Annotated in this window: 43 protein-coding genes, 1 other RNA gene, 2 pseudogenes and 1 riboswitch; of the genes and pseudogenes, 13 read left to right on the top strand and 33 right to left on the bottom strand. The window is 63.7% G+C overall.

Going from position 1 to position 46,501, the window contains the following annotated elements:
• The 4 genes from BO74_RS12660 to BO74_RS12645 form a co-directional block, all read right to left on the bottom strand.
• Positions 1-268 (bottom strand): hypothetical protein (locus BO74_RS12660; protein ID WP_496442731.1); only part of this gene is annotated, 268 nt, incomplete at its 3' end.
• Between the two features lie 110 nt (positions 269-378).
• Positions 379-560: non-coding RNA, 6S RNA (gene ssrS, locus BO74_RS12655), on the bottom strand.
• 12 nt (positions 561-572) lie between these two features.
• Positions 573-917 (bottom strand): cell division protein ZapA, encoded by a 345-nt coding sequence (locus BO74_RS12650; RefSeq protein WP_496442730.1) that lies wholly within the window; start codon positions 915-917, stop codon positions 573-575.
• 8 nt (positions 918-925) lie between these two features.
• Positions 926-1,135: a hypothetical protein gene (locus tag BO74_RS12645; RefSeq protein ID WP_496442729.1), complete on the bottom strand. Its 210-nt coding sequence runs from the start codon at positions 1,133-1,135 to the stop codon at positions 926-928.
• Between the two features lie 136 nt (positions 1,136-1,271).
• Positions 1,272-1,489: riboswitch (cobalamin riboswitch) on the top strand.
• A gap of 129 nt (positions 1,490-1,618) precedes the next feature.
• On the opposite strand from BO74_RS12645, the gene BO74_RS12640 reads away from it, so the two are divergent.
• From BO74_RS12640 to tehA, 6 genes are read left to right on the top strand one after another with little or no spacing between them, the layout of a single operon-like run.
• Entirely contained in the window at positions 1,619-3,445 is a 1,827-nt protein-coding gene (locus BO74_RS12640) for a TonB-dependent receptor domain-containing protein (protein WP_496442728.1), read from the top strand.
• A gap of 18 nt (positions 3,446-3,463) precedes the next feature.
• Positions 3,464-4,453 carry a FecCD family ABC transporter permease gene (locus BO74_RS12635; RefSeq protein WP_496442727.1) on the top strand — a complete coding sequence of 330 codons (990 nt, stop codon included), beginning with the start codon at positions 3,464-3,466 and terminating at the stop codon, positions 4,451-4,453.
• 1 nt (position 4,454) lies between these two features.
• On the top strand, positions 4,455-5,234 hold the full coding sequence (locus tag BO74_RS12630; protein ID WP_496442726.1) for an ABC transporter ATP-binding protein: 780 nt from the start codon (positions 4,455-4,457) through the stop codon (positions 5,232-5,234).
• A 5-nt stretch (positions 5,235-5,239) separates the two neighbouring features.
• A complete protein-coding gene (gene cobO, locus BO74_RS12625; RefSeq protein WP_496442725.1) occupies positions 5,240-5,860 on the top strand; it encodes a cob(I)yrinic acid a,c-diamide adenosyltransferase in 621 nt (206 codons plus the stop codon).
• Between the two features lie 2 nt (positions 5,861-5,862).
• Positions 5,863-7,155: a cobyrinic acid a,c-diamide synthase CobB gene (locus BO74_RS12620; RefSeq protein ID WP_496442724.1), complete on the top strand. Its 1,293-nt coding sequence runs from the start codon at positions 5,863-5,865 to the stop codon at positions 7,153-7,155.
• Positions 7,156-7,197: 42 nt separating this feature from the next.
• Positions 7,198-8,148, top strand: coding sequence for a dicarboxylate transporter/tellurite-resistance protein TehA (tehA, locus tag BO74_RS12615; protein WP_496442723.1), 951 nt, complete (start codon positions 7,198-7,200; stop codon positions 8,146-8,148).
• Between the two features lie 23 nt (positions 8,149-8,171).
• Here the strand turns inward: tehA and BO74_RS12610 are convergent, their stop codons facing one another.
• The 25 genes and pseudogenes from BO74_RS12610 to BO74_RS12490 all read right to left on the bottom strand — a co-directional run bounded on the left by BO74_RS12610 (position 8,172) and on the right by BO74_RS12490 (position 33,455).
• Positions 8,172-9,296 carry a class I SAM-dependent methyltransferase gene (locus BO74_RS12610; protein ID WP_496442722.1) on the bottom strand — a complete coding sequence of 375 codons (1,125 nt, stop codon included), beginning with the start codon at positions 9,294-9,296 and terminating at the stop codon, positions 8,172-8,174.
• Positions 9,297-9,318: 22 nt separating this feature from the next.
• Positions 9,319-11,106, bottom strand: coding sequence for an alpha/beta fold hydrolase (locus tag BO74_RS12605; RefSeq protein ID WP_496442721.1), 1,788 nt, complete (start codon positions 11,104-11,106; stop codon positions 9,319-9,321).
• The gene (locus tag BO74_RS12600; RefSeq protein ID WP_496442720.1) at positions 11,103-12,317 is read right to left on the bottom strand and encodes a glycosyltransferase; all 1,215 of its coding nucleotides are present in this window, start codon (positions 12,315-12,317) and stop codon (positions 11,103-11,105) included. The genes BO74_RS12605 and BO74_RS12600 overlap by 4 nt, the downstream gene beginning before the upstream one ends.
• A 37-nt stretch (positions 12,318-12,354) precedes the next feature.
• Positions 12,355-12,798 carry a hypothetical protein gene (locus BO74_RS12595; RefSeq protein ID WP_496442719.1) on the bottom strand — a complete coding sequence of 148 codons (444 nt, stop codon included), beginning with the start codon at positions 12,796-12,798 and terminating at the stop codon, positions 12,355-12,357.
• A gap of 38 nt (positions 12,799-12,836) precedes the next feature.
• The gene (locus tag BO74_RS12590; RefSeq protein WP_496442718.1) at positions 12,837-14,042 is read right to left on the bottom strand and encodes a beta-ketoacyl synthase N-terminal-like domain-containing protein; all 1,206 of its coding nucleotides are present in this window, start codon (positions 14,040-14,042) and stop codon (positions 12,837-12,839) included.
• Positions 14,043-14,059: 17 nt separating this feature from the next.
• The gene (locus BO74_RS12585) at positions 14,060-15,283 is read right to left on the bottom strand and encodes a beta-ketoacyl-ACP synthase (RefSeq protein WP_496442717.1); all 1,224 of its coding nucleotides are present in this window, start codon (positions 15,281-15,283) and stop codon (positions 14,060-14,062) included.
• Positions 15,283-16,011: a 3-ketoacyl-ACP reductase FabG2 gene (locus BO74_RS12580; RefSeq protein ID WP_496442716.1), complete on the bottom strand. Its 729-nt coding sequence runs from the start codon at positions 16,009-16,011 to the stop codon at positions 15,283-15,285. The genes BO74_RS12585 and BO74_RS12580 overlap by 1 nt, the downstream gene beginning before the upstream one ends.
• Complete coding sequence (locus tag BO74_RS12575) at positions 16,008-16,469, bottom strand: hotdog family protein (RefSeq protein WP_496442715.1); 462 nt, start codon at positions 16,467-16,469, stop codon at positions 16,008-16,010. Before BO74_RS12575 ends, BO74_RS12580 begins: the two co-directional genes overlap by 4 nt.
• 13 nt (positions 16,470-16,482) lie before the next feature.
• Entirely contained in the window at positions 16,483-17,778 is a 1,296-nt protein-coding gene (locus tag BO74_RS12570; RefSeq protein ID WP_496442714.1) for a beta-ketoacyl-[acyl-carrier-protein] synthase family protein, read from the bottom strand.
• Positions 17,775-18,365 (bottom strand): DUF3261 domain-containing protein, encoded by a 591-nt coding sequence (locus BO74_RS12565; protein ID WP_496442713.1) that lies wholly within the window; start codon positions 18,363-18,365, stop codon positions 17,775-17,777. The genes BO74_RS12570 and BO74_RS12565 overlap by 4 nt, the downstream gene beginning before the upstream one ends.
• Complete coding sequence (locus BO74_RS12560) at positions 18,362-20,749, bottom strand: MMPL family transporter (protein ID WP_496442712.1); 2,388 nt, start codon at positions 20,747-20,749, stop codon at positions 18,362-18,364. The genes BO74_RS12565 and BO74_RS12560 overlap by 4 nt, the downstream gene beginning before the upstream one ends.
• Positions 20,749-21,396 carry an outer membrane lipoprotein carrier protein LolA gene (locus BO74_RS12555; RefSeq protein WP_496442711.1) on the bottom strand — a complete coding sequence of 216 codons (648 nt, stop codon included), beginning with the start codon at positions 21,394-21,396 and terminating at the stop codon, positions 20,749-20,751. Before BO74_RS12555 ends, BO74_RS12560 begins: the two co-directional genes overlap by 1 nt.
• A 222-nt stretch (positions 21,397-21,618) precedes the next feature.
• Positions 21,619-22,038: an acyl-CoA thioesterase gene (locus BO74_RS12550; protein ID WP_496442710.1), complete on the bottom strand. Its 420-nt coding sequence runs from the start codon at positions 22,036-22,038 to the stop codon at positions 21,619-21,621.
• Complete coding sequence (locus tag BO74_RS12545; protein WP_496442709.1) at positions 22,031-23,596, bottom strand: HAL/PAL/TAL family ammonia-lyase; 1,566 nt, start codon at positions 23,594-23,596, stop codon at positions 22,031-22,033. The genes BO74_RS12550 and BO74_RS12545 overlap by 8 nt, the downstream gene beginning before the upstream one ends.
• A complete protein-coding gene (locus tag BO74_RS12540) occupies positions 23,593-25,305 on the bottom strand; it encodes a glycosyltransferase family 2 protein (protein WP_496442708.1) in 1,713 nt (570 codons plus the stop codon). Before BO74_RS12540 ends, BO74_RS12545 begins: the two co-directional genes overlap by 4 nt.
• Positions 25,302-27,038 (bottom strand): ApeI family dehydratase, encoded by a 1,737-nt coding sequence (locus tag BO74_RS12535; protein WP_496442707.1) that lies wholly within the window; start codon positions 27,036-27,038, stop codon positions 25,302-25,304. The genes BO74_RS12540 and BO74_RS12535 overlap by 4 nt, the downstream gene beginning before the upstream one ends.
• Positions 27,035-27,601 carry a COG4648 family protein gene (locus BO74_RS12530; RefSeq protein WP_496442706.1) on the bottom strand — a complete coding sequence of 189 codons (567 nt, stop codon included), beginning with the start codon at positions 27,599-27,601 and terminating at the stop codon, positions 27,035-27,037. The genes BO74_RS12535 and BO74_RS12530 overlap by 4 nt, the downstream gene beginning before the upstream one ends.
• Positions 27,602-27,638: 37 nt before the next feature.
• On the bottom strand, positions 27,639-27,884 hold the full coding sequence (locus BO74_RS12525) for an acyl carrier protein (protein WP_496442705.1): 246 nt from the start codon (positions 27,882-27,884) through the stop codon (positions 27,639-27,641).
• Between the two features lie 28 nt (positions 27,885-27,912).
• Positions 27,913-28,179 carry a phosphopantetheine-binding protein gene (locus tag BO74_RS12520; protein ID WP_305075414.1) on the bottom strand — a complete coding sequence of 89 codons (267 nt, stop codon included), beginning with the start codon at positions 28,177-28,179 and terminating at the stop codon, positions 27,913-27,915.
• Positions 28,167-28,952 carry a lysophospholipid acyltransferase family protein gene (locus BO74_RS12515; protein ID WP_496442704.1) on the bottom strand — a complete coding sequence of 262 codons (786 nt, stop codon included), beginning with the start codon at positions 28,950-28,952 and terminating at the stop codon, positions 28,167-28,169. Before BO74_RS12515 ends, BO74_RS12520 begins: the two co-directional genes overlap by 13 nt.
• The gene (locus tag BO74_RS12510) at positions 28,952-29,644 is read right to left on the bottom strand and encodes a beta-ketoacyl synthase chain length factor (RefSeq protein ID WP_496442703.1); all 693 of its coding nucleotides are present in this window, start codon (positions 29,642-29,644) and stop codon (positions 28,952-28,954) included. Before BO74_RS12510 ends, BO74_RS12515 begins: the two co-directional genes overlap by 1 nt.
• A 555-nt stretch (positions 29,645-30,199) precedes the next feature.
• Positions 30,200-31,090, bottom strand: a complete 891-nt coding sequence (locus BO74_RS12505; RefSeq protein ID WP_496442702.1) for a PhzF family phenazine biosynthesis protein — start codon at positions 31,088-31,090, stop codon at positions 30,200-30,202.
• A gap of 57 nt (positions 31,091-31,147) precedes the next feature.
• Positions 31,148-31,378: pseudogene (locus BO74_RS12500) on the bottom strand (3-methyl-2-oxobutanoate hydroxymethyltransferase); the annotation flags it as partial.
• A gap of 428 nt (positions 31,379-31,806) precedes the next feature.
• Complete coding sequence (locus BO74_RS12495) at positions 31,807-33,255, bottom strand: GGDEF domain-containing protein (protein ID WP_496442701.1); 1,449 nt, start codon at positions 33,253-33,255, stop codon at positions 31,807-31,809.
• Positions 33,252-33,455, bottom strand: coding sequence for a hypothetical protein (locus tag BO74_RS12490; RefSeq protein WP_496442700.1), 204 nt, complete (start codon positions 33,453-33,455; stop codon positions 33,252-33,254). Before BO74_RS12490 ends, BO74_RS12495 begins: the two co-directional genes overlap by 4 nt.
• A gap of 336 nt (positions 33,456-33,791) precedes the next feature.
• Here BO74_RS12490 and BO74_RS12485 point away from each other — a divergent pair, with 336 nt between their 5' ends.
• The 7 genes from BO74_RS12485 to BO74_RS12455 all read left to right on the top strand — a co-directional run bounded on the left by BO74_RS12485 (position 33,792) and on the right by BO74_RS12455 (position 41,669).
• On the top strand, positions 33,792-34,802 hold the full coding sequence (locus tag BO74_RS12485) for a TRAP transporter substrate-binding protein (protein WP_496442699.1): 1,011 nt from the start codon (positions 33,792-33,794) through the stop codon (positions 34,800-34,802).
• 98 nt (positions 34,803-34,900) lie between these two features.
• Positions 34,901-35,383 carry a TRAP transporter small permease gene (locus BO74_RS12480; RefSeq protein ID WP_496442698.1) on the top strand — a complete coding sequence of 161 codons (483 nt, stop codon included), beginning with the start codon at positions 34,901-34,903 and terminating at the stop codon, positions 35,381-35,383.
• Between the two features lie 2 nt (positions 35,384-35,385).
• Positions 35,386-36,684 (top strand): TRAP transporter large permease, encoded by a 1,299-nt coding sequence (locus tag BO74_RS12475; protein ID WP_496442697.1) that lies wholly within the window; start codon positions 35,386-35,388, stop codon positions 36,682-36,684.
• 112 nt (positions 36,685-36,796) lie between these two features.
• A complete protein-coding gene (locus tag BO74_RS12470; protein WP_496442696.1) occupies positions 36,797-37,993 on the top strand; it encodes an AGE family epimerase/isomerase in 1,197 nt (398 codons plus the stop codon).
• Positions 37,994-38,092: 99 nt separating this feature from the next.
• Positions 38,093-39,148 carry a LacI family DNA-binding transcriptional regulator gene (locus BO74_RS12465; RefSeq protein WP_496442695.1) on the top strand — a complete coding sequence of 352 codons (1,056 nt, stop codon included), beginning with the start codon at positions 38,093-38,095 and terminating at the stop codon, positions 39,146-39,148.
• Positions 39,149-39,522: 374 nt separating this feature from the next.
• Complete coding sequence (locus tag BO74_RS12460) at positions 39,523-40,872, top strand: NfeD family protein (RefSeq protein ID WP_496442694.1); 1,350 nt, start codon at positions 39,523-39,525, stop codon at positions 40,870-40,872.
• Positions 40,872-41,669, top strand: coding sequence for a slipin family protein (locus BO74_RS12455; protein ID WP_496442732.1), 798 nt, complete (start codon positions 40,872-40,874; stop codon positions 41,667-41,669). Before BO74_RS12460 ends, BO74_RS12455 begins: the two co-directional genes overlap by 1 nt.
• A 107-nt stretch (positions 41,670-41,776) precedes the next feature.
• Here the strand turns inward: BO74_RS12455 and BO74_RS12450 are convergent, their stop codons facing one another.
• The 4 genes and pseudogenes from BO74_RS12450 to BO74_RS12435 form a co-directional block, all read right to left on the bottom strand.
• Positions 41,777-42,979, bottom strand: a complete 1,203-nt coding sequence (locus BO74_RS12450) for an efflux RND transporter periplasmic adaptor subunit (RefSeq protein WP_496442693.1) — start codon at positions 42,977-42,979, stop codon at positions 41,777-41,779.
• A gap of 25 nt (positions 42,980-43,004) precedes the next feature.
• Positions 43,005-44,525, bottom strand: coding sequence for an efflux transporter outer membrane subunit (locus BO74_RS12445; protein WP_496442692.1), 1,521 nt, complete (start codon positions 44,523-44,525; stop codon positions 43,005-43,007).
• Between the two features lie 253 nt (positions 44,526-44,778).
• Complete coding sequence (gene argG / locus BO74_RS12440; protein ID WP_496442691.1) at positions 44,779-46,125, bottom strand: argininosuccinate synthase; 1,347 nt, start codon at positions 46,123-46,125, stop codon at positions 44,779-44,781.
• A 233-nt stretch (positions 46,126-46,358) separates the two neighbouring features.
• Positions 46,359-46,501 (bottom strand): annotated as a pseudogene (locus BO74_RS12435) (ISAs1 family transposase); the annotation flags it as partial.

Here is a 46,501-nt window from a genome sequence, read left to right as displayed (position 1 = left end):
AACTACTATGGCCTTTGCTGACTTCTCGCTCCGTGGTCCCACGTCGCCCTTTCAGGCACAAGGCGAGATCCCCCCGGGTAAGAACGCACTCCTTCTCTGCACAACCGCCAGATCTACGCCGCTTCGTCTTGATCACGAGAGCTTCGCGGTCCTTTGCCCGCTCGCCCTGCTCGGCAGCGCCTTCTATCCGGTTCTTGTCCATCGGCTCGCAGATTACGATCCACGCTTCCTTCCCACGCTCGGTCACCCTCGCGCAGTTGCGCTTCACTTCGTTCGCTGTGATCAACTTACGGCGGGACTTGCACCCGCAGGAGTGCGCCCGTGCCGGGCGCACAAAGGAAACAGCCCGGGAGGCTGGCGCCTTCCGGGCTGTCGAATAATGTCCCCGCCTGTGCCGTTAGGCCGGCATCCTGAACCGGGGTCCAGATGAGGAAGCTTTCCTACCGCATCAGGTCCACCCGACGGAGGGGCGAACACAACAGCAGTTTTTGGTCAGCTACCGATGCCAATTTAGCATTGGTTCAAGGAATCTATGGCCTTGACGAACACTGCAGGGAACAACTGGCGGAAGCTCAAAGCAACTTTTCCTGCGGTGCGAGCACCGCGTCAAGTTGTGCTTCCATGTCGGCGATTCTACCCTTTGCCGCGTCGATGTCCACCCCCCTGGCTGCGCGCAATTCGGCGGGCGAATCAGCCGGCAAACGTTCCTGTGCGAGGAATTCGTGGGCAATGTTGAGGGCAGCCATCACGGCGATCCGTTCGGCGATGTTGCTGTGCGTCTTCTCGGCGATTTCGCGCATCCGGTTGTCGACGTAGGCGACGGCGTTCTGCAGGGCGTCACGTTCCTCGGGCGGGCAGGCGACACGGTATTCCTTGCCGAGCAGGGTGATGTCGAGATAGTGGCTTTCGTTGGGCATGGGCGGACTCAGAGAGCGGCGGTTTCGCCTTCGGGCAATCGTTGCGCAAGCTTTTCGAGCCGCTCGCGCGCAGTGTCCATGCGTTCGGCAAGGCGCTTTTTCTCCGCCTCGGCGGCGGCGAGTTGCTGGCGCAGTTGCGTGTTTTCTTCCCGTAGCGAGCGGCAAAGGGCTACCGCCTGGGCGATTTTGCTTTCGAGCGCATTGAATTCGTTGAGCATGGGCGGACTATAGGTTTCAGAAACGAATCAAGTCAAGGAACAAGCGGGGAGTCTAAAGGTGATTTGTCTACTCCGTCCACCTCGGTGAAGTCGCAACCGTGTGCAGTATAATCGCCGCTTCCGTTTCTTCGAGGATCGGAAATCAGTTGCGCAAGGTGCCGCCAGGCGGATTCGCTGCCGGCGGTTGAACGGGAAACAGGTGCGCGTCGATGTGCTGTAACGACGCAAGGCCTGTGCTGCCCCCGCAACGGTAAGCGAGTGTGGATGCATCGAAATGCCACTGGGCGAAGTCCTGGGAAGGCGGTGCATCAAGACTCGTGAGCCCGGATACCGGCCTGTGCGCAAAGGTGGAAAGTGCCGCGGGGAGGCTGGCACGGACATCCCGTTTACATCGGGTCCGGGTTCGTTTTTTCTCCGTCGGCGTCTTTCTTTTGCTTTTCTGCCGGCATTCGGGGACGTGTGCCGGTTCGATGGAGATGTCGAATGCAATCCAGATCCGCCCTCACGGCCGGCGCCTTGGCGCTGCTCGCCGCTTTTCCGCAAACCGTTCTTGCCGATTCCGAAGCCCCTGTCGTCGTCGTGACCGCCACCCGGCAGGCCACGCGCGCCAACGAACTGCTCTCCGACGTGACCGTCATCGATCGCGCGGCGATCGAGTCCAGCGGCCAGGAGTCGATCGCCGACCTGCTCGCCCGCCAACCGGGTATCCAGACGTCGAGTTCGGGCGGCCCGGGCACGGCGACGAGTTTCTATGTGCGCGGTGCGCGGCCCGAGCAGACCAAGGTGCTGGTCGATGGCGTCCCGCTCAATTCGGTCGACCTTTCCGGTTCGCCGTTGCGCTTCCTGCCGTTGGCCGACGTCGAGCGGATCGAGATCCTGCGCGGGCCGGCCTCGGCGCTGTACGGTGCCGACGCGATCGGCGGCGTGATCCAGATCTTCACCCGCGCCGGGACGCAAGGGCTGAAGCCTGATGCCTTCGCCGGCTACGGCACGCACAACACCTGGCAGGCGAGTGCCGGCCTGTCGGGGGGCAACGAACAGTGGCGGTTCCGCATCGAGGGCAACCACCTGTCGTCGGACGGTTTTTCGGCGCAGAAGCATGCCTCGAACAAGGACGCCGATGACGATGGCTACCGCAATTCCGGCGGGGCCGCTTCGCTCTCGTTCCTGCCGGCCAAGGGGCACGAACTTGGCATCAAGTTCCGGCAGAACGCCGGCGCGACGCACTACGACAGCGGCAACACCCCGGCCGACGGCAATTTCGACGATCGCGTCGAGTTCGAGACGCAGCAGTGGCAGGTGTTCACGCGCAACCGGCTGACCGACGCGTGGACGAGCAAGCTGCTGTACGGTGAAGCCGTCGATTACCAGAAGTCGTATTCGTCCTGGTCGCCGGATGGCGACTGGCTGCGGACGAAGAACAGCCAGACGACCTGGCAGAACGACGTCAAATTGCCGCTCGGCACGGCCTTGCTGGCGGTCGAGCGGCTGAAGCAGACGGCGACGCCGGACGACAACTATTCGGCCGCGGCGGAACAGAGTACCGATTCGCTGCTCGCCGGCTGGAAGGCGCACCTTGGCGATCACAGCTGGCAGCTGAGCGCACGTCACGACGACCACTCCGAGTTCGGAGAGAAAGGTACCTATGCGCTGGCCTACGGCTACCAGCTGACCGACACGCTGCGCGCGCAAGCCAGCTACGGGACGGCGTTCAAGGCGCCGAGCCTCTACCAGCTCTTCGCGTCCTGGTACGGCAACGCGGACCTGAAGCCGGAGGAGGCGAAGAACCGCGAGGCGGCGCTGATCTGGGAGCGGGGAAGCCACATGGTCTCGGCGACCTGGTATCTCAACAAGATCGAGAACCTGATCGACTATTCATTCAGCAGCTCGACCTACGAGAACATCTCCAGCGCCCGGATGGAGGGCGTGACGCTGGCCTACGCCGGGCAGTTCGGCGACTGGTCGGTACGTACCGCCTACGACTGGCTCGACGCGCGCAACGAGGATACCGATCTCCTGCTCGGTCGCCGCGCCCGCGACAAGGCGACGTTCGCCGTTTCGCGGCGCTGGGGGGCTTGGAACGGCGGGGTCGAATGGGTCGGCGTCGGCCGGCGTTACAACACCAACAGTGAAACGGACGAGATGGGCGGCTACAGCCTGGTCAACCTGACGGCGCGCTATGCCCTCAGCAAGGAGGTGTCGATCGAAGGCCGGATCAACAACCTGTTCGACAAGGACTACGAAACCGTGCGTGGCTACAATACCGGCGGTTTCAACGCTTTCGTCGGCGTTCGCTATCAACCGAAGTAAGAGCCCAAGCAAGTCTCCATGCCCACTCGCCGCCGCACCCTGCTGATCCTTCTCGCCCTCGCCGTGCTGGGGCTGGCGAGCGTGCTGCTGGCGCTGGCGGCGGGGAGCATCCGCATTCCGCTACGGGAGGTTTTGTCGGCGCTGTTCGACGGCTCGGCGAGCGTGCACGGCGAGGTGGTGCGCAGCCTAAGGCTGCCACGCGCGCTGGCCGGCTTTGCCTGTGGCGGCCTGCTGGCTCTGGCCGGGGCGTTGCTGCAGGTGCTGCTGCGTAACCCGCTGGCCGATCCGTACGTGCTGGGTATTTCCGGCGGGGCAGGTGTCGGGGCGATCCTCGCCATCCTGCTCGGCGCCGGGGCGGCGGTGATCGGCGGTGCGTCGTTCGTCGGCGCGCTGGCGGCGATGCTTGTTGTTTTCGGGCTGGCGCACGGCGACGGCACCTGGACGCAGTCGCGCCTGCTGCTCACCGGCGTTATTGTCGCTGCCGGCTGTGGCGCCATCGTCGCACTGATCCTCTCCATCGCTCCCGACCAGAAACTGCATGGCATGCTGTTCTGGCTGATGGGCGACCTCTCGCAGGCGATGAATCCGCAGCTGGCGCTTGGCGTACTCACGGCCGTGCTGCTGGTTGCGCTGCCGTTCGCGCGGGAACTCAACCTGCTGACGCGCGGTGCCGATCTGGCACAGGCACTCGGCGTGCAGGTCGGTCGCCTGCGGCGCGGCGTCTATCTCGTCGCCTCGCTGGCAACCGCGGCAGCGGTGACGCAGGCCGGGTCGATCGGCTTTATCGGCCTGATCGTGCCGCATCTGGTGCGCCTGGCGGCGGGCAACGACCAGCGCCTGCTGCTGCCTGCTTCGGCGCTGGCGGGAGGCAGCCTGCTGGTGATCGCCGACACGCTGGCACGCACGGTGATCGCCCCGCAGCAATTGCCGGTCGGCGTGCTGACAGCGCTGATCGGCGTGCCGGTCTTTCTTTTCCTCTTGGCCCGCGATGCGCGGCGGAGGGGCTGAGATGCGGAGAGACGCCCCTTTGCTCGAAGCGCGCCAACTCACTGTCGCCATCGGCCAGCGCACCTTCTGTCGTGATCTCGATCTGACGCTGCAGCCCGGCGAACGGCTGGCCATCCTTGGCCGCAACGGCGCCGGCAAGTCGACGCTGCTCTCCGTCCTCGCCGGGCTGCGTGCGCCGCAGGCGGGCGAAGTGCGGCTCGGGGGCGCGACCTATGCCGAACTCGGCGCGCACCGCAGCGCGCTGCTCCGCGGTTGGCTGCCGCAATTGCGCGGCGACGCCTTCGCCGCGACGGTGCTGGAGACGGCGCTGGTCGGCCGCCATCCGCATCTCGACCGCTGGGGCTGGGAATCGACGAAAGACGCGCAGATCGTTCGCGCCGCACTGGCCGCCGTCGATCTCGCCGACTTCGAGCAGCGCGACATCCAGACGCTCTCCGGCGGCGAACGGCAACGTCTGGCGATCGCTACGCTGCTGGCGCAGGCGCCGCAGCTTTTCCTGCTCGACGAGCCGATCGCCTACCTCGATCTCAAGCACCAGATCGCCATGCTCGAACTGTTCGCCAAGGCCGCGCGCGAGCACAATGCGGCCGTGGCGATGGTGCTGCACGAGCCGGCGCTGGCCTGGCGCTTCTGCGACCGCGTGCTGCTCGTGCATGGCGACGGCTTGACCGAAAGCGGCCCGGCCCGGACCATGCTGACTGCCGAGCGCCTGTCGGCGCTTTACCACTATCCGATGCTGGCCGTCGAATGCGAGGGCCGGATGAGTTTCCTGCCGAAGTGAACACCATGAACGAAAGCAGCAAGGAAGAACGTCACGCCCGGCGCATGGTGCGCAAGAAGGCCGTGGTCGACGAGGCCATCGCCGCAGCGCAACGGGAGCGCGGCGTGCTCGTCGTCAATACCGGTACCGGCAAGGGAAAATCGTCGGCCGCGTTCGGCGTCGTCGCCCGCGCGCTCGGTCACGGCATGCAGGTCGCGGTCGTCCAGTTCGTCAAGGGGCGTTCCGATACCGGCGAGGAAGCCTTCTTCAAGCAGGCCGTTTCGTTGATGCCCGAGAAGCTGCACTGGCACGTGACCGGCGAGGGCTTCACCTGGGAAATCCAGAATCTCGACCGCGATGTCGCCACGGCGCGGGCGGCGTGGGAACTGGCCTGCCGCTATCTCGCCGACCCGGCGATCGGCCTCGTCGTGCTCGACGAGATGACCTATGCGTTCAAGTACGGCTGGCTCGACCTGCCGGCCGTGCTCGACGTGCTGGCGAAACGTCCCGAAATGCAGCATGTCATCATTACCGGCCGTGCCGCGCCCGAGGCGTTGATTGCCGCCGCCGATACCGTCACCGACATGACGATGGTCAAACATGCCTTCAAGGCGGGCGTCAAAGCCATGCCCGGACTGGAGTGGTAACGATGCCTCCAACAATATCCTGCCCCGCCTTTCTCGTTGCCGCGCCGGCGTCCGGCCAGGGCAAGACCACCGTCGTCGCCGCGCTGGCCCGACTGCATACCCGCCTCGGCCGCAAGGTGCGCGTCTTCAAGTGCGGCCCCGATTTTCTCGACCCGCAGATTCACGCCATCGCCAGCGGCGCGCCGTGCCAGAACGTCGACCTGTGGATGTGCGGCGCGGATGACATCGCCTGGCGGCTGGCCGAAGCAGCGCGTGACGCCGAGCTGATTCTCGTCGAAGGCGTCATGGGCCTGTACGACGGCACGCCGTCCGCCGCCGAACTGGCAAGCCAGCTCGGCCTGCCGATTCTCGCCGTGATCGACGGCGCGTCCATGGCCAACAGCTTCGGCGCCATCGCCTTCGGCCTCAAGAACTACCGGCCCGGCACCCCGTTGAACGCCGCCTTCGCCAACCGCGTCGGCAGTCCGTATCATGCCGAATTGCTGGAAAAGAGCCTCCCGCCCGATATCGCGTGGTATGGCGCCCTGCCACGCGACGCCGAAGCCGCGATGCCGGAACGCCACCTCGGCCTGCTGCCCGCAGCCGAGATTGAAGGATTGAATCAACGCATCGACCGCATGGCCGACCGGCTGGCGACGACCGCCGCCGCGCTACTGCCGCTGCCGGTCGAGTTCAAGGATGTGCCGCCGCCGGCCATCCCGCCGCTTCTCAAGGGCAAGACGATCGCCGTCGCGCGGGACGCGGCGTTCTGCTTCCTCTACCCGGCCAACGTCGACTGCCTGCAACGCCTCGGCGCGACGCTCGTTTGCTTCTCGCCGCTCAAGGACACCGCGCTGCCGCCGTGCGACGCCGTCTGGCTGCCGGGCGGTTACCCGGAACTGCATGGCCCGGCGCTCGCCGCCAACCGCGCGTTGTGGGAAGCGCTCGCCGCACACGTCGACGCCGGCAAGCCGCTGCTCGCCGAATGCGGCGGCATGATGGCGCTGTTCGAATCGATGATTGGTGTAGACGGCGACGAATCGCCGCTCGCCGGCTTGCTGCCCGGAAAGGTCATCATGCAGAAACGGCTGGCCGGACTCGGCATGCAGGAGGCCGCGCTGCCCGAAGGCACTCTGCGCGGCCATGCCTTCCATTACTCACGCGCCGAGACTGAGCTCGAACCAATGTGCATCACCACGCGCGCCGACGGCCGCCCGGGTGAGGCCGTCTATCGCCGCCAGCCGCTGACAGCCAGCTACATGCATCTGTATTTCCCGTCGAATCCGGCGGCGGTGGCGAACCTTTTTCTGGCGTGAGGCGCTTCGGAATGCAAGCCTTTTCCCTATCAGGACAACAACATGGCGCGTACTAGCCTTCCCGCATCTTTTTTCGGCATGGTGCTGGGTCTTTCCGGACTCGGCCAGGCGTGGCGCCTTGCAGGCAAACTCTGGGGCATGCCGCCGCAGATCGGTGAGGGAGTGTTGCTGCTGGCCGGGCTGGTGTGGGCCGCCTTGTTCATTGCCTATCTGCGGCAAGCGGTACGTCACCCGGCCGCCGTACGCAATGAATTCCTGCATCCCGTGCAGGGCAGTACTCCGGCATTGCTGGCGATCTCGACCCTGCTGATCGTTCTGGCCGTTTTGCCTTATTCACGTATCGCTGCCTGGTCGCTTACTGCGGTGGGGATTGGTGGTCACCTGGCTTTTTCTCTTTGGCATACCGGTGCCTTATGGAAGGGCGGGCGGGATGTGTACGACACGCTGCCCACCCTGTATCTGCCCACCGTGGCCGGCAACTTCACCAGCGCCGCGGCGCTCGGGGGATTGGGGCATGCCGATTGGGGCTGGCTGTTCCTTGGAGCCGGGTTTTTTTCTTGGTTGGCACTCGAATCGCTGATCATCCAGCGTCTGTGGCAACACAACAGCGTGCCGGTAATACAGCGGCCGTTGCTCGGCATCCAGTTCGCGCCGCCAGTGGTATGCGCCATGGCCTGGCTGATGCTCGTCCCAGGCAGCAGCGACCATTGGCTGGTGATGCTCTGGGGCTACGGCCTGTTTCAGCTGCTTTTGGGGATTCGCTTGGGAGCCTGGCTGGGCGAGCAACCGTTTGCTCCCTCGTATTGGGCCTATACCTTCGGGATTGCCTCCGCCACGGTTTGCGGGATGAAACTGGCGCTGGCCGGAGTGCCCTCGGCGCAGGTGTTGGTCATCCCTGTTTTTGTGGGCGCTAACGGCTTTATCGGTTATCTGGCGCTGCGCACGACACAACTGTTTTTTGCACGCCGACTCTTGCCCACGTCGACGACGTGAGTGCGCAGGGGCGCAATGGGTTCTCAGACCGTTTCGGACACCACAAAGCGCAACAACGAGTGACTGATGCCCAGATTGTCGATGGCTTTTGCGAGACGCAATCCGTTCCGTTCCGCGCAAGCCGCAATGGTTTTTGATTCGTGCATCTTGCTGTTGCCGCTGGCCATCGCGGTGAAGTACGGCGAGGTATTGATCAGGCAGTAGCTGGCGATGGCGTATTTCTGGCGGTCCCAGAACGTGTCGAGCACCCAGACCGAACCGCCGGGGTTGAGCGACGCGGCGGCACGCCGGAAGATGTGGTCGATGGCCTCGAGGCTGAAGCAGGTGAGGAACTGGCTCATCCAGATGGCATCCATGCCGCCCGGGAAGGGCGCGTTGAAGTCGAGGACGTCGAGCGGATGCAGATCGGCGCGCGCGAGCAATCCTGCGTTCTCGAGCGTCGCTTGGGCGCGGGATAGCTGGATGGGGAGGTCGAGCAGGGTGACGCGGACGTCCGGATCGTGGCGCAGGCAATGCAGCGTCCATTTCCCGGTGTTGGCGCCGATGTCCAGCAAACGTTGCGGCTTGTGTGCGAAAACAGGGGCGAGCGCCTGGGAAAAGGCGGAGTCGGAGTAATAGTGGTCGAAGTCGAACCAGCTGCTGCGCGCCGGTTCGGGAAGGTCGGAAAGGCCTTCGTAGATCGTTGGCCAGTCGCCGAGCGCTTTCAGGCCGAGCGGCTTCTCTTCGCGCAGGCAGGCGTCCAGCTGGAACAGGCCTTCGTAGCAGACGTCATGGATGTAGTTTAGGTTGATCTGGGTCAGCTCGTCGTGGAGGAGGTTGTCGCCGACGCGGGTCAGCAGATAGCGCCCGTTTTTCCGTCTGACGACGCCGGCGGACAGTGCCGTCTCGAGCACCACGGAGATGGCATATTCGGAGAGGCGGCTGGACGTCGCCAGTTCGGTGATAGTGGCGCCTTCCTTGCCCGCCTCTTCAATCTGCGCCAGCAGCCCGCTTTTCCAGGCCGTGCGGACACACTGAAAAACGACCGGGCCAAAGGCGATGCGTTGCGCTTCGAAGCGGGCGTCCAGGCCGCGCAGGCGCGCGGGGGCGAATTCTATGTCTTCAATGTTTTCGATGGTTTCATCCGTTGAATCGGTTGTTGCGTTCATTGCGAATCTTTCTGTTTGGATCTCAGAAGCGGGGGCAGGCCAGACACGCTTCTGGTGGGTTGTCGCCGAGCATGCGGCGGCGATGCTCGAGCATTTCGTCGCCGTTCCACCAGGCGCTGACGCTGTCGTGATGGATGTCGCCGATGACGGTGTCGGGCTGGCAGTCGCATATCGTCAGGTTGCCGTCGACATTGACCGGAATGCTCTGCCAGGGCGACAGGCAGTGCGTGTGCCGCGTCGCCCTGGCGGCGATGTGCTTGCCGCGCGGGACGAGGTAGTCGAGGTACTGCCGGTCGAGGGCGAATTCCTCCAGTCCGTGCACTGAAAGCACGGGCAGGCGACGGGCGACCGCGTGCTTGAGGGCTCGGCGGATCGTGGCGCGCTGTTCTTGCGAGAGCGAGCCATGTAGCGCCCTTGCCTGATTGGCGGGAAAGTTCAGGTCGGAAACCATCAGCGCGTCGAGTTCGTGATCGGCCGCGAAATCGACGATTGCCTCGAACTCGTCGACGGTGTCTGCCGTGAGCGCGGTGAATGCCGAGGTGCCGATCGCCGTGCCGAGACGGCGGCGGATCGCGCCGAACGTCCCGATGTTCTCGCTGATCCGGGCCATGTCGCTGCCGGTGCGAATTCGGTCGGCGACGGCCTGATCGACCGCGTCGAGGCTGAACGTGATGGCCGAGAGGCCGGACCGGCACAGAGCCTCGGCCAGGTCGGCGTCCAGCAGCATGGCATTGGTGACGAGGCCGACCCGCCGTCCGGCGGCGACCGCCAGTTCGATGAAATCGACGACCTCCGGATGCATCAACGGTTCGCCGAGGCCGACCAGGACGATCCGGTAGGCGTGCGGGAGATGTTCGAGCGCGCGGGTGAAATCGTCGCGTGACATGAAGCGCGACTTCACCTTGAGCTGCGTTCGCGCGCAGGCCGGGCAGCCCAGATTGCAGCGCGTGGTGATCTCGATGTTGGCGACGGTCGGGGACGCGTCGGCCGTCAGGCGGGGCTTGAAAGCGTCCCCCCTGGCGCGATGCGCGGCGGGGCTGGCGGCGATATGGCGGGCGGAATCGGGCCAGAAGGAAAGAAAGGTCTCCAGCCCCGGTTCCATGTCGAACAGCTGGCGCTGAGCGGCAGCTGTTTTTGCGTCCGGTCGATGGACGGCGTCTTCAACGGCCCGGCACACCGCGTCGATGGCTATTTGGGCGCTTTCGCTGGCGAAGAGATGATGCCTCGCGCCGGCAACGCGCAGCAGCCGCAACGGGGCGTCCAGCCGGTTTTCTCGCCAGAGGCCGGCGGTGGAGACGGGAACGAGTTCGTCTTCCTCACCGTGCAGCAGCAGAACCGGTGCCGGAACGGCGATCGGGCCGCGGCGGGCGAGGCGATTGACCAGCGAGATGAGTGCGCCGACGTCATGCAGATGGCTTTCCTGCCCGGCCGTGGGCTCAGCCCAGCGTTGGGCGTAGCCGAGATCGATCACCGGCGGGGTAGCGCAAAGCACGAGCAGTCGCAGCGCTTCGAGGCTGGCAGGATCAGCCGCCAGGCGGCGGGCGATTTCGGCGAGCAGCAGGGTGCCGCCGGTCGAGTGTCCGAGCAGCACCAGCTGGCGGCCGGCGCTTCGCTGCGCGTCGATGGTGGTTGCCAGCGCCGCGAGGAAAGCGGCTTCGTCGAACGGCGGCGATCCGGCTGTGCCGTGCCCGGGCAGGCAGAGGCTCGTCACCGCATCGTTCCCGTAACGGCGGGCGAGTGCCGATTCGAGCGCAGTCAGGTCGGCGGGCCGGCCAAGGTAGCCGTGAACCAGGACGATGCCGACGGTCATGATTTCTCGAACGCAGCGGCCAGTTGCTCGGCGCCGCGATAACGGTTCAGGTGACTCGCCGCCGTGGCAAGCTGTTCCGTCAGTCGGTCGTTGGCGAGAAACGCGGCAATTTCGTCGGCGAGTATCTGTGCGGGGCGCGCCAGGAAGGCGGCATTGAGGTCCGTGGTGTCGCCGCGAAAAACCACGCCGCGCAGCAATCGGTGTCCGCAGCCGATGCGCTCAAGACACACGCCGTTCTGGGCCTGCTCCGGCTGCATGGGCAGGACGAAAACCGGGGTGCGTTGGCGCAAGGCCTCGAAGATCAGGCCCTGGCCGCCGTGACAGGCAACGAGATCGGTCCGCGGCAGCGCCTGTTCGGCGGGAAGAAAATCGAATACGGCGAGGCGTGTCGGGTCGGAAGGCAAATCGCCAGGGGCATCCTGCCCGCCAAGACCCAGCGCGACCGAACAGCCGGTCTCCCAGAGCGCCTCGACGAGATGCGCCAGCCATCCCGCCGGCACGCTGCCGGTGCCGAAGGCGACGTAGGCGATCGGGCCGCGAAGATCATCGAGCTTCTTCAGGTCGACGTCATGGCGCGGCCAGTGCTGCCAGAGTACCGGCCCAACATGGTGATACGTCGGCCGTGCGGGCAGCGGCTGGAATTCCGGGGTGTCCCACAGAAAGGTGCGATTTCCCTCAAGCAGTTGCCAGATGTCCTCGATCGCCGGGAAGCCGAGTCGGGCGAGCGCCGGCCGGAGGCGCTGCGCGCTGGTTATGCGGAAGAAATCCAGTGCCTCGGCCTGCGCCTGCTTGCCCGGTTCGTTTTCGGCGAACCCGAGCACTTCGGTGCACGCCGGGGTCATCGCGCCGCAGATCAGCGAGTCGTAGGCGACGCCGGCCAGCGCCGCCGAAACCGCTCCGGTGAAGCGGAAGACCCCCAGCACGGCGTCCGGACGCAGCGTGCGCAACAGGTCGACTTCGGCGCGTACGCAGGCCTCGAAGCGCTCCGGCCGGAACCAGGAGAAACCGGGCAGCGGTGCGGTGTCGCTTTCCTGTATATCGGGCAGGACGATGTAACGTCCCTCGCCGATACGATCCAGAAATGCCGTGCGCCCCGCCGAGACGGCGAGGAAGACTTCATGCCCGCGCGCTTCGAGTTGGTGACGCAGCGCCAGGCATTTGGCGATGTGCGAGAGGGTGTTGTTGCAAGGAGTGAGCAGATAGCGGCTCATGCGACCCGTGTCCCTCTTGCGATCCGTGGTCGAAAACTTATTCGGCCAGCTTGACGACGGTCCCCTTCAAAGCCACGCCGGACATCAGCGCACCGCTGCCGCACATGTATTCGGTTTCGCTGCTGCGCTCATTGCCCTTGTAGTTGCTCTTGATGTTGATGACCGCGTTGCCCCCTTCCTTTTGCGCGCGTTCCTGCAGGACGAGCACGGCGCTCAGGAACACCCATTCGCAGGCTTCCTTATCCGATTTGTTGAACCCGTTGGTCTTCTTGTTGGTTTTCCACTCGCCGAATTCCTTGATTACTTTCGGGTGCTGCTGGTTGCCGAAATACAGCTTGATCGACGGGTCGAGCTTGTCCTTGGCGGCTTCGGAGGTCAACGCGTCGCTCAGCGGATGCATTTTCTGATCGTCGCGAGCGAACGTGTTGGCCGAGGCCGCGAGTGCAGCGAGGGTGAGGGTCAAGGTCAGAGTCTTGTTCATTTTTGTTTTCCTTCGTTGTAGTTGGCGAAAGCCGCCGCTCAGGCCACGCGGCGGAAAATCAGGCAGGCATTGGTGCCGCCGAAGCCGAAGCTGTTGCTCATCACGGAATCGATGCGACGCTCCTCGCTGGCGAGCAGGATGGGAAAATCCCGACACGCCGGGTCGAGTGCGTCCACATTGGCGCAGCCGCTGACGAAGCCGCGATTGAGCATCAGCAGCGAATAAATCGCTTCCTGCGCGGCCGTCGCGGCAATCGAGTGCCCGCTCAGGCCCTTGGTCGAGGAGAGCGGCGGAATATTACACCCGAATACTTCGCGCACGGCCTCGAGTTCGCTGAGGTCGCCACGCACCGTCGATGTCGCATGGGCGTTGATGTAGTCGATCGGCATGTTGCATTCCGCCAGTGCGAGGCGCATCGCCCGGGCCGCGCCCTCCGCTGCCGGGGAGACCATGTCCGCGCCGTCGCAGCACGCGCCGTAGCCGGCGACCTCGCCGTAGATCGTGGCGCCCCGCTGCCGGGCATGGTCGAGCTCCTCGAGCACGAGGATGCCGGCGCCACCGGCGATCACGAAGCCGTCGCGGCCGGCATCGAAGGGGCGCGAGGCGGTAGCGTCGTTGTAGGCCGTAGACAGCGCGCCCATGGCGTCGAACAGGGCGGTGGAGGTCCAGCGCACTTCTTCCGCGCCGCCGGCGAAAACGATGTCCTGCCGGCCGGCGCGAATCAGGTCGACGCCGTTGCCGATGCAGTGGGCCGAGGTGGCGCAGGCGGAGGTGAGCGAATAGCTGGTGCCCTGGATGCCGAAGGCGGTGGATAGACAGGCGGAGGTCGTGTTGCCCATCACCCGCGGCACGGTATACGGCAGCACCTTGGCGAGGCCGGACTGGCGCAGCAGGTCGGCCGCCTGCACGTGTTCGAACGGAGAACCGACGCCGGAGCCGACGACGAGCCCGGTGCGCGGACACGAGAGCAGTCGGTTGTCGATGCGCGCGTCGTCCACGGCCCGGCGCATTGCGTGGTAGGCGTAGAGTGACGCGTCGCCCATGAAGCGGCGCAGCTTGCGGTCGACGGGCGGCTCGCCGGCGAGATCGGGAACGCCAGCGACGTGGCTGCGCAGCCCCAGTTCGATGTATTCGGGAACCCGGCTGATGCCGGAGCGGCCGTGACGCAAGGCGTCTTCGACCGTGTCCGGATCGTTTCCCAGACAGGAAACGATCCCCATGCCGGTGACTACGACGCGACGCACTGCCTGTCTCCTCCTGGTCAGATCCGTCGCAGAACGAGCGACGTATTGATCCCGCCAAAGGCGAAGTTGTTGCTCATCGCATATTCCGTATCTATCTCGCGCCCGGCGCCGACCAGGTAATCGAGCGCACCGCAGGCCGGGTCGATCTCGGCGAGGTTGATCGTCGGCGCGAACCACTTCCGCCGCATCATCTCGATCGTCCACCACGCCTCGATCGCGCCGCAGGCACCGAGCGAATGACCGATGTAGCTCTTGACCGAACTGATCGGCTTGCCGGCGCCGAGAACGTTCTCTGTCGCCTGTGTTTCGGCGATGTCGCCCCGGTCCGTGGCGGTGCCGTGCGCGCTGACGTAGCCGATCTCGGACGGGGGTAGTTCCGCATCGGCGAGCGCCTGCCGCATGACCACGGCCATCGTCGCCTGCTCGGGCTGGGTGATGTGGCTGCCGTCGGAGTTCGTGGCGAAGCCGACGACTTCCGCGTAGATCCGCGCGCCGCGCGCGACAGCATGCTCGTAGTCTTCCAGCACGAGCGTGGCCGCACCTTCGCCGACCACCAGGCCGTCGCGCCGGCGGTCGAAGGGGCGGGGTGTCGTTTCCGGCGTGTCGTTCTGGCAGCTGGCGGCGAACAGGGTGTCGAACACCGCTGCGGAAGCGACCGACAGTTCCTCGGCGCCGCCCGCCAGCATCATCGTCTGGCGGCCGAAACGGATGGCTTCGTAGGCGTAGCCGATGCCCTGGCTGCCGGAGGTGCAGGCGCTGGACGTCGGAATGACGCGGCCCTTGAGCCCGAAGTTGAGCGCCACGTTGACCGCCGTGGTGTGCGGCATCATCTGGATGTAGCTGGTCGACGTCACGCCGTCCATCGAGGCGGTATCGAGCATCTTGCCGAAGACCCGCACCGGCTCCAGACTGCCCGACGAGGAACCGTAGGCGATACCCATGTGCCCGTCGCGGATCGAGGCGTCATCGAGCAGGCCGGCGTCCGCCAGCGCCATCTCGCTGGCGCGCACCGCGAGCAGCGAGACGCGACCCATCGAGCGGACCATCTTGCGCGGGTAGTGGGCCGGGACGCGGAAGTCGTCGACCGGCGCGCCGAGGCGGGTATTCAAAGCCGCGAAGGCTTCCCATTCCGGCATGCGGCGCACGGCGTTGCACCCTTCGCGCAGGCGGGCCTCGACGCGCTCCCAGGTGTCGCCCAGTGCGGTAATGCCGGCCATGCCGGTGACCACGACGCGGCGCATCAGGCCATTCCTCCATTCACGCCGAGCACCTGTCGCGTAATGTACGACGCGTCGTCGGACATCAGGAACGAGACTGCCGCGGCGACTTCATCGGCATGCCCGGCGCGATTCATCGGTACGACCTTGAGCGCTTCGTCGAGCGGCAGATCGTCAGTCATCTCCGTTTCGACCAAACCCGGCGCGACGCAATTGACGGTGATCCCGCGGCTGGCCAGTTCGACGGCCAGCGCCTTGGTCGCGCCGATCAGGCCGGCCTTGGCCGTGCTGTAATTGACCTGACCGCGATTGCCCATGACGCCCGACACCGAGGCCAGCGTGATGATCCGCCCGCCTCGCTTCTTGCGGACCAGAGGCATGATCAGCGGCTGGACGACGTTGAAAAAGCCGTCAAGGCTGGTCTCCAGCACGCTGTCCCAGTCTTCGCCGCTTAGCGCGGGAAAGGCTCCGTCGCGGGAAATGCCGGCGTTGCAGACGATGCCGTAGTACGCGCCTTTTTCCTCGACCGTCTGTTCGAGGAGACGGGCCGCCGCTTCGCGGTCGCGTACGTCGAACATCAGGAAGTCGGCTTCACCGCCGGCCGCCTCGATTTCCCTGACGACGCTCTCGGCGTCGGCCTGGCGGCTGCGGCAATGTACGGTGACCGCCCAGCCATCGCGCGCCAGGCGCAAGGCGATGGCGCGGCCGATGCCGCGGCTCGAGCCGCTGATCAGTACTCTTCTTCGCGTCATTGTGTGCTTTCCTGCATGAATGCCCCGAAATCGTCGGGTTCATAAACCTTCAGTGTCGCCGAGGCCAGCGCCTGGCTTTTGCTGTCGATGCGGCAGTCATAGGCGGCCAGACCGCTCTCGTCCCGGAAGGATTCATGGACGTGGACCCGCAGGCACTGTCCGGCCGGAAAACTTCCCGGCGACGACATGGTGTAGCTGCGGGTGCCGAGCAAGGCGCCCATCTTGAGCGGCCGGCCGACCTGCCGCTTGTTCAGCGCGACGTGGGCGGCGATGGCCTGAGCCATCAGCTCGATGCCGATCCAGCCGGGCATGCTGCCTGTGTCGTCCGCATACCAGGCTTTTGGCTGCGGCGAATATTCAGCGACAAGGGCTTCGCTGGAGAAGTCGACGACCCGGTCGAGCAGCAGCATCGTGCCGCGATGCGGCAGAAGTTCTTCGATCGGGGGAAAAGTGTTCATCGCGAAGGAACTGTTAGCGGGCGTCGCCGATCAGGAGACTGGCGTTGCTCCCTCCGAACGCGAACGAATTGCTCATGCACATGCGGTTGGACGTCCGACTGAATTCTTGTCCGGCCTCGACGAGGCGCAACGTCGGCAGCGCCGGATCGGCTTCGCCATCCCACACATGCGGCGGCAGGCGGCCGGCGCGCAGCGCCAGCCAGCACAGGCCCAGTTCGGTCGCGCCGGCGGCGCCGAGCGTGTGCCCGGTCAATGGCTTGGTGCCGCTGGCCGGAATGCCTTCAGCGAGGTGCCGACCGAGCGAAGAGTCGTCATTCCGGCGACGGCCGGAATCCACAAAATCCAACGAACTGGACCCCGGCCTTCGCCGGGGTGACGAATGTTTCAGCGCTTCTACGGGGAACACGCGGCTGATCGCCCGGCTCTCCATCTCGTCGTTTTTCCGCGTCGCCGTCGCGTGCATGTTCAGATAGTCGACTTCCCCGGCGGACAACCCCGCGTCGGCCAGCGCGCCGCGCATCGCCGCTTCCGCGCCCGCGCCCTCCGGGTGCGGCGCCGAGATGTGGTAGGCATCGCTGCTTTCGCCGGCGCCGAGGAAGGCGATCTCGGATTCGTCGCGGCTCATCAGGAACAGGGCCGCGCCTTCGCCGATGTTGATCCCCTTGCGGTTGCGGCTCATCGGGTTGCAGAGGTCGGTCGAGATCGATTCGAGCGCGGCAAAGCCGTTGAGCGTCAGCTTGCAGAGCGAATCGACGCCGCCGACCAGCACCGCGTCGCACAGGCCGCACCGCAGGAGGCGGCGCGCCGAGACGAACGCCTTGGCGCTGGACGTGCAGGCGGTGGAAACGCAGTACGCCGGACCGCCGAGGTCCAGAAAACGGGAGAGAAAGAGCGCCGGCGAGCCGAGTTCCTGCTGGACGTAGTCGTAGCCGCAGGGCAGGTTGCCGGCGTTCCGGAGCGCGGCGATTGCCGCTTCGCCCTCGGCGATGCCGGAGGTGCTGGTGCCGAGGACGATGCCGATCCGGTCGCGGCCGAAGCGTTCGAGGGCCGCGTCGACGGCCGGGCGAATCTGGTCCAGTGCGGCCAGCAACAGGCGATTGTTGCGGCTGGTGCAGGCGGATAAAACCGAAGGGATTTCCGGCAAGGTGGCTTGCACGCGACCGACGCGGGCGGGCGCCCCGGGCAACCAATCGTCTTCGAGAACCATGCCGCTGGTATCGCCGCGGAGCAGTCCTTGCGTCACCTCATCGATGCCGCAGCCGAGGGCGTTGATGATGCCCAGCGCGGGCAGGTAGTACGGACGGTTCATCGTGTGGCCGCGATATCCAGATTGGTGATGGAAAACTCGACGCCGGCGGTGGGCAACTCGATGCGCATGTCACCGGCGGGCGGGCGGCCGCGAGTATACCTGATCACGACAATGTCTTTCCCGTCCGCGACGAGGCGGCGCTGCGCCGCTTTTTCGTTACTGGCGTTGTCGATGCCTTCGTCGACTACCTCTGCGCCGTCGAGTCCCGCGCGCACCTGTTCGGCGGGCCACGTCGCGATCTGCACCAGTGCCAGCAACAGCACGGGGTCCAGGCCCTTGCCGGGGAAGGTCTTGGCGCTGACCTCGCGGTTGTCGAAACTGACCTGGAGCAGTTTCTGGCCGAAGGGCGTCATGCCGGCGAAGCGGATTCCATCGGCATCCGCCTCGAGCTGCGCGATCATCGTTTCCCGTCGGCCGTCGAAGGTCACGTCGACCTTCTGCTGGGCGTCGAACGGAGCGATGGAATCCGTCGTCTGCAGGCAGTAGCGCGGGCCGCCGGGCAGCGTCGTGCAGGACGAGCCATCGCCGTCGCAGCCGGCGACGAGCAGCGCGACGGCGAGCATTCCAGTCAGCAAACGCAGCCTCATCGCGACCCCTCCGGCATGAAGGACAGCACCATCGGCGCCAACAGCACCGCCACGCAGATGCCGAGCAGCAGCGTGAGGCCGAAGCTGGACAGCGCGGGCATCGAGCTGAAGGCGAGCAGGCCGAAGGACAGCAGCGTCGTCCCCGCCGAAAGCAGAACGCCGGCCAGCGTCGCCGCCGCGTTCACGCCGCCCTCGCGCAGGAAGATCGCGTAATTGACGCCCACGCCGACCACGAGCATGAAGCCCATCAGGTTGAACAGGGTCAGCGGCATGCCCATGTAGCCGAAGGCGCCGAGCACGACGGCCAAGGCCAGCGTCGTCGGCAGCAGCATGAACGCCGACTGCGCGAGACCGTAGCGCAGGCACAGCACGCCGTAGATCAGCGCCAGAGCGCCAAGCAGCCACAGAAAGCCCCATTGCCGGTATTTCTGGAACAGGTGCGAGACGCTGCCGGCCTTGTCAACGAAGGTCACGCCGTCGAGCGTGCCGCCCAGTGTGGCGAGGCGCGCCACGTCACGGATGCCTTGCGGCTGGACGATGGCTGCGAAGTGTTCAGCGCCGTTGCTCGCGACCTTGCCGAGCCAGAGATGGCGGAAGGGCGTCGACAGCGGCGATTTCAACCAGTTGTCGACCGACAGGACGTGGCCCTCGCTGTGCGCGAAATCAGTGATCATCCGCTCGCCGATTTCGTCGCGCAGCGAAGCTTCCGCCAGCACGTCGCGCAACTGCCGCTCGTCGGCGAAGACGGATTGTTTCCAGCGTTGCCAGTTCTGCGCCTGCCGTTCCGCCGAGGGGACGAATTGCGATATCCCGAGATAGCCGCTTAGCGCGCTCTTCTCATCGTTGCCCGCAAGGGGGGCGAGCTTTTCCAGCAGCCGTTCCTCGTTGCGCAGCACCGCCTCGGGTGAACTGCCCTCGACGAGGAAGAACTGGCTGCTGTTGCCGAAGCCGGTGAGTTCGCGGATCTTTTCTTCCTGCGCGACCAGTGCCGGCGGCCGGGAAATCAGGATGCGCACGTCGTCGTTGCTGCTCAGGCGGTTCCAGCCGGGAACCGACAGCGCCAGAAGCGCCGCGGCGACGGCCAGACAGGTACGCCGGCCGACATGTTTTTTCCAACCGACGAGAAAGCGGCGGGGGAGGGCGACGGCGGTCTCCGGGTCGCGCTTGCCCGGCGCCTTGAGCAGACAGGGCAGCAACAGGAAGACCGAGGCGCACGCCGCGCTCAGGCCGACCAGCGCAAAAAGGGCGATCTGCGACAAGGCCGGGAACGGCGCCAGCATCAACGCCGCGTAGCTGAGCAGGCTGGTCACCAGCGCCGTCAGCAGTCCCGGCGTGATTCGCCGCAGCCCGGCCATCGGCTCCCAGTCCTTTCCAGCGCCGAGGTGCGCGGCGAAGTACTGGACGGCGTAGTCGATGGCCTCGCCGATCAGGCTGGCACCGAACACCAGCGTGATCAGGTGCAGTTCGCCATGGACCGCCACGGTGACCGTCGCCGCCGCGGCGACGCCGAAGCTCACCGAGAGCAGACCGAGCGCCAGCGGGCGCAGCGAACGGAAAACGAGATAGAGCAGGAGCAGCATGCCGAGCAGCGAGCCGGCGCCGATGAAATCGACCTCCCGCTCGGCGCTCAGGCGGGCGGCCGCCGCGTAGAACACGGTGCCGGTGCGCAGTACCTCCAGTCCGGGAAATTTCTCCTTCAACTGCGCTTCCGCGTCGGCCACGGCGGCCGTGACGCGGGTCTGGATCGCGCCGTCGTACGCCGAGCCGGACAGCACCGCCGAGACCATCGCCCAGGTGTTTTCGCCTTCGCGCGCGACCAGCAGTCCGTCCTGCGTTTCAAGACGAAGCGTCTTGAGCGGCAGGCCGGCCAGCCAGGTGTCGCCGAAGCCGAAGGGATCGTCGGTCAGCGAGTAGCCCGGGCCGAACTGGAACGGCGTGTAGAGCTTGCGCTGCAGGCGTTCGGTCAGGTCAGGTGAAACGCCCCGATCGCCATCGCCGAGCAGGTTGAAGCGGTACGGAAAATAGAAGCGCGCCAGCTGCTGCGGGTCGAACGGTGGAATCTCATCGACTACCGAGCGAAAGGCCTCGCTGGCGCGCAGCTGAGCGCCGAACAGGCGGGAGGCCTTGCCAAGTTCTTCGGTGTTTCCGGCGGACGTTCGCTTGTTCGCCGTCGGGCGACCAATGAGGAAAATGGCGCGGTCGCCCGCCGCTTCGGCGAGCCGGCTGACGGCGTGTTCCGCCACCGGGTTGCGCTCGGTTGGCGGCAACAGGGCCAGCAGGTTGCTTTGCAGCGGCAGCGGCCCGGCGAACTGCACGGCGGCGGCGATCGCCAGCACGACGGCCAGCACCAGCCAGAGCAGCGCGCGCAGCCGCATGCCGTTCATCAGCGCCCGCCTCCGTTGCCGTCCGGGCCGAACAGCGCGGCCTCCGCGCCATCGAGCGTCGCGGCGCCCTGTGAATTGCTCAGGCGGATCAGTGTGTTGTCACCGCCGGCCTCGCTGATCCGGATCTCCTCGACGAAGCGACCGCCGGTCAGCTGCATGCCTCTGAGGAACTGGGCGAGCTGCGACTGGCGCGGCGTGAGTTCGATCGCCCACCGGGCCGGCGTGCCCTGCGCGGCGACATCGAAGTATTCGCGCAGCGCATCGGAATTGGCGCCGAGCATGGCGCGGAAAACGCGGCCGACCTGCGCCAACCCGGGCACGTCGCGCGTTTCGCGCACGCGGCGGGTGCCCTCGCCACCAATTTCGACGATCTTCGTCTCGCCGAGCACGTAACTGACTCGATAAGGCTTCTCGATCTGCCAGAGGACGCCGTACTGGCGCGAGAAGGTCAGGTGGCCGGAAGTGACCAGCGGGCGCTTCAGCGCGGCCATCTGCTTGGTCTGCACGAACTCGGCGCGGATGACCTGGAATTGCTCGATCTGGGCGCCGATCTGGCTGAGTACCTCCGCGGCGCAGGCCGGCAGCGGGGCGGCGAGAGCGGCTGCGCCAATCGCCAGGCCAGTAAGCAGGGAACGTAGATTTTTCATCTTTAAACCTTGAAGCCTCACCGCAAATGCTCCGTCATCCCGGCGAAGGCCGGGATCCAGTCTGTGCTCCGATAACCTGGATTCCGGCCTTCGCCGGAATGACAAACAGGTGGTCCGACTACGGTAGGTGTGATCACCGGATACCCCGACATTCTCACGCGGTTCCTGGATTTTCTTTGCGAACCTTTGCGCCTTTGCGGTGAAGAATTGAGTTTTTCAGGTTCATTTTGCACAGGCCTTTTCGATGTTGGCGAAGACGATCGGCGGCGAGACGAATTGCAGCTCGCGCGTCGTGGCGTCGACGGCGACCTGGGTCGTGTAGCCTTTGGTCAGGCGTTCGCCGGTTTCGATGTCGCTGATCCGGTAGCCGATCTTGATGCGGTTCTCGTATTCGAGCAGCGTCGCCTGCACGCGCAGCGTCTGGCCGTAGAGCGCCGGGCGGATGTACTTGAGATGGCATTCGACGATCGGCCAGAGGTAGCCCGAGGCCTGCATCTGCGGATAGTCGTAGTCGAAGCGGCGCAGCAGGGCGCAGCGGGCGATCTCGAAGTATTTGACGTAATGGCCGTGCCAGGCCACGTTCATCGCATCGACATCGTGGAACGGCACTTCGACGTCGATGCTGGCGGTCAGCTCAGGCATGCGGGTACAGCTCCCAGTGTGCCTGCCGAATCAGGCGGGTCAGTTGGCGTAGTTCGGCTTCCAGCGGGCGGTCCTCGTCGAGGAAGGCGGAATGTTCGGCGACGTTGCTCATGAAAGCCTCGACCTCCGGCATCAACGCCGTCGGGTCGGCATCGGGCAGCTGCCGACGCAGGTGGACGCCCTGCACGCTGGCCAACGTCAGCGCCGCGGCGACCTGCTCGGTCAGGTCGAGGACGCGCAGGCAATCGCGTGCCGCGATGGTGCCCATGCTCACCTTGTCCTGGTTGTGGCATTCGGTCGAACGCGAAAAGACGCTGGCCGGCATCGTCAGCTTCAGCGCCTCGGCGGTCCAGGCGGAAGCGCCGATCTGCACGGCCTTGAAACCGTGATTGATCGGCGCACGCGCGGCGGTGCTGCCGGACAGGTTCTGCGGCAGCCCGTGGTTGTACCGGCTATCGACAAGCAGGGCCAGCTGGCGGTCCATCAGGTCGGCCAGATTGGCCACGGCGGTCTTCAGCGCGTCCATGGCGAAGGCGATATGGCCGCCGTAGAAGTGGCCGCCGTGCAGCACCAGTTCGGCATCGCCGTCGATCAGCGGGTTGTCGTTGGCGCTGTTGAGTTCGTTCTCGATATCACGGCGCATCCAGGTCAGCGCATCGCGGGCGACGCCGATCACGTGCGGCGCGCAGCGGATCGAGTAGCGGTCCTGCAGGCGGATGATCTCCTTGTCGTCGGGATGCAGGTCGGCGTGGATCCAGGCGGCGGCTTCGTTCTGGCCGGCGTGCGGCTTGGCGGCGAAGAGGCGCGGATCGAAGTGACCGCGATTGCCGCGCAGGGCGATCGACGATAGCGCCGTCAGGCGGCAGCACAGGCGCGTCAGCGACTCGGCGCGTTGCCAGGCCAGACAGGCCAGCGCGGTCATCACCGCGGTGCCGTTCATCATCGCCAGTCCTTCCTTCGGCGCCAGCCGGAGCGGCGGCAGCCCCAGTTCATCGAGAACCGCGGACGCCGGTCGGCGCTGCCCGGCAAAGCGTACGTCGCGTTCGCCGATCAGCGCGGCGGCGACGTAGGACAGCGGCGTCAGGTCGCCGCTGGCACCGACCGAGCCTTCGGCCGGAATAAACGGCAGGACGCGATGCCGGATCAGTGCCACCAGCTGTTCGAGCAGTTCCCAGCGCACGCCGGAATAGCCTTGGGCGAGGGAGTTCAGGCGGCAGACGAGCACGGCCAGCGTCTGTTCGTCGTCGAGATAGTCGCCGAGGCCGCAGCCGTGGTAGCGCGTCAGGTGCAGCGGCAGCTCGGCGACCAGTTCGGGCGGGATGCCGACGGTGCAGGAGTCGCCGTAGCCGGTGGTGACGCCATAGATCACCCCATTGTCGGCCAACAGGCGTTCCAGATACTGCGCGCCGCTGCGGATGCGGCGGGAAAACTCCGGGGCGTTGGAGAGAGACACGCCGGCTTCACCGCGCGCCACGTGCAATACGTCCTCGATGCGCAGCCGCTGTTCGCCGACGGTTACGTGCGTTTCGAGCGTCTTGGGAGATGTGCCAACGTTCATGAGTCTTGCCGTGCCCCGTCAGTGGCAGGGGCGCTCCCCTGCCAGAAGTCGTAGAAATTGAACCACTGCTCCGGCGCCAGCCGGCAGTAGTGTTCGAGCCTCTGTGCATAGCGCTGGAGATAGGCCTGCAGCCGCGACTGCCGTTCTCGCCGCGGCAAGTCGATCCGCTCGGCGAAGTGCTCCAGGTGAATCCGGTAGCCGGGTTGGCTGCCCCGCGTCTCGCGCAGGCCGAACACCAGATAAACGGGGCATTCGAGCAGGCTGGCGAGGATGAAGGGGCCGTGCGCGAACGGGGCGGGTTCGCCGAGAAAATCTACCCGGCTGACCCGGCGGCTGCTTCGTTCTGTTGGCGGGGTGCGATCGCCGACGATGACCACCAATTCGCCGCGATCGATCTTCTCCTTCAGCAGGATCGCCGTGTCCGCCCCCAGGTGCGAGACTTGAATCAGGTTGACACCGAATTCGGCGTTGGCCTGCTTGAGCATGTCGTTGAAGCGTTGCGCGTGCTCTGTAAAAACGACGGCATTGACCGTCGCCTGGCGTTCGTTGACCGCCAGCGCCCGCATCATTTCGAGGTTGCCCAGATGCGCGCCGATCAGTACCGCGCCTTGCCCGCTATCGAGCAGCCGGTGCAGTTCGGGGCGGTCCGGGAAGTCGACCTGCCGGCTTCCCAGTTCGCCGAGCCAGGCGGCCAGCTTGTCCAGCCCGGACTGGCCGAACGCCAGCATGTGCCGGAAGCTGTCGCGCCAGCCCGGTTCCGGCCAGCCGTTCAGGCGATGTACGCGGCGCAGGTAATCGAGCGAGGCCGCGCGGGCCTTTTCCCCGGTCAGGAAAAAATAGCCGATGATCGGATAGAGCAACCAGCGCGCCACCCGCGGACCGAGCAGACGGTAACAAGCGAAGACGGTCTTCAGACCGAGCACGCTGCCGCGCTCGGCGAGGCGCGACCAGTGCTGCCCGGCGGCGCGCCGGCCAAGCACCTTGCGCGTGAGCAGGATCGGCAAGCGCAGCAGCATGCCGCAGGTCAGGCGCGTGTGCATTTTCGAAATGCGCAGGTTGTCGCGCAGCATGTCGAAGTGCGACAGGCCGTCTTCGGGATAGGTGACGCGCGTTTCGACGACCAGCAACTCGAGCCCTTCCCAGGCCAGCCGGACCAGAATTTCGATGTCGAAATCCATCCGCGTCGGGATAGCGACGCGGTCGATCAGCGCGCAGGTGTCGGCCAGCGGGTAGAGGCGGAAGCCGCACATCGAGTCGATGATCGCCGGATTCAGCGTTTCGACGCAGACCCAGAAATGGGTGATGTAGCGGCCATACAGCCGCCCTTTCGGGACCGAAGCGTCATAGATCGGCTGGCCGCAAACGACGGCCTGCGGATGGGCGACGCTCAGTTCGAGGAAGCGCGGGACGTCGGCGGTGTCGTGCTGGCCGTCGGCGTCGATCTGCAGCGCATGGGTGAAACCGGCGGCCAGCGCCTCGCGCATGCCGCGCATCACCGCGGAGCCCTTGCCGCCGTTTTGCGGCAGGCGGAACAGGCGAACCTGCGGAAAATCGGTGGCGAGCTCGGCGAGAACCCGTTGCGTGGTCTCGTCGCTGCCGTCGTCGACGATGAAGATCGGCAGGGCGTAGCCGGCGAGGCGTTCGACCGTGGCGCGAATGCTGCGCCAGTGGTTGTAGATCGGGATCAGCAGGCAGGGCGAGAAGCTCATTCGGTACCGCCAAAAAGAATGCGTCCTGCGGAATACTTGCGCTGCGGCGTGGTGTAGGCGAAATCGAGCCGCCGGCGTTCCGCGTCCCAGTTCAATGCGAGCTGAAGCCTTGAATTCTGGGGGATGACGCCGAGAAACTTGAGGTTTTCCAAAGCCGAGAAATTGCCCTTTAGCGAAAGATGTCGGCGCGCGAAGCGCACCGCCCAATCGACCTGTACAACCCCCGGTAGCAGGGGCGCGCCGGGGAAATGCCCGGCGAAGTGGGCGATGTCGGGCGTGACGTGCAGATCGAGTACGACGTGACTCCGGTTGCCCTCGGCGAAGTTGACGGCGGTGACGTCGGGCAGCAGCGGCAGGTCGGGCGCGGCCCCGGGAGTAACCGCAGGCGACTCGAACAGCGACGCCAGTGCGGCATCGGCCACCTTGCCGCGTTCGTTGGCCGGCAGTTGCTCGGGAAAGCGCCAGTGGCGCGGCAGCAGCACCGTGTCGAAGTGATCTGCGAGATGCGCGCGCAGCGTCAGTGCGACAGCGCGTTTTCCGGACGCTCTCAGCGCTGCTTTGCCTTGGTCATTGAGTACCACGACGGCGCCGATACTCTGGCGATGCCCGTTCAACGCGACGGCGGCGGCCGAATCCACCCAGTCGTGGGCGAGCAGCCGGGACTCCATGTCCGGCAGGGACAGCCGCTTTTCCTCGATCTTGACGATGCGGTCGAGGCGGCCAAGCAGACGGAAGCGGCCATCCGCCATCAGGGCAATGCCGTCATCCATTACCCAGGGAGCATCGTCCGCGAGGAAGGGCGAGCGCAGCGTCAGCGCGCCGGTATCCGAGGCGGTCACCGTGTGGCACGGAAACGGCGTCCACAAATCGCCGTCTGCCCCGGCTTGCTGGCGCCAGGCGACGCCGCCGGTTTCGGTGCTGCCGAAGACTTCGATCGGCGCTTCGCCCAGGCCGTCGGCCAGCGCCCTGGCCGCGCTGCCCGGCAGCGGGCCGCCGGAGGAGAAGACGGCGACCGGCTTCGGCTGCAGCGACGCCAGCGGCAGCAGCTCGGGCAGGCGTGTCAGCTGGGCCGGGCTGGAAATCAGCGCCGCGTGGCCGAAGACGGCGAGGCGTTCTTCCAGCATGTCAGGATGGGCGCAGGTCACAGCGTCGAAAACCCGGCCGCTGGCCAGCGGCCAGAATATCCGGAAGAGCAGCCCGTAGATGTGCTGGTGCGGTGCCGTCGCCAGGATCGCCGCCGCACCGATCTTTTCGCCCCGCAGCGATTCGAGGACAGCGACCTCGGCGTCGAACTGCGCCAGCGTCTTGCGTACCTGCTTGTGCTCGCCGGTGCTGCCCGAGGTGTACAGGTCGATAATCGCCTGGTGCGGATCGATCGCCGCGAGAGGGAAAGTTGGCGAGGCGTCGCCGACCGTCAGAGTGTCCAGTCGGGCGTCGAAGGTTGCCGCCAGTGCTTCAAGCGTTCCCGGACGGGTGTTCGGTGGAATGACAGCCTGCTTCCCGGAGTGCAGGAGGGCAAAGAGTTCGGCGGTGAAGTCGAGCGGGTCGTCGCTGGTCAGCAGCCAGCGCGTTTCGGCGCGTTGCCGCAGCGTGGCGGCGAGGCGGGAAACGCGCGTGGAGAATTCGCGCCAGACGATCAGCCGCTGTCCGTCGTGGGCTACCGGATGATCGTCGGCACGGCCCCGGTTGAACAGGTCAGGCAGGGCGATCAGGTGGGGTGGAAAAACCGTCATCCTGTTTTCCCCATGATGAAGAGGCGACGATAAATCCACTCGCCCGCGAACAAGGCGCCCATCAACAGGTAGGCGATAAAGCCGTTGTAGAGCGCCCAGTCGTCGCGGCTGGCGCACAGTGCCGTATAGGTGGCGATGGCTCCGTTGGCGATGAAGAAGGCACACCAGAGCTGGGTCACGCGGCGTGTGTAGCCGATGGCCGCTTCCGGGAGGTCGGGCTCGCCGAGCCGCGCGAATCGCTCGACCATGGAGGGCGGCGCGAGCAGCGAACTCCCGAAAAGAAGCAGCATTCCGAGGTTGACCGCCGCGGGGTACAGGCGCAGCAGCAGTTCGCTGTTGGTTACCGCGGTCGCTCCGGCAAGCAGCAGCAGACTACCGAGGGTCGCCAGATCGATGCGCGACAGGCTCGCCAGCAGGCGGGTCGCCTGCCGGCCGCGGCGCATCAGGAGCACCGCCACGAGTACCAGCGCGACGTGGCGCGGCTCGGCGATACGAAGCCCGAAAAAGATGGCCATCGGGTAGAGCAGCCAGGACAACAGGGGGAGCAGCCGCTTCAGTCCCATCGGGGCGCAGTGTCGGAATGGAGGCGCACGTGCGGGCTCAGCCGGCCATCAACTGCTTGACGGTGCTGATTACGTCGCCGACGGTGCGAACCGTCTTGAAGTCCTCGGGCTTGATCCGCTTGCCCGTCAGTTGCTGCAGCTTGATCGCCAGATCGACGGCGTCGATGCTGTCGAGATCGAGCTCCTGGAAGAGGTTCGCTTCCGGTACCACGCGCTCGGGGCTGATTTCAAAGGATTCCTCGAGGATTTCCTTGAGTTTGTCGAGGATTTGTTCGTCGTTCATGATTCTCTTGCCCAGTAAAAACGATGACTCAGACGGCTTGCGTCTGGGCCTTGACCAGTTGCGCCAAGCTGTTGACCGAGCGGAAATGCTCGCGGTTGCCCGCGTCGTTGGCTTCCAGTTGCACCTTGTACTTCTTGCGCAGGGCGATGCCCAGTTCGAGTGCGTCGATCGAGTCGAGGCCGAAGCCGCCGTCGCCGAACAGCGGGATGTCGTCGGCGATGTCTTCCGGTTGAGTGTCTTCGAGGTCGAGCGCGTCGATGATGAGGCGCTTGATTTCCTGTTTCAGCATGTCCATCGGGTGAGTTCCTGACTAAAAAAACCTTCAAGTGCCCGCGTCAGCTTGCGGGCGGCGATCGTTTGCGTTTCGCACGGTTCGACCCAGTGCTCCGGGCGCACGGGGTCGAGTACGCGGATGCGCAGGTGGAAGCGGCGCGGCGGAATCTGGTACCACTTCTCGCGCTTGGTCAGCGTTGTCGGAGTGCAGTCGATGACGACGGGAATGACCGGAGCCTGGCTGCGCAAGGCGATGTGCGAGGCGCCGCGCTGGAAACGCAGCGGCTCGCCGGGGCAACTGCGCGTTCCTTCCGGAAAGATGATCAGCGGTCTGCCCTGGCGCAGGTCACCGGCGCAGTCGTCGATCAGCCTGTCGGAATCCGAGTTGCTGATATAGCCGGCGGCCCGGACCACGCCGCCGAGAAAGGGGTTCCTCCACAGCGACTGCTTGACCACGCAGCTGGCTTCGGGCATCAGCGAGATCAGCGCCACGACGTCGATCAGCGTCGGATGATTGGCCAGGACCAGCATGCCTCCGCTCTCGCGCAGCTTTTCCGCGCCGTCCACCTGCATGCGCATGATGCCGACCGTCTCCATCAGCCAGAGGAAGGCGCCGAAGGACTTGTGAATGATCCAGCGCGTTTTCCGGGCGCAAGTGCGCCGGTAGGCGACGCTGACGGCGGGGAAAACGAAGGTCCACAGCGCGAAACCGCCTAGGCTGAAGACGGCGAAGCACCCGCCGGTCGCGACCAGCCGCCAGCAGTAATTCAGCCGGGAAAACATCAGGCGTCCCATCAGGAGTCCCTTTCCCAGCGCCAGGTTCGACCGGCGTCATGCCACTCTGCTTTCCCGTCGTCGAGCGCGCGGACAAAAGCTTGTGCCTGTGCTTCGTTACTCGGGGCTGAGCCGGTAGCGAGCGACGTGCAGGACACGCGTGTCGCCGCCGAGGAATCGAGCAGCAGGCCTAACGCGAGCGTGGGGCGGTCAAGCGGCTCGCCCGCCTCGTAGTCCGCCGGCGCCGGCTCGTCGGCATAGAGGTACAGCACCGGCAGGTCGGGCTCTTCTGCCAATTGCAGGCAGGCCTCCAGCAAGCCGTGCCCGAAGCTGGCGCTGCCGGCGGAGATGGCCGTGGAGGGCGCGGTGTTCTTTTGCAGGATGGAGAACAGTCCGGCGCTGGCGTTGAGCACGGACATGCTGAACAGCGTCGGCGACAGTTCTTCGCCAGTTGCAAGGCTCTCCAGCATCCTCGTCGTTCGCGCCAACTCGCCGTGACGCGATGCGAAAACGATCCGCGCATCGGTCACGTCCTGTGCGCAGTCATGGGCAACATGCAGCACGGCCCGGGCCAGCGAACTGAGGCGACGCCTGAGCATCGGTTCGATGAAACTGGTCTCCGGTGTCCGCGCTGGGGCGTCGTCGTTCCTGGAGGATAACCAGACTGAACGGCGTGCAATCGGTGCAATCAACGGTTGAACAACAGAGTGCAAGATCGGGGCTTTCGCGTGAAGAGCGTCTCAGGCGTGACAAAGAGGTACGGCGGCGGCAAGGGGTGGGTCCGGGGGGGGGGATTATATCGGCAGGATACAAAGCAAACCACATTCCAGGTGAGTTTTTGGCGCAGCCGGTCTTATGATCAGTCGTGTGCGATTGCATTGGTCGGCTGGAAAATTCGCGTCGCTCGTGGGACTCGAAAATAGCCGGGCGTGGAGGGAAATGGGAGGCCGACTTTTCGCAGACAAAAAACCGTAATTTGGAACCGACTCCGCGTACGAGTCAAGACTGGACATTTGCGGCGGGAGGAGTAGTCTGGACACCAGCCTGATGGTTGTTTTGTCAGGCGTCTCGGAAACAACGAGATTGGAGGCACGATGGTCGATACTCCACCGCAGTACGTGATGATTGTGTAGTACCCCAACGGCGACAGCCGAATACCTCGGTCAATTGCTACGAGGTCGAAGGATGATGAAGCCCATGCCCGACCGGCATGGGCTTCATGCATTCTGGAGTCCGCCGGGGCAGCCTGCCCAGTCGGTAGCGGACGGTTACAGAAACAGTTGCCCGCTCGCAGCGACGGCGGCTTCGCCGCCGATTCGCACACGCAAGGCATCGCCGTCCCGTTCCCATGAAGCATGGACTTCGCCGTCACGCCCGATTTCGATGCCTTGCTCGGCGACGTAGCTGCCCGCCGCCTGGTCCGGATGCTTGTGGCGCGCGATGAAGGCCGTGACCGAGCCGTTGCCGGAGCCGCAGACCGGATCCTCGGGAACGCCTTCGCCGGGCGCGAAGGTCCGTACCCGTATGCGGACCGGCCCGCCGTCGCCGCGCTCGACGAACACGGTGAGCCCGGCAGCGCGCAGCGCCTTGCACTCGCGGGCGATGAGACCCTGATCGGGATTGAGTTCGGAGATCGCCTCGAATCGCGCCAGTTCAACGATCAACCACGGCACACCCGTCGACACCACCTCGAACGGGCTCGCCGCCAGATCCGCTTCGGCGCAGCCAAGCATTTCCGCGACGACGACACGCGACAGCGCCGTGTCGCGGTAGACCGGCGCACCTTGCGTCATGCGCAGCAACTTGCCCCCGCCCGTCGCAGGCAGGACTTCGACGGGCACGATGCCGATGCCGCATTCCTGGCGAAGCAGCGTGGCATCGGCCTTGTCCGGGTAACGCGCCAGAACGGAATGCGCCGCCGCGACCGTGGGATGCCCGGCAAAGGGCAACTCGTTCATCGGGGTGAAGATGCGCACACGGTAATCGGCGTCCGGCGCGGTGGGCTTGAGGATGAAAACCGTCTCGGAGAGATTCATCTCGCGCGCGATCTTCTGCATGGTCTCCGCCGGGATCTCGTCCGCGTCGAAAACCACGGCGGCCGGGTTGCCGTAAAGCGGGCGGTTGGTGAAAGCGTCGACCTGGACGAATTCCTTTTGCATTTTCCTGTCCTTGTTCAGAAGATAAAGCCCGATCGAGTGTCTTCGACTGTTGCCGGGTCAGAAAGTGTGTTCAATCGCTGGAAATGTACCGGCTTCAACATCCGCCGCATAGTCTCGTGCTGCCTTGCAGAGCACGGTGCGCAGGTCGGCATACGTCGCGACGAATCGCGGCAGACGCCCGGTACGCAGACCTGCCATGTCTTGCCACACCAGAACCCGCGCGTCGCAACGGCGACCGGCACCGATCCCGACAGTGGGAATGGAGACTGCGGCGGCTATTTCTGCGGCAAAGTGCGCCGGGCACCATCTCGATGATCAGCGCAAAGGCGCCGGCTCGCTTCTTTCATCTGCTGGAGATTCGGAACGTGAATGCGTTATTACGGCAAGGTTCGGCGTTGCCTTGTCGCCGTATGGAGAAACTTGTTTACTCATGCAGATGTTGACCAGTTTCAGTGCGACGATCTGCGTAGGTACGGAGCCCGGCGAGGCCGGGCGGTGAACTGGGAAAAATGGCCGGAGGCGGCCACAACCGGTCTCTGGCAAATTTTGACGCCACGGCGGCAACGGAACCTCTTGCTGCCATTCACAATGGCTGCGTCGTTTTGTTCAGGCTGCGAGCAGATCTGGAAATGAGATGGCGTTACCCCCGGTTATCTTAGCGGCCGATCCGATCAAGATAATGCCACTGGACATATCATGAACAATTCGGTTCTTACCTAACCGACCGCGGCAGCAGCAGACGTCTGCGCCGCGCTTGGTGGAGAAGGGAGGTCGTTCATGACGACTCGGTTACGCCCGGTATTCTTGGCCACATAGAGCAAACGATCAGCATCGTGCAGCAACTTATCCAGCGTCTTGATTGCACCGACAAGCATGCTGACGCCAAAACTTGCTGTCACAGCGTCCTCCGATTCACCTCGCTTGAGCGTGCTGATCATTTGGCGCACCCTTTCGGCGACACCGGTTGCATCGGCAGGGTCAGTGTCTTCCAGCAGAAGGACGAATTCTTCGCCGCCGAGACGGGCGCACAGATCCCCTCGGCGAGTAACCGCAGTACAACATTGAGCGACCGATCGCAGGAGGCGATCGCCCGCATCGTGTCCATAACGATCGTTGACGAGTTTGAAATGATCCAGATCGAGCATGATCAACGCAATATTGAAACCGTGGCGATTGGCGCGCGCCAAGAGCATGTGCCCCTGTTCGAAGAAGGCTCGCCTGTTCAATACCCCCGTCAGGGGATCGTGCCATGCTTCGAACTGTGCCAACCGCCGATCATCTACCGCTGCGCCGATCATCATGCCAACAGTCATGACCACGGCGCATAGCGTCTGCACCTGAACTGGGTCCATCTGTTGCGAATCCAACATTACGTAAGTACCTACCGCGCTGAGATTGGTCAGTATGCTGGCGATAACGCCGAAACCAAGCCCGTAGGCCGTGGCTCCCATGATGACCGGGAGCAAAACCAAGTAGCTGTAGGTCTGCATCAAGCCGTTAGCGGTCAGGATGACGACCAACACCACCACGCCAATCGCCATGGCACATAGACCAATGAGACCTGCGATCGTGTAACCGCTGGATTGCACTTGCGAAACTTGGCGCTGGTTGCGCCAAATCAGGATGACCTTGGCCGCACCGAGGAACATCAAGAGTCCGGTGAAATCACCAATCCAGAAACCGAAAAAGATACTCCTCAATACTCCGCGCAATTCGGGCAAGAAGAACCAGAAAATACCGATGGCAAGCATCGCGGAGAGAAGTGACGCGCCCAGGCTGAGGAAAACGAGGCGGATCGCCGCAGGCAGCGAATGAGCAGACAGGTTTAACCAGTTGCGGCGCTGAGCCAGCATTGCCAGTCCGCCATAGACGAGTAATTGACGCAGCAGGTGCAAGTCATTAGATGTCTGCCGAATCAACGAGTGGTACTGACTAATGTCGACGAGCACCATGGCGAGCACGGCGGCCGGCAAACAACGCCAGCCCCTGTGGTAAAAGAAGAACATTAGCACGCCGCAGGCCGGGTAGAAGGCGCTTGCGTCAGTGGCAACATTCATAATCGAGGCAAAGTGCCAGAGTGAAAAATACAGGACTACGATCGTAAGGGACCGGCGCAAGTCCCTCATATTGGCGCGAGGGTCGAGTAGCTCCGCAGGCATCTTCATTTCGCTCTTCGATTGGGGCTTCCGCAGGTCAGAAAGGCTGCACGTGGCAAAACTTGCTGCGTTGTTGTGCTCGCAAGCAACGACCATTTTCCAGCAGTAAGCGCCTCACTGATGGTCTGATAGTTGGCCTGCCGCTCCGGCACTCCAGCTTTTATGTATTGCAGCATGGTTGTTTCAATCCCTTTTCCCGCAATATACATTCGGTGTGCATTTACGGTCTATGCGATTGAGCAAACTGCTAGCCATGGGGCGGGGCACTACCGTCAGGGTGGTCCCCCAGCGCAGACCGGGTAATTTTTCTCGTGTATCAGCACTCGTGTTTCTTGTTTAAGTTTTCCACCAAAAAAAACTTGCGGCGGAAGAATAAAATGGATATTTTACTGAAACGTTACAGTTACGTTTTCAACAAGAAAAAAAGGATTGAAGGCAGTAAAAGTCCTGCTGTGGGAATCTCTTGGCGATCGATGTAAGGATTGTTGTGCGCTTTAGCTGTAACGATACAGGTTGAGAGTCCATCATTTCACGGAGGTATGAATATGTCGTTTTTGTCAAAGAAACGCGCACTTGTTCTTGGTGTTGCTGCGTTGCTCTCCGCATTTTCCAGCATCGCCGCAGAAAAGAAGACCGTAACCTTGAGCGCGGCATCGATGTTCGACAAGGATCATCCATTCACGCAGACCTACATAAAGTTCGAGGAACTCGTCAACAAGTATCAGGACGAGGTGAAGGTCGAACTGAAGTACAGCCTCAACAAGGCATTGGGGATTGAATCGGATTACCTGCGGTTCATGAGCCAGGGCGAGTCGGTTGATCTCGCCATCATTTCGCCGTCGCACATTGCCCAGCGGGCGCCGCGCATCGCCATCGTTGATATGCCCCTGCTCTTTAAGGATTTGGCGCACCGCAACCGGGTTCTCGACAGCGCGGTATTCAAGGATATCGAGGCCGATCTGATTAAGGTGGCCAACATCCGGCCGATCGGCTATGCAGGCGGCGCCAGTCGCAGCATCATTTCCAACAAACCGGTCCGCAATATGGACGAACTCAAGGGGCTTCGTCTGCGCGTCCAGGGGGCCAAGATCTGGTCGAAGGTGTTTACGGCCGTCGGTGCCGCGCCGTCGGTCATCGCCTATGACGAAGTTTACTCGGCGATCCAGACCGGGGTGATCCAGGGGTTGGAGAACGAGAAGGTTGGCTACGCCCAGATGCGATTCTATGAAGTCGCGCCGCACTACACGGTCAACGAGCACGCCATCACGGTCCGCCCGCTGTTCATGTCTGAAAAGGCCTACAAGAAATTCTCGCCGAAGGTTCAGGCAGCGATTCTCAAGGCGGGTGCCGAAGCCGGCAAGTACGGCACGGAAGTCGAACTCGCGTTGGCAGACAAGGAAATCAACGCGCTGGTAGACAAGAAGCTTGTGACGGTACATCCGTTCTCGGACGCGGACAAAGCCAAGTTCCGCGAACTCGCGACGCCATCGCTTCTCGAGTACGTGAAGGAAGCCAAACTCGAGGACGTGTACGACAAGATCCAGGCCGTAAAGTAGCGTGAGTCGCCAGGTGGTCCCCGCCAAAGGCGGGGGCCGTGCACTGAATACGACCGGGCCGGTTCCTTGGCCGGCCGGTATCAGGGATATCACATCCAATGAAATCGCTCGAAAAGCTCGTCGGTGGTTTGCATCGGGGCGTCTCCGTTTTCCAGGCCCTGTTGATGGGCATCCTGCTCGTCATGGTGGTCTATCAGGTCGCCTCCCGTTGGATTCCGGTGTTTCCCCGAGCCATATGGACCGAGGAAATCTCCCGCTTCCTGCTGGTATGGGTCATATTCCTCGGCGGCGCCATCGGAGTCCGCGAGCGGACCCATTTCGTGCTTGAGATTCTTGGCGAGCACAGATCCCGGATCGTCAATATCGTCTGGCAGAGCTTCATCCTGCTGATGGAAACCGCCTTTTGCGCCATATTCTTCTTCCGCGGCCTGCCGTATGCCGAAGTTCTACGCTGGGATGTCTCCGATATCTCCGAGATCTCAATGCTCTGGGTCGGTGCGGCTATTCCAGCATTCGGCGGGCTCTCGCTGATCTTCCTCGCCGAGATCGTCATCAAGAAAATCCGCAAGGGAGCACGCTAGCCATGGATCCTCTAGTTGCCGCTCTGGTTCTTTTCGGGCTCTTTATCGCGCTGGTGTTCCTGCGGATTCCCGTCGCCTTCGCTTTGGGACTGGCGTGCGTTCCGGTGATTCTGTTCACCGATCACGTATCCTTCTTCGCACTTATCGACAGAACCTACAACTCGTACAACTCTTTCCTGCTACTGTCGGTCCCATTTTTTCTGCTGGCCGCGAATCTGATGAATGCGACCGGAGTCACCAGCCGGCTCATCGATCTTTCCACTGCGACCGTGGGGCATTTTCCGGGCGGGCTGGGCCATATCAATGTCTTCGTGAGCATGCTTTTCGCGGGAGTCTCCGGGTCCTCGACCGCCGACGCGGCGGGCATCGGCAAGGTGCTTATCCCGGCCATGCTCAAACAGGGCTACGATCGGAGCTTCACGATTGCGATAACCGCCTGTTCCGCGGTCATGGGCGTGATCATTCCGCCCAGCATCCTGATGCTGATCTGGGGCGGCACGATGTCCATTTCCGTCGGTTCGCTGTTCCTGGCCGGAATCATCCCGGGGGTACTGCTCGGTCTCTCGATGATGATGACGGTGTATTTCTACGCCGTGAAATACCAGTATCCGCGCTACGAAAAGGCCAGCTTTGCCCACTTCGTGAAATCCTTGGGCGGTGCGATTCCGGGCTTGGTGACACCAATCATCATCCTGTTCGGGATCGCGTTCGGTATTTTTACACCGACCGAAGCGTCGGCGATTGCCGTGGTTTACTCGATCCTGATCGGGGTCGCCAATCGCTCTCTGGATGGTCCGAAGTTCATTCATTACCTGAGCGATACGGCGAAACTCGTTGGTGTATCGCTCTTCTGCGTCGGTACGGCTTCGGTATTCAGTTGGTTGCTGGCCTTCTATCGCGTCCCGCAGGCGCTGGTCGGGATGATCGACGGGTGGGGGCTCGGTCCGAAGGGAATCATTCTGGTGATTTCTGCTGTTTTCCTTTTCGTCGGCCTGTTCATCGATGCCATTCCGGCCATCATCATCATGGGCAGCATCATGTTTCCGGTTGCGCAGGCGGCGGGTATACACCCCATTCACTTTTCCCTGGTCGGCGTCGTATCGCTGGCCTTTGGCCTGGTGACGCCTCCGTACGGCATGTGCTTGCTTATCGCGTCGCGTATCGGAGAGATGTCCATCCATCAGGTGCTCAAGGATGTATTGATTATCTTGGCGCCAATGCTGGGAATCCTGTTACTGCTGTGCATGATCCCAGACATCATTCTCTTCCTGCCACGGTTGATCTCGCCGCAGTTCATGTAACGAAGGCACGATCCGTGCGGACTGCACAATCATGTGAATCATCACTGTATCGACTCAGCTCGGTCTGAAAGAACTCCCCGCGGGGGACAGAATCCCGAGAGAAAGGACTAGCGTGAACTACCCGATCGATTTCAGGAGCCGGTATTTTTTGCTCCAGCATATCCGTCACATCTTGTCGTTCTACGACGACCGGGGGCTCGATCCGTCAGGCGGCTTCTTTCATTGCTTCATGAACAATGGAGACGTTTTCAATCCCGGTTTGAGGACGCTCGTGGCGTCGTGCCGGTTCGTCTTCAACTACGCCATGGCCGCTCGGCAATTCGACAGCCAAAGGTACAAGGAGTACGTGCTCCATGGCCTGCGCTATCTACGAAGCGTTCACAGGAACCCTGATGCCGGTGGGTATGCCTGGAAGATCAGTGACGGCAGAGTCATCGACGCGACCAATCATTGCTACGGCCTGGCCTTCGTGATGCTGGCCTATGCGTGCTCGATGAAAGCGGGTATCGCTGAAGCCCGGGGATGGATATACGAAACGTTCGACCTGATGGAAACCCGTTTCTGGAGCGAAAAGTTCGGGCTTTACGCCTGCGAGGCGGACAGCAACTGGAAAGTGGGCGCTTATCGCGGGCAAAACGATAACATGCACGCGTGCGAAGCGCTGATTTGCGCCTTCGAGGCGACCGGAGATGACGTGTTTCTGGACCGCGCGGCCCGGCTGGCCGCGAACATGACCGTCCGTCAACGCGCGAAAACCGGGGTGCATCTCTGGGAACATTACACAAGTGATTGGGAACCCGACCTCGACTACAATCGCAATGACCGGAGTAACAGCATCCGCCCGTGGGGCGTTCAGACCGGTCACCAGGCCGAGTGGGCCAAGCTGCTGCTGATTCTCGATAGGCATCGACCGGAAGCGTGGCGGCTGGGGTGCGCGATCGAAATGTTCGACAGCGCCATGAAATTTGGTTGGGATCACGAGTTCGGTGGGCTGATTTACGGATACGACCTCGCGGGCAATCCCTATGATCAGGACAAGTACTTCTGGGTTCAGGCGGAAAGTATTGCCGCGTCTGCGCTACTCGCCGACAGGACCGGTTGCGAAGTCTATTGGAACTGGTACAACAGCCTCTGGAATTACAGCTTCACGTACTTCGTGGATCACACCTATGGGGCCTGGTACCGCGTCCTGACTCGAAGCAATCTACGTTATGACGAAAGAAAGTCGTACAGCAACAAGGCGGACTACCACACCATGGGGGCTTGCTACGAGGTGCTAAACGTAATTCCGGGGCGAGTTGAAGGGTAATGTCGGGACAGCGACGCCGCGCAGCGGCTGGTATCATCAACGGCTCAGGTCGGCGGGGCCGGCCGAAATGCGAATGTTATTTTGAAGGAGTAAGCAGTCGTGCGCGAACCCCGTGGCGTGACTATCCAGGATGTAGCGAAAGCCGCCGGAGTCTCTTCCACTAGCGTTTCGAACTACCTGAACGACAGGATGGGGGAAATGCGGCTGGAGACGCGTGAACGCATCGCTCGGGCGATCAGGGATCTGGGCTATATGCCGAACAGCGCGGCGCGGCAACTCAAGACCGGGCATGCGCCGATGTTAGGCCTGCTGGTTCCGACAGTCGTTAATCCCTATTACGGGGAACTGGCGGTTGCGGTGGACGCCGCAGCGCAGAAAAAGGGGTTCCGGGTAATTCTGTGCAACACGCAACGGGATCCTGATCGTGAGATGGCGTTTGTCCGGGAACTCGTGTCCTACGGCGTGCGTGGAATTCTGGCCGCATCGGTTCTGCAGAACGTGAGCGCCATGTCCGCGCTCATCAGGCGGGGAGTGGCTTTCGTGCTGTTCGAAACGCTTGGTTCCGACCCGGGAGTGGGTCGCGTGGACATCGTCTCGATAAACCATGTGCTTGCTGCTGAACGAGTTGTCGACTGCCTTGTATCACAGGGACATAAATCGATCGTGTTCGTCACGGCAACTCCCTTGACGCCGCATCGCCTGACGCGCTTGCGGGGGTTCCGGAACGCGATGCAACGAAATGGTCTCGGTGATGGTGTGGTCGTCACCGACGAAGACGTTCCTGTGCAGGCGACCTCTCATAACGATGCAGACTTGGCTCAGTTCGGTCATCTGGCCGCCGCGCATGTCATGTCCATGCAACCCCGCCCGACGGCCATCTTCGCGATGAATGATTTTTTGGCCATTGGAATGCTGTCCGGCTTTCACAAGCTGGGTGTAAAGGTGCCTGGCGATATTTCCATCGTCGGGGTGGACGATATACAGCTCGCGAGTTTTACATCGCCTTCATTGACCACGGTTCGCCAACCATTCTCCCAGATCGCGGAGTCGGCAATCGACAGCATTTGCGCAAGGCTGGCCAACCCGGCGCGTGCTGGGTCGGCCACCTACCTTGAGCCGACGCTCGTTATGCGTGCGTCGACCGCGTCGATCTGAATGCCGTTCCCATTTTTAACAAATGAGGGCGCCGAATAATTACAACCTCCACCCGGCCATGAGTTGTCATTCGATAATTCTGGGAAGCCGCCCCAGCAACGACTGCTTTGAACGACGGCTTGACTCAGAGGCTTGCCACTGGATGATTGAGGCGATGAGTGACGGCAGTGGGTCGTCAGCGGGCAAGACCGATTCTGAGGGAAGTGCCGTTCCTCTTTGCCAACTCACGTCTTGCGGAGACGTTGTGTGACGGTTGTTCGGCGCTATGCTCTCCGCGCAACCGGCCGCTTGAGTCAATCGTTCCAGCTTTTTTCCTCCCCCCTGCTATGCTGAATTGACGCCCGCGTCGGGCCGGTCTTTGCTGCGGAGGAAAGATGAAACGCTTTTTCTTCCTCGTTTCCGTCGTCGCTGCCTTGCTGCTCTCGCTGCCGGTGGGCGCCGCGACGGTCAAGGTTGCCGAGATTCAAGGGGCGATCAGCCCCGCGAGCGCGGCGTATTTCCTGCGGGCACTGGACGAGGCGCAGCGGGCTCGCGCCGATCTGCTGGTGCTGCAGCTGGACACGCCGGGCGGGCTCGACTCGTCGATGCGCGAGATGATCCAGGGGATTCTCGCCTCGCCGGTGCCGGTCGCCATTTGGGTGGCACCGTCCGGGGCGCGGGCGGCCAGTGCCGGGACCTACCTGCTCTATTCCTCCCACGTGGCGGCGATGGCGCCGGGAACGAATCTGGGGGCGGCGACGCCGGTGGCGATCGGCATCGGCGGGGCCAAGCCGGGCGAGGATAAATCCGGGAAAGAAAAGAACGGTGCGCCGTCCGGCAACGCGATGGAGAGGAAGCAGGTGCACGATGCTTCGGCGTACATCCGCAGCCTGGCGCAACTGCGCGGGCGCAATGCCGAGTGGGCGGAGCGCGCGGTGCGCGAGGCGGAGAGTCTCTCCGCGGAGGAGGCGAAGAAGCAGAAGGTGATCGACTTCATCGCCGCGGATCTGCCCGAGTTGTTGCGCACCGCGAACGGGCGCAAGGTCACGGTCGTTTCCGGCGAGGTGACGTTGGCGCTCGACGCCGCGGCCGTGGAGGCCATCGCGCCGAACTGGAAGGAGCGCCTGCTGGCGTCGATCGCCGATCCGAACATCGCGCTGGTCCTGATGATGCTCGGCGTTTACGGCCTGCTCTTCGAGTTCTACACGCCGGGTTTCGGCGTCGCCGGGATCATCGGCTCGATCTGCCTGTTGCTTGCGGCGTATGCCCTGGCCATGCTCCCGGTCAATGCCGTCGGCGTCCTGTTGTTGCTGCTCGGCATCGCCTTGATGGTGACGGAGGCGTTCCTGCCGAGCTTCGGCGCCTTCGGTATCGGCGGCATCGCCGCCTTCGTTGCCGGGGCGCTGATGCTGATCGACGGCGAGGTGCCGGGGATGCAGATTTCGTTGGGCCTCATCGTGCCGCTAGCGGTGGTCAGCGCGCTGCTGCTCGGCGGGGCGGCGGCGTTCGCCTTGCGCGCGCGGCGGCATCCGGTCGTGTCGGGCGTCGAGGCGATGCTTGGCGCCACCGCGGTGGCGCTGGAATCCTTCAAGCAGGAAGGCTGGGTGCGCGCCTCCGGCGAACGCTGGCGGGCGCGCAGCTCGGCACCGCTGCGCAGTGGCGAGAAGGCGCGGATAGTCGCCGTCGAGGGGGTGCTGCTGGTGGTTGAACCGGAAGGCAAGAGTGAGAAAGGAGAAGGAAAATGATGATATGGGACATCAACTGGGGAATCGGCTGGGATATCGGCTGGACGGGCGCGATCCTGCTGCTGGTGATACTGTCCGTGGCCAGCATCCGCATCCTGCGCGAGTACGAGCGGGGCGTGGTGTTTCTGCTCGGGCGCTTCTGGCAGGTGAAGGGGCCGGGCATCGTGATCATCGTGCCGGGCATTCAGCAGATGGTTCGCGTGGATCTGCGCCTGGTGGTGATGGACGTGCCGAGCCAGGACGTGATTTCGCGCGACAACGTTTCGGTGCAGGTCAATGCGGTGGTGTATTTCCGCGTCGTCGATCCGGAGAGGGCGATCATTCATGTGGCCAATTTTTTCGAAGCCACCTCGCAACTGGCGCAGACAACGCTGCGTTCGGTGCTCGGCAAACACGACCTGGACGACATGCTAGCCGAGCGCGAGCGGCTCAACGTCGACATCCAGCAGATTCTCGACGCGCAGACCGATTCGTGGGGCATCAAGGTGAGCAATGTCGAGATCAAGCACGTCGACATCAACGAGTCGATGGTGCGCGCCATCGCCCGCCAGGCCGAGGCCGAGCGGGAACGGCGGGCCAAGGTGATCCACGCCGAGGGCGAACTGCAGGCCTCGGAAAAACTGCTGGAGGCGGCGCAGGTGCTCGCCCGGTCGCCGCAGGCCATGCAATTGCGCTACCTGCAAACGCTGTCCAACATTGCTGGCGACAAGAGTTCGACGATCGTTTTTCCGATCCCTCTGGATATGTTCGATGCCGTGTCGAAGGCGCTGGCGAGAAAAGAGGGGGGTGCGGACTAAGCGGTTGACGTTAAGTCATCCGACCTGCTTCTTCGGCTCATTTTTCCAAAAGTCGGACAGCAAGCCGATGCTTGCGATTTCGATCGGTCAAGTAAATGCTCGCCGGATCAGTTGCCTTCCGTAGCGCCCCCCGGCGATTCAGACTCCTGCTCGTGCGGCGAAGCATCGACGAGTTGAACGAGTTGGCCGGCCTGCAAACGGCGGGCGTCGCCACCGACCACCCGGCTGCGCTCGTCGAGTCCGCTGACGATCTCGACCGCATTGCCCCGGGTTCGCCCGGTCGAGACGCTGACGGCAACGAGCTTGTTCTCGGGCCCAATCGTGAACACATGCGCGTCGTTTTCGCCTCGCACGACGGCACTGGACGGCAGGAACAGCGCCTTGCGCGTGCTCAGGCTGATACTGCCCGAAACGGTGAGACCGGCCTTCAGGTTGGTCTCGGCCGGCAGGTCGACATACGCCAGACCGTTTCCGGTCGTCACGTCAATGGTCGGTGACAAGCGGCGCACTCGCCCTTTGACCTCCGAGCCGAGCGGACTATTGACAATTACCTGCTGGCCGATGGCGAGTCTGAGCAGCGTTTCACCCTTGACCTCGGCGCGCCATTCCAGGCGGCCCTGGCGGATCAGCCGGAACAGTTCGCTGCCTGACTGGACGATTGCACCTTCCGAGGCCGAACTCGCGGAAATCACGCCATCGTCGGGGGCGACGATCGTCGCGAACTTCAGGCGCAGCTGCTGCCGCCTGACCTGCGCGCGCGCCGCATTGACGCGAGCCTCGGCGGTATTCTTCTGCGTCTCGTAGCGCGTCAGCTCCTGCTGGCTGAGGCCGCCCGATGGCGCCAGCCGATTTGCGCGATCGAGCGTCGCGACGGCTTGGGCAAGCGTGCCTTCCGCCTCCATCAGCTGCGCGTTGGCCGCATCGAGGTCTACCTCGACTGCCGCCGTATCGAGTCGGGCGAGCACTTGGCCCTTCGTCACGGTATCGCCGACACTGATCAGTATGCTTTCCAGGCGCAGTCCGCCGATATCACCACCGATCTTTGTTTCCTGCCACGGCATGATGCTGCCGGTAGCTTCGATTTGGTCGGGCCAGAGCGCGCTTTTCGGCTTGACCAAGGTCACCGGCGTCGCCGGCTCTGGCGTTGCGATCGGTGCGGATGCGGACTCTGCTATCGGCGCGCCGTCGGACGCCAAGTCCTGTGCGTATGAGGAATTCGCTGCCCCGTGCGCGAAGACGGTGGTCAGTGCGATGAGACAGACGAGGACGGGGTGCTTTTGGCGATGATGTGAGTTGAAGTCGTACGGCATGAATGACTTTCTTTGCTTGGCTTGCCTATTTGACTGGCGTCACGGGCGACGGGGTTTTGACCGGGTACGCCTGTGCTTGTTTTGAATGATCGGCTTTGGGCACATCCGGCGCGAATTGTGCGGCGCCGCCGGTCGCTCGATTGAGCGCAACCCAAGCCTGGAGGCGTTCCTGCATGACGCCGAGCAGCGTCTGCTGGGCGTCAAGCATGGAACGCCGGGCGTCTTCAAGTTCGAGGAGGTCGCTGGCGCCTTCCCGATAGCGGATTTCGACCGTCTTGAAGAATTGCTGGTACTGGTTGGCCGAAACGCGGGCGTTTTCCGCACGTTCGTGAGCGGCGGCGTAACGCGTCAGAGCATCCTCGACCTCCTGGATAGCGTTTCTCGCTTCTGTCTTGAACTCGGCGAGCGCTTCGTCGTAACGCGCCTTCGCGACGTCTACTGCGGCCTTGCGCCGCCCGCCGTCGAAGATCGGCAGACTGAGCGACGGGCCAAACGACCACGAGCCAAACGAGAGCGCGCCGCTGCCGGATCCCTCGACCGAATAGCCGAGCGAGCCGCTCAGCGATAGACGTGGGTAGCGATCGGCCTCGGCCAGCCCGATATCGGCCGAGGCGGCGGCGACTTTGCGCTCGGCGGCGCGGATGTCCGGGCGCCGATTGAGCGATTGCTCAGGGATGGCGATGCCGAAGTGCTTCGGCACGGGCAAGCGGTCCAGCCCGGTCGGCTTGTCGGCCAACTGTTCCATCAAGGTCGGGCGGGGAATGCCGGTAAGGCGCGTCAGCAGGTTTTCCTGGCGTGCGCAATAGGCTCGCCGTGATGCGAGTTGCGTGCGCGCCTCGGCGACCGAGGCTTTGCTGCGAATTGCCTGATAAGGCGCGGTGAACCCTTCGGTGACGCTGGCGGCGGTGAGCTTTTCCGTCGCTTCGCGGGAACGCACGTCCTGTTCGCCAAGCGCAACGTCCGACTGGCACGCCCGGAAGCTCAGGTAGGCGTCGGCAATGTCCGCGGCGAGGCTCACGCGCACGTCGTCCAGCGTCGCCTGCTGTGCGGCGGCACGCGCCCTGGCGCTTTCGTTGCCGCGGCGAACCGAGCCGAAGAGGTCGATTTCCCACGAGGCATTGGTCGACAACCACGACTCCGTGTAAGGTGCTCCGCTCGAATCGCTCACGGCACGTTCGCCGGCCGCCTCGCCATCGACCGAGGGGCCCCCGGCGGCACGCCTTCCCGCGAAGGCGGCGCGCGACTGCCTGACTCGCGCCACGGCCGCTTCCAGCGTCGAGCTGGTGCGGAAGCCCTCGCTCACCAGCTGGTCGAGTAGTGGGTCGTCCAGTTCGGTCCACCACGGCAAAGCGGGCGATGGGGCGGCCTTCGAGCCTTGGTCGCCGCCGGCCATTTCGCCGGAGGACGTCCACTGCCGGGGAATCCTTATGTCCGACAGTTTCGGCGCCACATAATCCGGGCCGACGGCGGCACATCCAGCGAGCAGCAGGGTGAGGCACAGGCCTTGCGTTGGTCGCCAGGACCAACGCATGCGGCGGAGTTGCATTCTATTTACCTTCGTCTGGTGACGTTTGAAGCGATGACATGAAATCAGGGCAGCAAGGATGCGACGTTGCTCGTGCGAGATCAAGCGTAGTTTTGCAACAGCGTGCTGATGCAACGCATGCGTCACACGGTACTGCCACGATGAGCAGGTTCCAGGCGGCAACAATCCGATATCCGAGAAGGGAGGGTGGCCCGATAGCGTTGAATGAAAAAGCCCGCCGGTCGGCGGGCCTGGCAGGACGCGTGACTCGCGCTTACTTCTTCTCGGCGCCGCCGGTGAGCAGCGGAATGCTGCCGTCCTTCTGCGAGCCGAGCAGGCCGCTGCTGCTGTAGATGCCCAGCTTGTGGCGGGTGTCGGAGATGTCGAGGTTGCGCATGGTCAACTGGCCGATGCGATCCATCTGCGTGAAGGCGGCGTCTTCTACCTTTTCCATCGACAGGCGCTCGGGCGCGTAGGTGAGGTTCGGGCTGACGGTGTCGAGGATCGAGTAGTCGTTGCCGCGGCGCAGTTCCAGCGTGACTTCGCCGGTGATCGCGCGCGCCACCCAGCGCTGGGCGGTTTCGCGCAGCATCAGCGTCTGCGGGTCGAACCAGCGGCCCTGGTAGAGCAGGCGGCCGAGGCGCAGGCCGTTGATGCGGTACTGCTCGATGGTGTCCTCGTTGTGGATGCCGGTGACCAGGCGCTCGTATACGATGTGCAGCAGGGCCATGCCCGGGGCTTCGTAGATGCCGCGGCTCTTGGCCTCGATGATGCGGTTCTCGATCTGGTCGCTCATCCCGAGGCCGTGCCGGCCGCCGATGGCGTTGGCTTCGGCGAACAGGTCGACCGCGCTGGCGAAGGTCTGGCCGTTGATCGCGACCGGGACACCTTCTTCAAACCGCACGGAGACGGTTTCGGCCTTGACCTCCACGTCGTCGCGCCAGAAGGCGACGCCCATGATCGGCTTGACGATGTTGATGCCGTTCTTGAGGAACTCCAGATCCTTGGCTTCGTGCGTGGCGCCGAGCATGTTGGAGTCGGTCGAGTAGGCCTTTTCCACGCTCATCTTGTAGTCGAAGCCGTGCTTGATGAGGTATTCGCTCATCTCCTTGCGGCCGCCGAGTTCGTCGATGAAGTCCTGGTCGAGCCACGGCTTGTAGATGCGCAGCGACGGGTTGGCCAGCAGGCCGTAGCGGTAGAAGCGCTCGATGTCGTTGCCCTTGTAGGTCGAGCCGTCACCCCAGATGTTGACGTTGTCTTCCTTCATCGCCACGACGAGCGCGGTGCCGGTGACGGCGCGGCCGAGCGGCGTGGTGTTGAAGTAGGTGCTGCCACCGGTCTTGATGTGGAACGCGCCGCATTGGATCGCCGCGATGCCCTCGGCGACGAGTTGCGCGCGGCAGTCGATCAGGCGGGCGATCTCGGCGCCGTAGCCCAGGGCCAGACGCGGAATCGCGTCGTAATCGGATTCGTCGGGCTGGCCGAGGTGGGCGGTGTAGGCGCAGGGAATGGCGCCCTTGCCGCGCATCCAGTGGACAGCGGCGGAGGTGTCCAGGCCGCCGGAGAAGGCGATGCCGACGCGCTCGCCGGCGGGAATCTTTTGCAGGATGGTTGCAGCCACGGGAGTTCTCGCGATGTTGGGAAAGGCGCATATTGTAGCGTGTTCGCCGCGCGGCGCAGTACCGCAGATCCTCTCGGTCACGGCAATCGCTTACACATTCATCATGTAGATGGTTTTCCTACGGCCGCTTTCGTGCGTTGGCGAAGGCCAAGGAGTTCGGCGCGGTAGAGCGGTTTTCGGGAAGCACGGTTGCGGCGCTGGCGAAGGCTGCTCTTGGGATAGGCAGTATCGAGGCGAAGCATGGCCAAGGTGATTTTTCGTAGTAACGAGAGGTTGCGTGCGGCCTCGTCCTTACGCACCCGGCAGGCATCTTCCCGGAAGGTCACGTCGAGGACCCAGTGCATCGACTCGATCCCCCAGTGCGTCCGGACCGCCC

It is taken from the genome of Propionivibrio pelophilus DSM 12018 (assembly GCF_059569095.1).
The sequence above is the reverse complement of the archived record's forward strand: the minus strand, read 5'-3'. Positions and strand labels throughout refer to the sequence as shown.

Bases quoted from the DNA above. Each gene is read 5' to 3' on its own strand.
- BO74_RS12530 (WP_496442706.1), bottom strand. From the start codon at position 27,601: ATGGGACTGAAGCGGCTGCTCCCCCTGTTGTCCTGGCTGCTCTACCCG.
- tehA (WP_496442723.1), top strand. From the start codon at position 7,198: ATGGCGCGTACTAGCCTTCCCGCATCTTTTTTCGGCATGGTGCTGGGT.
- BO74_RS12605 (WP_496442721.1), bottom strand. From the start codon at position 11,106: ATGACCGTCGGCATCGTCCTGGTTCACGGCTACCTTGGCCGGCCCGCC.
- BO74_RS12450 (WP_496442693.1), bottom strand. From the start codon at position 42,979: ATGCCGTACGACTTCAACTCACATCATCGCCAAAAGCACCCCGTCCTC.
- BO74_RS12585 (WP_496442717.1), bottom strand. From the start codon at position 15,283: ATGCGCCGCGTCGTGGTCACCGGCATGGCCGGCATTACCGCACTGGGC.
- BO74_RS12565 (WP_496442713.1), bottom strand. From the start codon at position 18,365: ATGAGGCTGCGTTTGCTGACTGGAATGCTCGCCGTCGCGCTGCTCGTC.
- BO74_RS12645 (WP_496442729.1), bottom strand. From the start codon at position 1,135: ATGCTCAACGAATTCAATGCGCTCGAAAGCAAAATCGCCCAGGCGGTA.
- BO74_RS12610 (WP_496442722.1), bottom strand. From the start codon at position 9,296: ATGAACGCAACAACCGATTCAACGGATGAAACCATCGAAAACATTGAA.
- BO74_RS12600 (WP_496442720.1), bottom strand. From the start codon at position 12,317: ATGAGCCGCTATCTGCTCACTCCTTGCAACAACACCCTCTCGCACATC.
- BO74_RS12495 (WP_496442701.1), bottom strand. From the start codon at position 33,255: ATGAAGATGCCTGCGGAGCTACTCGACCCTCGCGCCAATATGAGGGAC.
- BO74_RS12490 (WP_496442700.1), bottom strand. From the start codon at position 33,455: ATGTATATTGCGGGAAAAGGGATTGAAACAACCATGCTGCAATACATA.
- BO74_RS12505 (WP_496442702.1), bottom strand. From the start codon at position 31,090: ATGCAAAAGGAATTCGTCCAGGTCGACGCTTTCACCAACCGCCCGCTT.
- BO74_RS12595 (WP_496442719.1), bottom strand. From the start codon at position 12,798: ATGAACAAGACTCTGACCTTGACCCTCACCCTCGCTGCACTCGCGGCC.
- BO74_RS12635 (WP_496442727.1), top strand. From the start codon at position 3,464: ATGCCCACTCGCCGCCGCACCCTGCTGATCCTTCTCGCCCTCGCCGTG.
- BO74_RS12555 (WP_496442711.1), bottom strand. From the start codon at position 21,396: ATGAAAAATCTACGTTCCCTGCTTACTGGCCTGGCGATTGGCGCAGCC.
- BO74_RS12640 (WP_496442728.1), top strand. From the start codon at position 1,619: ATGCAATCCAGATCCGCCCTCACGGCCGGCGCCTTGGCGCTGCTCGCC.
- BO74_RS12650 (WP_496442730.1), bottom strand. From the start codon at position 917: ATGCCCAACGAAAGCCACTATCTCGACATCACCCTGCTCGGCAAGGAA.
- BO74_RS12580 (WP_496442716.1), bottom strand. From the start codon at position 16,011: ATGACGCGAAGAAGAGTACTGATCAGCGGCTCGAGCCGCGGCATCGGC.
- cobO (WP_496442725.1), top strand. From the start codon at position 5,240: ATGAACGAAAGCAGCAAGGAAGAACGTCACGCCCGGCGCATGGTGCGC.
- BO74_RS12520 (WP_305075414.1), bottom strand. From the start codon at position 28,179: ATGGACATGCTGAAACAGGAAATCAAGCGCCTCATCATCGACGCGCTC.
- BO74_RS12535 (WP_496442707.1), bottom strand. From the start codon at position 27,038: ATGACGGTTTTTCCACCCCACCTGATCGCCCTGCCTGACCTGTTCAAC.
- BO74_RS12475 (WP_496442697.1), top strand. From the start codon at position 35,386: ATGGATCCTCTAGTTGCCGCTCTGGTTCTTTTCGGGCTCTTTATCGCG.
- BO74_RS12485 (WP_496442699.1), top strand. From the start codon at position 33,792: ATGTCGTTTTTGTCAAAGAAACGCGCACTTGTTCTTGGTGTTGCTGCG.
- BO74_RS12550 (WP_496442710.1), bottom strand. From the start codon at position 22,038: ATGCCTGAGCTGACCGCCAGCATCGACGTCGAAGTGCCGTTCCACGAT.
- BO74_RS12545 (WP_496442709.1), bottom strand. From the start codon at position 23,596: ATGAACGTTGGCACATCTCCCAAGACGCTCGAAACGCACGTAACCGTC.
- BO74_RS12480 (WP_496442698.1), top strand. From the start codon at position 34,901: ATGAAATCGCTCGAAAAGCTCGTCGGTGGTTTGCATCGGGGCGTCTCC.
- BO74_RS12455 (WP_496442732.1), top strand. From the start codon at position 40,872: ATGATATGGGACATCAACTGGGGAATCGGCTGGGATATCGGCTGGACG.
- BO74_RS12630 (WP_496442726.1), top strand. From the start codon at position 4,455: ATGCGGAGAGACGCCCCTTTGCTCGAAGCGCGCCAACTCACTGTCGCC.
- BO74_RS12570 (WP_496442714.1), bottom strand. From the start codon at position 17,778: ATGAACCGTCCGTACTACCTGCCCGCGCTGGGCATCATCAACGCCCTC.
- BO74_RS12560 (WP_496442712.1), bottom strand. From the start codon at position 20,749: ATGAACGGCATGCGGCTGCGCGCGCTGCTCTGGCTGGTGCTGGCCGTC.
- BO74_RS12540 (WP_496442708.1), bottom strand. From the start codon at position 25,305: ATGAGCTTCTCGCCCTGCCTGCTGATCCCGATCTACAACCACTGGCGC.
- BO74_RS12515 (WP_496442704.1), bottom strand. From the start codon at position 28,952: ATGGGACGCCTGATGTTTTCCCGGCTGAATTACTGCTGGCGGCTGGTC.
- BO74_RS12525 (WP_496442705.1), bottom strand. From the start codon at position 27,884: ATGAACGACGAACAAATCCTCGACAAACTCAAGGAAATCCTCGAGGAA.
- BO74_RS12575 (WP_496442715.1), bottom strand. From the start codon at position 16,469: ATGAACACTTTTCCCCCGATCGAAGAACTTCTGCCGCATCGCGGCACG.
- BO74_RS12460 (WP_496442694.1), top strand. From the start codon at position 39,523: ATGAAACGCTTTTTCTTCCTCGTTTCCGTCGTCGCTGCCTTGCTGCTC.
- BO74_RS12620 (WP_496442724.1), top strand. From the start codon at position 5,863: ATGCCTCCAACAATATCCTGCCCCGCCTTTCTCGTTGCCGCGCCGGCG.
- BO74_RS12445 (WP_496442692.1), bottom strand. From the start codon at position 44,525: ATGCAACTCCGCCGCATGCGTTGGTCCTGGCGACCAACGCAAGGCCTG.